The 57,671-nt window shown below is 35.8% G+C and carries 54 protein-coding genes and 5 tRNA genes (1 of these 59 running past the window's edge); 32 read left to right on the top strand and 27 right to left on the bottom strand.

Annotated elements, in window-relative coordinates; all coding sequences use genetic code 11:
- Nucleotides 1–151: the 5' portion of a phosphoglycerate dehydrogenase gene (serA, locus tag J3U63_RS12120; protein WP_267349075.1), read on the bottom strand. The gene continues 1,091 nt to the left of window position 1, outside the view; only the first 151 of its 1,242 coding nucleotides appear in the window; its start codon is at nucleotides 149–151; its stop codon lies off the left edge, out of view.
- An 86-nt stretch (nucleotides 152–237) separates the two neighbouring features.
- Nucleotides 238–903: a ribose-5-phosphate isomerase RpiA gene (gene rpiA / locus J3U63_RS12115; RefSeq protein WP_267334284.1), complete on the bottom strand. Its 666-nt coding sequence runs from the start codon at nucleotides 901–903 to the stop codon at nucleotides 238–240.
- A 206-nt stretch (nucleotides 904–1,109) separates the two neighbouring features.
- Here rpiA and J3U63_RS12110 point away from each other — a divergent pair, with 206 nt between their 5' ends.
- From J3U63_RS12110 to J3U63_RS12095, 4 genes are all read left to right on the top strand, one after another.
- Nucleotides 1,110–2,015, top strand: a complete 906-nt coding sequence (locus tag J3U63_RS12110; RefSeq protein WP_267334285.1) for a LysR family transcriptional regulator ArgP — start codon at nucleotides 1,110–1,112, stop codon at nucleotides 2,013–2,015.
- Between the two features lie 81 nt (nucleotides 2,016–2,096).
- Nucleotides 2,097–3,170, top strand: coding sequence for a uroporphyrinogen decarboxylase (gene hemE / locus J3U63_RS12105; protein ID WP_267344687.1), 1,074 nt, complete (start codon nucleotides 2,097–2,099; stop codon nucleotides 3,168–3,170).
- Nucleotides 3,163–3,756, top strand: a complete 594-nt coding sequence (locus J3U63_RS12100; RefSeq protein WP_267344686.1) for a YjaG family protein — start codon at nucleotides 3,163–3,165, stop codon at nucleotides 3,754–3,756. Before hemE ends, J3U63_RS12100 begins: the two co-directional genes overlap by 8 nt.
- 175 nt (nucleotides 3,757–3,931) lie before the next feature.
- Entirely contained in the window at nucleotides 3,932–4,204 is a 273-nt protein-coding gene (locus tag J3U63_RS12095; protein ID WP_065634002.1) for an HU family DNA-binding protein, read from the top strand.
- A gap of 146 nt (nucleotides 4,205–4,350) precedes the next feature.
- Here the strand turns inward: J3U63_RS12095 and ybaK are convergent, their stop codons facing one another.
- From ybaK to glyQ, 4 genes are all read right to left on the bottom strand, one after another.
- Entirely contained in the window at nucleotides 4,351–4,836 is a 486-nt protein-coding gene (gene ybaK, locus J3U63_RS12090) for a Cys-tRNA(Pro) deacylase (protein ID WP_267371653.1), read from the bottom strand.
- A 100-nt stretch (nucleotides 4,837–4,936) separates the two neighbouring features.
- Nucleotides 4,937–5,746 carry a hypothetical protein gene (locus tag J3U63_RS12085; protein ID WP_267371652.1) on the bottom strand — a complete coding sequence of 270 codons (810 nt, stop codon included), beginning with the start codon at nucleotides 5,744–5,746 and terminating at the stop codon, nucleotides 4,937–4,939.
- Nucleotides 5,747–5,812: 66 nt separating this feature from the next.
- On the bottom strand, nucleotides 5,813–7,885 hold the full coding sequence (gene glyS / locus J3U63_RS12080) for a glycine--tRNA ligase subunit beta (protein ID WP_416379611.1): 2,073 nt from the start codon (nucleotides 7,883–7,885) through the stop codon (nucleotides 5,813–5,815).
- A gap of 9 nt (nucleotides 7,886–7,894) precedes the next feature.
- Entirely contained in the window at nucleotides 7,895–8,827 is a 933-nt protein-coding gene (gene glyQ, locus J3U63_RS12075; RefSeq protein ID WP_267334291.1) for a glycine--tRNA ligase subunit alpha, read from the bottom strand.
- Nucleotides 8,828–9,036: 209 nt separating this feature from the next.
- Here glyQ and envC point away from each other — a divergent pair, with 209 nt between their 5' ends.
- Nucleotides 9,037–10,248: a murein hydrolase activator EnvC gene (gene envC / locus J3U63_RS12070; RefSeq protein ID WP_267334292.1), complete on the top strand. Its 1,212-nt coding sequence runs from the start codon at nucleotides 9,037–9,039 to the stop codon at nucleotides 10,246–10,248.
- Nucleotides 10,248–11,069, top strand: a complete 822-nt coding sequence (locus J3U63_RS12065) for a divergent polysaccharide deacetylase family protein (protein WP_267371651.1) — start codon at nucleotides 10,248–10,250, stop codon at nucleotides 11,067–11,069. Before envC ends, J3U63_RS12065 begins: the two co-directional genes overlap by 1 nt.
- Here the strand turns inward: J3U63_RS12065 and rapZ are convergent, their stop codons facing one another.
- The 4 genes from rapZ to dsbB form a co-directional block, all read right to left on the bottom strand.
- A complete protein-coding gene (gene rapZ / locus J3U63_RS12060; protein WP_065634009.1) occupies nucleotides 11,070–11,918 on the bottom strand; it encodes an RNase adapter RapZ in 849 nt (282 codons plus the stop codon).
- Nucleotides 11,919–12,002: 84 nt separating this feature from the next.
- On the bottom strand, nucleotides 12,003–12,599 hold the full coding sequence (locus J3U63_RS12055) for an XTP/dITP diphosphatase (RefSeq protein WP_065634010.1): 597 nt from the start codon (nucleotides 12,597–12,599) through the stop codon (nucleotides 12,003–12,005).
- Between the two features lie 67 nt (nucleotides 12,600–12,666).
- Nucleotides 12,667–13,323 carry a bifunctional tRNA pseudouridine(32) synthase/23S rRNA pseudouridine(746) synthase RluA gene (gene rluA, locus J3U63_RS12050; protein ID WP_267334295.1) on the bottom strand — a complete coding sequence of 219 codons (657 nt, stop codon included), beginning with the start codon at nucleotides 13,321–13,323 and terminating at the stop codon, nucleotides 12,667–12,669.
- Between the two features lie 78 nt (nucleotides 13,324–13,401).
- Nucleotides 13,402–13,935, bottom strand: a complete 534-nt coding sequence (gene dsbB / locus J3U63_RS12045) for a disulfide bond formation protein DsbB (RefSeq protein ID WP_267371650.1) — start codon at nucleotides 13,933–13,935, stop codon at nucleotides 13,402–13,404.
- A 149-nt stretch (nucleotides 13,936–14,084) separates the two neighbouring features.
- On the opposite strand from dsbB, the gene rluC reads away from it, so the two are divergent.
- Together rluC and J3U63_RS12035 are read left to right on the top strand one after the other, a co-directional pair.
- Nucleotides 14,085–15,068 carry a 23S rRNA pseudouridine(955/2504/2580) synthase RluC gene (rluC, locus tag J3U63_RS12040; protein WP_267334297.1) on the top strand — a complete coding sequence of 328 codons (984 nt, stop codon included), beginning with the start codon at nucleotides 14,085–14,087 and terminating at the stop codon, nucleotides 15,066–15,068.
- 24 nt (nucleotides 15,069–15,092) lie between these two features.
- On the top strand, nucleotides 15,093–15,755 hold the full coding sequence (locus J3U63_RS12035; protein ID WP_267334298.1) for a histidine phosphatase family protein: 663 nt from the start codon (nucleotides 15,093–15,095) through the stop codon (nucleotides 15,753–15,755).
- A gap of 81 nt (nucleotides 15,756–15,836) precedes the next feature.
- On the opposite strand, the gene J3U63_RS12030 is transcribed toward J3U63_RS12035, so the two are convergent.
- Both J3U63_RS12030 and proS read right to left on the bottom strand, forming a co-directional pair.
- Entirely contained in the window at nucleotides 15,837–17,294 is a 1,458-nt protein-coding gene (locus J3U63_RS12030) for a M48 family metalloprotease (protein ID WP_065798965.1), read from the bottom strand.
- Between the two features lie 763 nt (nucleotides 17,295–18,057).
- A complete protein-coding gene (gene proS, locus J3U63_RS12025; protein WP_267371649.1) occupies nucleotides 18,058–19,779 on the bottom strand; it encodes a proline--tRNA ligase in 1,722 nt (573 codons plus the stop codon).
- Between the two features lie 357 nt (nucleotides 19,780–20,136).
- Between proS and J3U63_RS12020 the strand changes: the two genes are divergently transcribed.
- Entirely contained in the window at nucleotides 20,137–21,441 is a 1,305-nt protein-coding gene (locus J3U63_RS12020) for a serine/threonine transporter (RefSeq protein ID WP_267367507.1), read from the top strand.
- Between the two features lie 254 nt (nucleotides 21,442–21,695).
- Nucleotides 21,696–23,063 carry an L-serine ammonia-lyase gene (locus J3U63_RS12015; protein ID WP_267334301.1) on the top strand — a complete coding sequence of 456 codons (1,368 nt, stop codon included), beginning with the start codon at nucleotides 21,696–21,698 and terminating at the stop codon, nucleotides 23,061–23,063.
- A gap of 72 nt (nucleotides 23,064–23,135) precedes the next feature.
- Here J3U63_RS12015 and J3U63_RS12010 read toward each other — a convergent pair whose 3' ends face one another.
- From J3U63_RS12010 to xerD, 6 genes are all read right to left on the bottom strand, one after another.
- Nucleotides 23,136–23,495, bottom strand: coding sequence for a helix-turn-helix domain-containing protein (locus tag J3U63_RS12010; RefSeq protein ID WP_267334302.1), 360 nt, complete (start codon nucleotides 23,493–23,495; stop codon nucleotides 23,136–23,138).
- Nucleotides 23,496–23,550: 55 nt separating this feature from the next.
- Nucleotides 23,551–25,035 (bottom strand): NAD(P)H-hydrate dehydratase, encoded by a 1,485-nt coding sequence (locus tag J3U63_RS12005; protein WP_267349063.1) that lies wholly within the window; start codon nucleotides 25,033–25,035, stop codon nucleotides 23,551–23,553.
- Between the two features lie 77 nt (nucleotides 25,036–25,112).
- A complete protein-coding gene (mpl, locus tag J3U63_RS12000; RefSeq protein WP_267334304.1) occupies nucleotides 25,113–26,507 on the bottom strand; it encodes a UDP-N-acetylmuramate:L-alanyl-gamma-D-glutamyl-meso-diaminopimelate ligase in 1,395 nt (464 codons plus the stop codon).
- A 122-nt stretch (nucleotides 26,508–26,629) separates the two neighbouring features.
- The gene (recJ, locus tag J3U63_RS11995) at nucleotides 26,630–28,366 is read right to left on the bottom strand and encodes a single-stranded-DNA-specific exonuclease RecJ (protein ID WP_267371648.1); all 1,737 of its coding nucleotides are present in this window, start codon (nucleotides 28,364–28,366) and stop codon (nucleotides 26,630–26,632) included.
- An 82-nt stretch (nucleotides 28,367–28,448) separates the two neighbouring features.
- On the bottom strand, nucleotides 28,449–29,147 hold the full coding sequence (dsbC, locus tag J3U63_RS11990; RefSeq protein ID WP_267334306.1) for a bifunctional protein-disulfide isomerase/oxidoreductase DsbC: 699 nt from the start codon (nucleotides 29,145–29,147) through the stop codon (nucleotides 28,449–28,451).
- 24 nt (nucleotides 29,148–29,171) lie between these two features.
- Nucleotides 29,172–30,086 (bottom strand): site-specific tyrosine recombinase XerD, encoded by a 915-nt coding sequence (gene xerD / locus J3U63_RS11985; protein WP_267371647.1) that lies wholly within the window; start codon nucleotides 30,084–30,086, stop codon nucleotides 29,172–29,174.
- Nucleotides 30,087–30,328: 242 nt separating this feature from the next.
- On the opposite strand from xerD, the gene J3U63_RS11980 reads away from it, so the two are divergent.
- Both J3U63_RS11980 and grxB read left to right on the top strand, forming a co-directional pair.
- Nucleotides 30,329–30,955 (top strand): Pr6Pr family membrane protein, encoded by a 627-nt coding sequence (locus J3U63_RS11980; protein ID WP_267334308.1) that lies wholly within the window; start codon nucleotides 30,329–30,331, stop codon nucleotides 30,953–30,955.
- Nucleotides 30,952–31,602, top strand: coding sequence for a glutaredoxin 2 (gene grxB, locus J3U63_RS11975; RefSeq protein ID WP_267349059.1), 651 nt, complete (start codon nucleotides 30,952–30,954; stop codon nucleotides 31,600–31,602). Before J3U63_RS11980 ends, grxB begins: the two co-directional genes overlap by 4 nt.
- Nucleotides 31,603–31,760: 158 nt before the next feature.
- Here the strand turns inward: grxB and J3U63_RS11970 are convergent, their stop codons facing one another.
- A complete protein-coding gene (locus tag J3U63_RS11970) occupies nucleotides 31,761–32,795 on the bottom strand; it encodes a tagatose 1,6-diphosphate aldolase (protein WP_416379612.1) in 1,035 nt (344 codons plus the stop codon).
- Nucleotides 32,796–33,085: 290 nt separating this feature from the next.
- On the opposite strand from J3U63_RS11970, the gene J3U63_RS11965 reads away from it, so the two are divergent.
- The 3 genes from J3U63_RS11965 (at nucleotide 33,086) to J3U63_RS11955 (ending at nucleotide 37,327) form a co-directional block, all read left to right on the top strand.
- The gene (locus J3U63_RS11965) at nucleotides 33,086–34,405 is read left to right on the top strand and encodes an MFS transporter (protein ID WP_267349057.1); all 1,320 of its coding nucleotides are present in this window, start codon (nucleotides 33,086–33,088) and stop codon (nucleotides 34,403–34,405) included.
- A gap of 271 nt (nucleotides 34,406–34,676) precedes the next feature.
- Complete coding sequence (adhP, locus tag J3U63_RS11960) at nucleotides 34,677–35,711, top strand: alcohol dehydrogenase AdhP (RefSeq protein ID WP_267334312.1); 1,035 nt, start codon at nucleotides 34,677–34,679, stop codon at nucleotides 35,709–35,711.
- Between the two features lie 167 nt (nucleotides 35,712–35,878).
- A complete protein-coding gene (locus J3U63_RS11955) occupies nucleotides 35,879–37,327 on the top strand; it encodes an APC family permease (protein WP_267334313.1) in 1,449 nt (482 codons plus the stop codon).
- 125 nt (nucleotides 37,328–37,452) lie between these two features.
- Here the strand turns inward: J3U63_RS11955 and rimL are convergent, their stop codons facing one another.
- The 4 genes from rimL to J3U63_RS11935 form a co-directional block, all read right to left on the bottom strand.
- Nucleotides 37,453–38,004 carry a 50S ribosomal protein L7/L12-serine acetyltransferase gene (rimL, locus tag J3U63_RS11950; RefSeq protein WP_267334314.1) on the bottom strand — a complete coding sequence of 184 codons (552 nt, stop codon included), beginning with the start codon at nucleotides 38,002–38,004 and terminating at the stop codon, nucleotides 37,453–37,455.
- 246 nt (nucleotides 38,005–38,250) lie between these two features.
- Entirely contained in the window at nucleotides 38,251–39,618 is a 1,368-nt protein-coding gene (locus J3U63_RS11945; RefSeq protein WP_267344668.1) for a PTS ascorbate transporter subunit IIC, read from the bottom strand.
- Nucleotides 39,619–39,638: 20 nt separating this feature from the next.
- Nucleotides 39,639–39,911 carry a PTS sugar transporter subunit IIB gene (locus J3U63_RS11940; protein WP_065634032.1) on the bottom strand — a complete coding sequence of 91 codons (273 nt, stop codon included), beginning with the start codon at nucleotides 39,909–39,911 and terminating at the stop codon, nucleotides 39,639–39,641.
- A 29-nt stretch (nucleotides 39,912–39,940) separates the two neighbouring features.
- Nucleotides 39,941–40,384 carry a PTS sugar transporter subunit IIA gene (locus tag J3U63_RS11935; RefSeq protein ID WP_267334316.1) on the bottom strand — a complete coding sequence of 148 codons (444 nt, stop codon included), beginning with the start codon at nucleotides 40,382–40,384 and terminating at the stop codon, nucleotides 39,941–39,943.
- A gap of 549 nt (nucleotides 40,385–40,933) precedes the next feature.
- Between J3U63_RS11935 and J3U63_RS11930 the strand changes: the two genes are divergently transcribed.
- Genes J3U63_RS11930 through J3U63_RS11920 form a run of 3 tightly spaced genes read left to right on the top strand, consistent with a single transcriptional unit; the run spans nucleotide 40,934 to nucleotide 42,934 of the window.
- Complete coding sequence (locus J3U63_RS11930) at nucleotides 40,934–42,220, top strand: PAAR domain-containing protein (RefSeq protein WP_267349056.1); 1,287 nt, start codon at nucleotides 40,934–40,936, stop codon at nucleotides 42,218–42,220.
- A gap of 14 nt (nucleotides 42,221–42,234) precedes the next feature.
- Entirely contained in the window at nucleotides 42,235–42,561 is a 327-nt protein-coding gene (locus J3U63_RS11925) for a hypothetical protein (protein WP_267371645.1), read from the top strand.
- 55 nt (nucleotides 42,562–42,616) lie between these two features.
- A complete protein-coding gene (locus tag J3U63_RS11920) occupies nucleotides 42,617–42,934 on the top strand; it encodes a hypothetical protein (protein WP_267371643.1) in 318 nt (105 codons plus the stop codon).
- 272 nt (nucleotides 42,935–43,206) lie between these two features.
- Here the strand turns inward: J3U63_RS11920 and J3U63_RS11915 are convergent.
- Together J3U63_RS11915 and tgt are read right to left on the bottom strand one after the other, a co-directional pair.
- Nucleotides 43,207–43,283, bottom strand: a tRNA-Pro gene (locus J3U63_RS11915).
- A 73-nt stretch (nucleotides 43,284–43,356) separates the two neighbouring features.
- Nucleotides 43,357–44,493 carry a tRNA guanosine(34) transglycosylase Tgt gene (gene tgt / locus J3U63_RS11910; RefSeq protein WP_267334318.1) on the bottom strand — a complete coding sequence of 379 codons (1,137 nt, stop codon included), beginning with the start codon at nucleotides 44,491–44,493 and terminating at the stop codon, nucleotides 43,357–43,359.
- 139 nt (nucleotides 44,494–44,632) lie between these two features.
- Between tgt and J3U63_RS11905 the strand changes: the two genes are divergently transcribed.
- Nucleotides 44,633–45,319, top strand: coding sequence for a M48 family metalloprotease (locus J3U63_RS11905; RefSeq protein WP_267344662.1), 687 nt, complete (start codon nucleotides 44,633–44,635; stop codon nucleotides 45,317–45,319).
- Between the two features lie 86 nt (nucleotides 45,320–45,405).
- Here the strand turns inward: J3U63_RS11905 and queA are convergent, their stop codons facing one another.
- The gene (gene queA, locus J3U63_RS11900; protein ID WP_267334320.1) at nucleotides 45,406–46,443 is read right to left on the bottom strand and encodes a tRNA preQ1(34) S-adenosylmethionine ribosyltransferase-isomerase QueA; all 1,038 of its coding nucleotides are present in this window, start codon (nucleotides 46,441–46,443) and stop codon (nucleotides 45,406–45,408) included.
- Nucleotides 46,444–46,633: 190 nt separating this feature from the next.
- Between queA and J3U63_RS11895 the strand changes: the two genes are divergently transcribed.
- Complete coding sequence (locus J3U63_RS11895) at nucleotides 46,634–47,395, top strand: M48 family metallopeptidase (RefSeq protein ID WP_267334321.1); 762 nt, start codon at nucleotides 46,634–46,636, stop codon at nucleotides 47,393–47,395.
- A 466-nt stretch (nucleotides 47,396–47,861) separates the two neighbouring features.
- On the opposite strand, the gene J3U63_RS11890 is transcribed toward J3U63_RS11895, so the two are convergent.
- Nucleotides 47,862–49,076: a pyridoxal phosphate-dependent aminotransferase gene (locus tag J3U63_RS11890; RefSeq protein ID WP_267371641.1), complete on the bottom strand. Its 1,215-nt coding sequence runs from the start codon at nucleotides 49,074–49,076 to the stop codon at nucleotides 47,862–47,864.
- A 145-nt stretch (nucleotides 49,077–49,221) separates the two neighbouring features.
- Between J3U63_RS11890 and J3U63_RS11885 the strand changes: the two genes are divergently transcribed.
- From J3U63_RS11885 to J3U63_RS11830, 12 genes are all read left to right on the top strand, one after another.
- Entirely contained in the window at nucleotides 49,222–49,491 is a 270-nt protein-coding gene (locus tag J3U63_RS11885) for an ACT domain-containing protein (protein ID WP_065634040.1), read from the top strand.
- 36 nt (nucleotides 49,492–49,527) lie between these two features.
- The gene (locus J3U63_RS11880) at nucleotides 49,528–50,883 is read left to right on the top strand and encodes a PFL family protein (protein ID WP_267371639.1); all 1,356 of its coding nucleotides are present in this window, start codon (nucleotides 49,528–49,530) and stop codon (nucleotides 50,881–50,883) included.
- Nucleotides 50,884–51,162: 279 nt separating this feature from the next.
- Complete coding sequence (locus J3U63_RS11875) at nucleotides 51,163–51,288, top strand: hypothetical protein (protein ID WP_267349051.1); 126 nt, start codon at nucleotides 51,163–51,165, stop codon at nucleotides 51,286–51,288.
- A gap of 576 nt (nucleotides 51,289–51,864) precedes the next feature.
- Entirely contained in the window at nucleotides 51,865–52,275 is a 411-nt protein-coding gene (locus tag J3U63_RS11870; RefSeq protein ID WP_267371637.1) for a hypothetical protein, read from the top strand.
- 91 nt (nucleotides 52,276–52,366) lie between these two features.
- Nucleotides 52,367–52,942, top strand: a complete 576-nt coding sequence (locus J3U63_RS11865) for a hypothetical protein (protein WP_267371634.1) — start codon at nucleotides 52,367–52,369, stop codon at nucleotides 52,940–52,942.
- A gap of 111 nt (nucleotides 52,943–53,053) precedes the next feature.
- Nucleotides 53,054–53,857, top strand: a complete 804-nt coding sequence (tcdA, locus tag J3U63_RS11860; RefSeq protein ID WP_267344655.1) for a tRNA cyclic N6-threonylcarbamoyladenosine(37) synthase TcdA — start codon at nucleotides 53,054–53,056, stop codon at nucleotides 53,855–53,857.
- Nucleotides 53,858–54,146: 289 nt separating this feature from the next.
- On the top strand, nucleotides 54,147–56,846 hold the full coding sequence (gene adhE, locus J3U63_RS11855; RefSeq protein WP_267349047.1) for a bifunctional acetaldehyde-CoA/alcohol dehydrogenase: 2,700 nt from the start codon (nucleotides 54,147–54,149) through the stop codon (nucleotides 56,844–56,846).
- Nucleotides 56,847–56,999: 153 nt separating this feature from the next.
- A tRNA-Thr gene (locus J3U63_RS11850) sits at nucleotides 57,000–57,075 on the top strand.
- A 33-nt stretch (nucleotides 57,076–57,108) separates the two neighbouring features.
- Nucleotides 57,109–57,193 (top strand) — tRNA-Tyr (locus J3U63_RS11845).
- 56 nt (nucleotides 57,194–57,249) lie between these two features.
- Nucleotides 57,250–57,324 (top strand) — tRNA-Gly (locus tag J3U63_RS11840).
- 3 nt (nucleotides 57,325–57,327) lie between these two features.
- Nucleotides 57,328–57,403 (top strand) — tRNA-Thr (locus J3U63_RS11835).
- A 183-nt stretch (nucleotides 57,404–57,586) separates the two neighbouring features.
- A partial coding sequence (locus J3U63_RS11830; RefSeq protein ID WP_010312103.1) for a GTP-binding protein occupies nucleotides 57,587–57,671 on the top strand: 85 nt, incomplete at its 3' end.

Raw genomic sequence — 57,671 nt, 5'->3', positions numbered from 1 at the left:
TTGCTTGTTGAAGCTCCGATGGCGATAGGGCACCTTTATGATATTCAATGTTGGTAAAGCCTGCAGATTTTAATGTATCAATTGCACTTTGATGGACACCTTCGAGTAATAAAAATTTATTATCATCTTTGCTTAACGCCTGAACAACCATTTTTTCCTCTCTTTATTTAAGCATATCTATTGCTGCTTATTGTTATATTTTTATTTTTTAAATTAACGTATTTAGCTAAGCGATAACTAATAGCTCGGTGTAATTTCTTTTACACCTGAACGGGTTCCAACCAGTGCTACATTAGCCCCTTTGTTGGCAAATAGACCCACTGTTACAACGCCAGCAATATTATTAATTCGATTTTCTAATTCCATTGGTTTTGCAATAATAAGATCATGAACATCTAAGATAACATTGCCATTATCAGTGATTACACCTTGACGATAAATTGGTTTACCGCCGAGCTTAAATAGTTCACGTGCAACATAAGAACGCGCCATAGGGATCACTTCTACCGGTAATGGAAATTTGCCAAGCACATCGACAACTTTTGATTCATCAACAATACACACAAATTGTTTGGATAATGCTGAGACAATTTTTTCACGCGTTAACGCGGCTCCTCCACCTTTTATCATCTGCAACAGATGATTAATTTCGTCGGCACCATCTACATATACATCTAAACTATCAACTTCATTACAATCCAATACGGGAATCCCATAATCTTTTAATTTTTGGGTTGATGCTTCGGAACTAGAAACCGTTCCTCTAATCTGATCCTTTATTGTTGCTAAGGCATCAATAAAATATGATGCAGTTGACCCTGTGCCTACACCAACTAATGAATCGGGTTTGACAAATTTTAACGCTGCAAAGCCGACGGCTTTTTTTAATTCATCCTGTGTCATGGTATCACCGTATTTAGAATATAATTTTCTCGAAAAAATAAAATTTTAAAAGCAAAATGATTGAAGATATGGCATAGTAACCAATTGGAAAGCAAAAATCATTAGTATTTTTTAGAAAATATTTCAAGTTTTAGATCTATTTAAAACTTTGCCAATTAAAATAGCTCGATTATTCAAGCAATGAGCAAATTATTAATAAAGAGATTATGAAGCGTCCAGATTATAGAGCATTACAAGCCTTAGATGCAGTAATAAAAGAGCGAGGATTTGAGAGAGCGGCAGATAAATTGTGTATCACACAACCTGCGGTGTCACAACGTATTAAACAGTTAGAAAGCTTTTTTGGTCAACAACTATTAGTGAGAACAATCCCCCCAAAGGCAACTAAACAAGGGGAGCATCTGTTAGGATTGTTGCATCAGGTCGAATTATTAGAACAACAATGGTTAGGCGATAATGAACAAAATACCACGCCTTTGTCATTGTCTATTGCGATTAATGCAGATTCTTTGGCTACATGGGTGTTACCGGCTTTAAAACCAGTTTTAGATAAAAATATTCTTCGATTTGATATACAAATTAAAGATGAAGAGCATACTTTAGAGCTGTTGCGTTTAGGTACGGTCGTTGCTGCTATTAGCATTCAAGCTAATCCTTTACCTGGTTGTTTATCTGATTTACTGGGTGCTCTCGACTACATTTTTGTCGCTTCGCCTGATTTTGCCAAAAAATACTTTCCAAATGGTGTGACACGATCATCTTTACTCAAAGCACCAGCTGTTGCTTTTGACCATTTAGATGATATGCATCAAGCTTTTTTACAGGAAAATTTTAACTTAACACCGGGTAGTGTAATTTGTCATATTACCAGTTCATCAGAAGCGTTTGTACAACTTGCTAAACAAGGTTCAGCCTGTTGTATGATTCCTATGTTACAAGTTGAACAAGAGTTAAAAAATGGTGAATTAGTTAACTTAACCGAAGGCTTGTATCAAAGACGTATGCTCTATTGGCATCGTTTTGCGCCAGAAAGTAGTGTAATGCAAAATATTTCTGAAACTTTAATTCGTTATGCTAAGCTCACATTATCACAACCTCAAGAACACAAATAAACGCTATGATTTTTTACTGATACGTGATGTTAACGTTGCATTGCTTGACATAATATAATAGTTACTTAAAGAGCGGATATCATGAGCCAATTAAAAAATGATCGTTATTTACGCGCATTACAATGTCTACCTGTTGATTATACCCCTGTTTGGATGATGCGTCAGGCTGGGCGTTATTTACCTGAGTATAGACAGTTGCGCGCAAAGGCGGGTAATTTTATGACTATGTGCCAAACACCAGAACTGGCATGTGAAGCGACTTTACAACCCTTAACGCGTTTTGATCTTGATGCGGCTATTATTTTTTCTGATATATTGACCATACCTGATGCAATGGGATTAGGTCTGTATTTCGAGCCGGGTGAAGGACCAAAATTTCGTCAAACAATATCGAGCTTGTCTGATATTGAGCAGTTACCTATTCCCGATCCAAATGATTCATTAAGATATGTGATGGATGCAATAAGCCTAACCAAAAAAGAACTTAATGGTAAAGTTCCGTTGATTGGATTTTCGGGTAGCCCATGGACATTAGCAACTTATATGATTGAAGGGGGAAGTAGTAAAACGTTTACTAAAATAAAAAAAATGCTGTATAGCAAACCGAAAGTTTTACATTTACTTCTTGAAAAGCTTGCCGAAAGCATCGCGTTATATTTAAATGCCCAAATCGAAGCGGGCGCTCAATCGCTCATGATATTTGATACTTGGGGTGGCGTTTTAAGCCATCAATGTTATCAAACGTTTTCACTGCATTATATGCAGTTAATTTTATCAAAATTAAAACGAGGTCATAAAACTCAAGCTATTTCGTCCTATGTGCCAGTCACACTTTTCACCAAAGGTGGTGGGTTATGGTTAGATAGTATTGTGAATACAGGATGTGATGCAATTGGTGTTGATTGGACTGTGAATTTGAGCCATATTGCCCAAAAAGGACGCATTGCGGTACAAGGCAATTTAGATCCATCTGTGTTGTATGCCGGAAAGTTAACAATAGAATCAAATGTTGAAGCTGTGCTTAATGAATTTGGATTCCATAATGGTCATATTTTTAATTTAGGGCATGGTATTCACCAAGATATTCCCGTAGAACATGTACAATATTTAATTGAGGCTGTACACGAGCGGTCTAAAAGGTTTCATTATGATTAAAAATCCAGTTCAGTTAAGAGTTGAAAAATTAGCACCATGGCAACAATATTTATTTATGGTTTGCTTATGTGAACGAATGTACCCAAATTATGTCTATTATACCAAGCAACAGCATAATGAAGATGATGCTAAAAGCTATAAAAACATTCTTGATTTAATGTGGGAGTCATTATTAGTTGAGAAAGTTAAAATTAATTTTGATTTACAATTAGAAAAATTAGAGGCGATTATTCCCACTGTGAACGAAGATAGCGCTTATATGATCTATCCTGCGATTGATGCTTGTCAGGCCTTAAGTGAGCTTATACATGCTCATCTAACGGATGATATTGCCGAACATACAGCAAAAGTTAGTAGTATATCGGCAACCACGGTAGCTGAATTCGAAATGACAAAATTAGATACCTATCTTTCCAAAGATGAACAGTTAAATTTACCTGGTGTGATTGAAGAATTTGATTTGCAATGGGAAATATTTCGATTATTGCGCGAAGAATCTCATGACAAGATTGATCTAATAAAGGGTTTAAAAGACGATATTAGGGCGGCTCAAATAAGCAATATTGGTGTTTTTTTGAGCAATTAAGCCGCTGAATGCCCTATTTTTTTATTTTTTACTAAATTTTTCTTTAACATTGGATGAATATAGACTACATTTAACATCAATGTAATCTAAACATTGTTTACAGGGGCAAAGTCGGTTATTGACATTGCTTATAATGTTAACTTTAACAATAAAATAATTATGTAAGGATATCTCCATGAATAAAACAGAACTTGTAGATGCAATTGCTAGCAAAGCGGATATTACTAAGGTTGCAGCTAAAACTGCATTAGAAGCAACTTTAGCAGCTATTACTGAATCATTAAAAGCTGGAGATCCAGTGCAATTAGTTGGTTTTGGTACATTCAAAGTTAATCATCGAAATGCTCGTATCGGCCGTAACCCTAAAACAGGTAAAGAAATCAAAATTGCTGCAGGCAAAGTACCAGCGTTCGTATCAGGTAAAAGCTTGAAAGAAGCAATTAAATAATTTTTTTCTGTCGATATTTACTTTTGACAGGGTATTTTAGGCCTTAAGGTAATCCCTTAAGGTCTTTGTATTTTCCCATCATTCTATTTTAAGTTTTAACTCACCATATAAATATTAAACTAACCCAACATGATATGATCAGCAAATTAGGCTTTAATATCAACGAATTGTGCAGGTAATGCGTTAACAAGATCTTGTGGTTTAATTTCGATTTCGAGACCTCTTTTACCGCCAGATATCAACATCGAGCTAAGATCATTAGCACTAAGATCAATCAGTGTGGTGAGCTGTTTTTTTTGTCCCAATGGACTGATTCCTCCTACCAAATACCCCGTGATTTTTTGCGCTAAATGGGCATCGGCCAACTCTATTTTTTTACAATTTAATGCTTTTGCCGCTTTTTTTAGATCCAAATGGTAATCAACAGGTACAACACAAACTGCTAATGTTTTATCATTGCCATTTAAAGTTACGACTAAAGTTTTAAATATTTGGTTGGATGTAATGTGTAAACTTGGATCGAGTTTATTTGCTGCTTCTTGACCATAATGGGTCTGATTAGGATCATGATCATATTGATGAATTTTGAATGGAATTCTCAATTTTTTTAGTTGGTCAATTGCGGGCGTCATCGTGTTTTCCAAAAGAATTAGATAATAGAAATGATTGTCTAATTTTAATCACTCTATTCACATTTGTTAATAGAGTGATTAAGAATAAGCGTAAATAATGTTAGATAGTTAAATTATTATTTTGCTCAGGTGTGTTATGTGATAGTTGCTCATTCTTTGACAGAATAGTTAGACGATAGAAGAAACAAATACAAAAAATACTTGTGAGTATTTGCAAAGTTGAGCTGATGATATTTATTACAAGGTTATTAAGTGCACTATCGACAATAGAAAAGAGAATTGATACCGTGCAATAAATTAAAACCATTGGAACGGTTAAACGCCAATAAGAAATGGCATATTTATGACTTTCTACAAAATGTTGAATAAACGTTTTTGTTGAAGGTGCAATAATTGAACCTTGAAAATAATAAGAAATTGTTACTATCAGCAATATTGCGGCAATGATTAATACACCAAACAAAAACGTTACCATTTTAGCGGGTAAAATAAATTGCAACATCATAAATATCAATGTTAAAAATATCATAGCAAACAGAATGATAAATAAATAAGTTAGGTAAAAACTTATGATATTGAGCGCATTTGGTAACATTCGAGATAAGATAAGATTAAAATCGAATTTATCTTGGATTGAATAGTTATAAACAACAGCAAGTAGTATCGCTTGCATGATGAAAGTGATGACCAAACTAATTAACGCAGGTTTTAATACATACATTAATAATTGATCGACTGTCATAGTCGTGCTCGATAATTGTTTAAACATTTGTGGATCAATTAAATAACTACTGATACATGTTGTAATTAAACTGACGATAAAACTGATAATAACGAGTTGTAAAAAACGGTTTTTGACAAAATTAGTTGTTTGATTAAATACTTGAGAAAAAGATACTTCGGTTTGCATGTCTCGTTCCTACTAATAAGGTGGTAACCTAATTGGTTACCACTATAGTGATAAATAAATTACAAATTACGATTGTAGTAATGAAATATCCGCAACTTTTAAAAATAAATTTTGCAATTTTTTCAGCAATGCTAACCGATTAAGTTTAATTTTTTCATCATCTGCCATGACCATGGTTGAGGCAAAAAATGCATCAACAGGTGCTTTAAGTGCAGACAATTCTACTAAAGCTTGTTGATAACGACCTTGAGTAAAATAAGGGGCTAATTTATCGGTTAATACTGCAACTTGCATAGCAAGTTCACCTTCTGCGCCTGCTTCAAGTAGTGAGGCATTCACCGCATCAGGTATCACCAATTCTGTTTTAGAGAGGATATTTGATACCCGCTTGTTAGCTTCAGCAAGCGAAGAGGCTTCTGGCAGTGTTCTAAAATGTGTCACGGCTTTAATGCGCGCATCAAAATCAGCAGGCTTGGTTGGATTAAGTGCGAGTACTGCTTGTATGGTATCAATGGTAAAACCTTGCTCTTGATACCAGGCTCGGAATCGACCTTGCATAAAGCTGACAATATCTTCCACAACCTGTTTATTGTTGAGTTTGTCACCATATAATGAAACAGCAAAATTTGATAATTCGACAAGATCGAGCGGTAAGTTATTCTCAACAATAATACGCAAAATACCAATTGCAGCGCGGCGTAAAGCAAAAGGGTCTTTATCACCTTTAGGATGTTGCCCTATACCAAAAATACCGGCTAACGTATCCATTTTTTCGGCAATTGATACCGCACTTGATACATTTGTGCTTGGCAACTCATCCCCAGCAAAACGTGGTTTGTATTGCTCTTCAATCGCGGTGGCAACTTCAATGCTTTCACCATCTTTTAGCGCTAAATAACGTCCCATTATTCCTTGTGTTTCGGGAAATTCAAAAACAGTATTGGTGACTAAATCGCATTTAGTAAGTTTACCTGCACGTTTAGCTTGTTCGACATTAGCCCCAATTTTGTCGGCTATAAAACCAGCTAGTGACTCAATTCGTAATGATTTGTCTTTGACTGTTCCAAGCTGTTGTTGGAATAACACCGTTTCTAAACGAGGTAGACGATCTTCCAAGCGCTGTTTTAAATCTGTTTTGTAAAAAAATTCAGCATCGGCTAAGCGTGGGCGTACTACTTTTTCATTACCTGAAATGACCACTTGCGGATCTTTTGATTCGATATTGGCAACAAAAATAAAATTCGGTAATAATTTTCCTTGTTTATCATAAACAGGAAAATATTTTTGATCGCCTTTCATCGTATAAACCAGTGATTCGGCTGGTACATCTAAAAATCTTTCTTCAAATTTAGCCGTTAAAACAACAGGCCATTCAACCAATGACGAGACTTCTTCTAACAAGCTTTCGGTTAAATCAGCTTTACCATTTAATTTTGCTGCGGCTTGCTCTGCTTGCTGTTTAATAATTGATTTTCGTTTGTCATAATCGGCAATAACTTTACCACGTTGCTCCAACATTTCTGGATATTGGTCGGCATTATCAATGGTGAATTCCTGTTCACCCATAAAACGATGCCCACGAATGATGCGGTTTGACTCAATGTCTAAAATTGTGCCCGGTACTAATTCATCACCATATAACATCGTTACCGTATGACTCGGACGAATAAATTCAACTTGTCGAGCTGCCCAGCGCATTGGTTTTGGAATAGGTAATTTGCTTAACGCACCTTTAACCATATCACACAATAGGTTAACAACAGGTTGGCCTTTTTGGTTTTGGGTATAAGATAACCATTCACCTTTATCTGTTTGAATACGCTCTGCTTGGTCAACAGTAATACCACAACCACGAGCCCAGCCTTCAGCTGCTTTAGTTGGTTTACCATTAGCATCAAATGCTGCACTAACAGCCGGTCCTCGTTTAACAATTTGGCTATCGGGTTGAGTATCATTTAAATTTAGAACTTTTAATGCTAAGCGTCGCGGTGAAGCATACCAAAGTACTTCGCCATGTTCTAACTTGGCATTGTCCAGTTGCTCAATAAAATTTGCCGCAAAACTTTCAGCTAAAGTGCGGAGTGATTTAGGTGGTAGCTCTTCGGTACCAATTTCCACTAAAAATGTTTTTTGCATAATATTAAAATCCTACTTTGATGCACTTTGATTTGACGGTGAATGTTGGCACATTGGAAAACCAAGCGCTTCACGTGATGCATAATATGCTTCAGCAACCATTTTGGTTAATGTTCGAATGCGCAATATATAACGTTGGCGTTCAGTTACTGAAATAGCTTTACGCGCATCAAGTAAATTAAAACAGTGTGCAGCTTTTAAAATACGTTCGTAAGCAGGTAGTGGCAGCGGTTTTTCTAATTCAAGTAACATTTTTGCTTCTTTTTCATGTTGTTCAAAGCAATAAAATAGAAAATCAATATTGGCATATTCAAAATTATACGTTGATTGCTCAACTTCATTTTGATGGAACACATCACCATAAGTGGTTTTACCAAATGCGCCATCACTCCAAACCAAATCATACACACTATCGACACCTTGAATATACATCGCAAGGCGTTCTAAACCATAAGTGATTTCACCAGTGACGGGTTTACACTCAAGACCACCCACTTGTTGGAAATAGGTAAATTGAGTCACTTCCATCCCATTTAACCATACTTCCCAGCCAAGCCCCCAAGCACCTAATGTAGGGTTTTCCCAGTTGTCTTCTACAAAACGAATATCATTAACGGTTGGATCGAGCCCTAACTCTTTTAATGAACCCAGATAGAGCTCTTGAATGTTGTCTGGAGAGGGTTTTAAGATAACTTGAAATTGATAGTAGTGTTGTAACCTATTAGGGTTTTCACCATAGCGCCCATCAGTTGGACGGCGAGAGGGTTGAACGTAAGCAGCATTAATGGGTTCAGGTCCAAGAGCGCGTAAACACGTCATCGGGTGTGAAGTACCGGCCCCAACTTCCATATCCAATGGCTGAATCACCGTACAACCTTGATTAGCCCAGTAATCTTGTAACGTTAGTATTAACCCTTGAAAGGTTTTGACATTAAACTTTTGCATGATGTTATCTTTATGGTTGAATTGATTGTTCGATAATTTAAATAGTGTTGTATTTTATACTTTTTATTGGAGCTTGTGAAATGCCTAATTACTATCTGTTGCAATTACTCTCAATGCTTATCTAAATAGTTTTGGTTTTGCATCTTTATGCATTTCTAGGTATAGTGTTTTATCCCTTTTGCTTGGTTATCAATACTTATCATAATGCCATGGCTATTTATCGATATTTTCTAACGTTTATTTTTATTGGACTTACACAAGTTAATGTTTTGTATGCTGCTGATGATAATCAGCAGTTACAGACTTTGCGTCGTTCAATTCAAGAACAAGAAAATCGTTTAGCTGAGCAAAAAAAAGAGCGAAACCAATTAGTTAATGATCTTAAACAGCAAGAAACAGAAATTGCAAAATTATTGACTTCAATTGAGAAAAACGATTTAACTTTAAAAAAAATCGATAGTGAAATTAATCGGTTAATTAAACAAATTGAACAATTAAATATTAAGCAACAACAACAGCGAGATGCATTATCTAAACAACTTGAAAGCGCATTTAAATTAGGAAAAACAACAGGTTTATCGCTGATTTTTGCCAGTGAACAAAGTGAGCGTAATGAACGGCTGATTAATTATTATGGTTATATTAATCAAGCTAGACAACAACTGATTAATGCACTTCGTGAAACGCAATTACAGTTAAATGAAAAAAAATTAACGTTACAAAATAAACAAATTTCACAGCAAGCATTACAAACCAAACAGAAACAAGAACAAGTTGGTCTTGAAAAAAACCGTCAAGATCGACAAAAAACCATTACTTCGCTCGAATCATCCATGCAGGTCAATCAACAAAGATTGGCTGAACTGCGTGAAAATGAAACCAAGTTACAAGCAAAAATTGCTCAAGCCGAAAAAGAGAGTCGACGATTAGCCGAAGAAGAAGCAAGACAGGCAAAACATATTGAGCAGAAACAAAAAAACACCAACTACACTTTAAATTCTGATGAACGGGCATTAATGGCACGTGTCAGTGGTATAGGCAAACCACAACACCAATTTAATTGGCCGGTCACAGGGCCAGTCGTACATCGATTTGGTGAGTCATTGCAAGGTGAACTGTATTGGAAAGGTATGGTAATTAATGCGAAGGATGGTACCCAAGTTAAGGCAATCGCTGATGGTCGAGTGATACTGGCCAGTTGGTTGCAAGGTTATGGTTTTGTGGTTGCACTTGAGCATGGTAAAGGCGATATGAGTTTATATGGTTATAACCAACGTGTTTTAGTCGATGTAGGCGATAAAATCTCCACTGGACAGGCCATTGCTTTAGTTGGTTCAAGTGGAGGGCAAAATAGTTCAGGACTCTATTTTGAGATTCGCCGAGATGGTAAGGCGTTAGATCCTAAAGGTTGGTTAAAATAATGTATCGTTTAATCATTCACATACTTATTAGTCTGTTATTTTTTAATCCAAGTCTAGTTTTTGCGGCACAATTAGCTCTGGTTATTGATGATTTTGGTTATCGGCAACATAATGAAGAGCAAATTATAAAATTATCAACCGATATAACAGTTGCGGTTTTACCCCATTCACCTAATGCAAAACGTATCGCTAATATGGCTCATGAACAGGGGAATGATGTGATTATACACTTACCCATGGCACCAATGGGTAAGCAGCCACTGGAAAAAGATACATTGTTCCCCACTATGAGCGAAACTGAGATTAATCGCATTGTGAATAATGCTATTGAGCGTGTACCTCATGCTATTGGTGTTAATAATCATATGGGTAGTTTAATGACATCCAATCTTAATGGTATGCAATATGTTATGAAAGCACTTAGCCCACACTCTATGTTTTTTTTAGATAGTAAAACGATTGGCAAAACAGCTGTTAAAACAGCAGCGAGCGCCTATAATATACCTGTAGTTGTGCGTGATGTATTTTTAGATGATCAGCAAAATGAACATGCTATTAGCCAGCAATTTGAATTAGCTATTCAAGTTGCTCGTAAAAAAGGGGTTGCCATTGCCATTGGTCATCCTCATCCACAGACACTCAATGTATTAAAAAATAGATTAGCGCAATTGCCTTCAGATATAACATTAATCAAAGTCAGTGAGCTTGTTACACCACAACCTGAACCAATAAAGCCAAAAGCAACGTTAAAAGAGATTATGGACAGATATAAACAGCGCTGCGATCAAGTTTGGCATTTTTATCATACCGAAAAGGAATAATTATTTTTTTTCTAAGGTTCGGTGACGGATTTGTACTTGCTTATTTTGTGCTTTGAAAAATTCAGCCAGCTGTTCAGCAATAAAAACGGAGCGATGTTGGCCTCCGGTACAACCAATAGCAATGGTTAAATAACTACGATTGTTTTTTTCTAACATCGGTAACCATTGCTGTAAATAACTGGCGGTTTGATAGATAAAATTGGTCACTTCATCATGCTGAAATAGATATTTTTTTACTGGCTCATCTAATCCAGTTAGGGGACGTAGTGCAATATCCCAATGGGGATTAGGTAAAAAACGGACATCAAAAACAAAATCGGCATCGACTGGCAAACCATGTTTAAAACCAAAGGATTCAAAGATCATGGTTAATTCACGTTCTTTTTTACCTAAAATACGTGTTCGTAAAATGTCTGATAGTTGATGTACTGAAAGATTATCAGTATTAATGACTAAACTTGCATTGGATTTTAATGATTCTAAATATTTTTCTTCAAGATCGATTGCTTCTTCAAGCGAGTATTTTTGATTGGTCAAGGGATGGATTCGTCTGGTTTCGCTATAACGACGAATTAGGGTATTGCGGCTACAGTCAAAGAAGATAATCTCGGGTGTGACAGAGTTTGGCAGTTGTTGCAAAATGTCGCGGTTAAAATCAAAATTTGGCGGTAAATTGCGAATATCGATGCTAACAGCAACGGGGGTATTATTGTTTTTTAATGAGTCGGCTAATTGTGGCAATAGCACAACAGGGATGTTATCCACACAATAAAAACCCATATCTTCTAGTGCACGTAGTGCAATCGATTTTCCAGAACCTGAACGGCCACTAACGATCATCAGAATCACAATGTTAACTCCAATATGCTAATTAACTTAAGTATATACCGTTTACTCAACAAGATGCAATTTCATATATCGATGATATTGCTATTAATATTCGGATTTTATTTTAGTAATTAACTGTTTTAACGCTTGACCACGGTGTGAAATCTGGCTTTTATGTTCTTTGCTAAGTTGGGCAGCTGTGCAATCTAATTCTGGTATATAAAACAGTGGATCATAGCCAAAGCCGCCTTCTCCTTGTTCTTGATTTAGGATTAATCCATGCCATTTGCCTAAACAAATAATCGGTGTTGGATCGTTATCATGGCGCATAAAAACCAAGGCACAATAAAAATAGGCAGTGCGCTTTTCTGCTGGGACATTGTGTAGTTGTGAAAGTAATTTTTGATTATTTAATTTATCGTTACCATGGCAACCCGCATAACGCGCGGAATAAATGCCTGGCGCACCATTAAGGGCATCAACCACTAAACCTGAATCATCAGCAATAGCAGGTAGTCCTGTTAATTTTGCGGTATGCCTTGCTTTTAAAATGGCATTTTCGATAAAAGTTAAACCTGTTTCATCGACATCGGGAACATTAAATTCTTTTTGTGCCACAATATTAAAGCCAGCATCGGCTAAAAGCGTTTGCAATTCGTTGACTTTGCCTTGATTATTGGTTGCTAAAACAATTTTTTGCATCTTTAATTCCTTACCATAAAATTATGTTGATAACTATCGTTAACCGTTGTTCGATTTATAAGTTTCGTTAAAAATCGGGATCGCAGTTAAAGGTCATACTTTCACCTGTCTTGGGGTGGAGAATTGTTAACGATTGCGCATGGAGTAACAATCTTTTAGACCGAGAAAAGGCTTCAGGATGTGCATAAAATTTATCGCCTAAAATAGGATGTCCCAGTGCTTGCATATGCACGCGTAATTGGTGTGATCGACCCGTAAAAGGCGATAAGCTAACCCGAGTTGTGTTATCAGGGTTTCTTGAAATGACTTGATATAACGTCAGTGCCGGCTTGCCATTTTCTAAATCGACCATTTGTCGTGGACGGTTTGGCCAATCACAAATCAACGGTAATTCAACTTGACCGCTATCCTCTTTAATATGCCCATAAACTACGGCAATATAATTTTTTTTGGGGATTCGTTCTCGAAATTGCTTTTTTATTTCTCGATCGGCGAGTTTAGATAAAGCGGCAACCATAATGCCACTGGTTGCCATATCTAATCGATGAACGGACTCGACGTAGCTAAATTTTTGCTGTAAACGATGAATAATGCTATCGATAAATTGAGGTTTGTTGCCCGACACCGATAAAATACCGGGTTGTTTATTGACAACAACAATATGATCATCTTGGTATAAGATAGATAGCCAAGGGTCAATAGGGGGATGATATTCCAAAAGCATTTATGTATGACAATTTATAAGATAAAATTGCCACACATTCTAACAAACTCAACAAAAAGTGCCAGTTTTATAGCGCACCTAATTTTTCCATAAGGTATTTTTGTTTACTGCAAAAAATTGGGCAATAAACACGAATAATCCAACTATAAAATAGCAAGCAAAAATAATGATCATCCATTGTGACATTTCAATGGTTAAAAAAGACCAAATTTTATCTGCACACGAGCCGTAAGCATTAAACAGGCCCGGTATCCACTCGTTTAAAGGTAGCCATGATGGAAACTGAACATTAATAGCGCAAGTGTCACTAAAGTTTGGTTCGAATTGTAAATGGGCGTGAAATGTTGCTAAGTTAAAGCCTTTATATGCACTAATTAACCAAATGGCGATCCCCATTATTCTAAAAATAAAATTATTCGGTGCAACTAAGCCAATAATACTGGCTAACATGATGCCAAAAATGGCGCAACGTTGATAAATACACAGTGTGCAAGGCGCTAGTCCTAAGCTGTGTTGAAAATAAAGTGCAGTTAACTCGAAAATAAGGGTTGAGAGGAAGAGTAAAAACCAAGCAAATCTTGCGCGAGAGTATTGATTAAGTAACGATAACATACTGTTTTATTCCTCCATATTCGGCTATAATTAGCTATCTTTAATTATATCGAAAATAATCTGTCTTTATTTTTAATTAGTGGTAGTGTAGTTTATTTTCGAATAATGTAAACGACTTTTATTTATTGATGGCGGATTAATCATTTCTTATGGATTCAAACGTTCCACAAACAAAATTACAGGTCTCATTTGTTATCATCACTGAAGAAAATGCGACGCAGCGAATTGATAACTTTCTTATCACACACTTGAAAGGTGTGCCCAAAAGTATGATTTATCGCATACTGAGGAAAGGTGAAGTACGCGTTAATAAAAAACGCATTAAACCCGAGTATAAGCTCAATATTGGGGATGAAATTCGTATACCGCCTATTCGCGTAGCAGAAAAAACCTCACCTGAAATCTCAACTAAATTAAATAAAGTTGCCGATTTAGAAAAAGCCATTATTTATGAAGATGATGTGATAATGGCTATTAATAAACCCTCGGGTATTGCTGTTCATGGCGGTAGTGGTTTAAGTTTTGGGGTCATTGAAGGACTTCGAGCATTGAGACCTGAAGCAAAATTCCTGGAATTGGTTCATCGAATCGATCGCGAAACTTCAGGTGTGTTACTCATTGCTAAAAAACGTTCAGCATTAAAAGCACTGCATGAACAACTGCGTCTAAAACAGATGAAAAAGAACTATTTAGCATTAGTAAAAGGTGATTGGCCTTCTGAATGCAAAGTTATACAGGCACCGTTACTTAAAAATGTTTTGAAAAGTGGCGAACGAGTGGTTAAAGTCGATAAAGAAGGTAAACCTTCAGAGACACGTTTTAAAGTTGAAGAGAGATTTAAGTTTGCAACGTTGATTAAAGCCAGTCCTGTTACAGGCCGTACACATCAGATTCGTGTACATACTCAATATGCCAATCATCCTATTGCATTTGATGATCGTTATGGTGATAGCCAATTTGATAGGTTATTAGCCAATACTAAACTTAATCGATTATTTTTGCATGCAGCCAATGTGACCTTTATTCATCCTAAAACGTTACAAGATATGCAGTTAAGCGCAACAATGGATGATAAATTACAAGCATGCTTAAGTTATCTTAGAACAGAAAAGCATCATCAAACCGAATCTTAAATTGAAAAAAAGTAGTGAGGACGAATGAAAGATCTTAATTTATACTTAATTAGACATGGCCAAACCGAGTGGAATATTAAAGATCAGATGCAAGGATCGCAAAATTCACCGTTAACTGAACAAGGTATTTTGGGCGCGAAGATTACAGGCCAATATTTAAAGCATATTCCTTTTATGCAAGCTTATTCAAGCCCACAGCTACGCGCTAAAGAAACACGTGATTATATCGTTCACGAAAATGATAATAAAATTCCAACCTTTGAATTAGCCGATTTATGTGAGATGGATTTTGGTCTTTGGGAAGGAAAATCTGTCCCTTATTTGAAAAAAGAAGTGCCTGAATTTAATACTTATCTAACCGATCCAGCTAACTTTGATGCTTCTGTTAATCACGGTGAAAATTATCTTGATACACTGGTACGAATGAAACGTGCACTGCATACCATTACTCAAAATGCCAGTGAAGATAAAGGTAATATTTTAGTTGTTTCGCATGGCACCGTGTTACGTTTATTACTTTGTGTATTAAATGGTGGTGATTGGCGTTTACATCGGGATGAAGACTATTTTCCACGAATGTTAAATACCAGTGTCAGTGTAGTAAATTATCAGCAACAAGATGGTCAATCTGAAGGTAAATTTACGGTTAACTATTATAATAATGTTGATCATTTAGCTGATAAATAACCAGCAATTTACCCCATTTTTATTTCTCGACTAATGCCTTTTATAACGTTAGTCGAGAAATATTGAGCCTAATTAGTAAACTTATCTATTTTTACTATAAGGGGCGTAACGTTTTTGAAGTTGTTGTAACTGATTTATTCTGGCATCAATCTTCGATATCATTGTTTGATCGCCATTAGTTTGTTTTTTGGCATTTTGCAGTAATTGAATAGATTGTTGAAATTGCCCCTCTAATGCAACAAGTTCTGCTCTTGCACTCATTTCTTTTGCCCTTGAGTTTAATCCACCATAAGCTGTAATTAGTAGATCCCAACCATTTGTATCATCACTATGATCAAAGGTATAACGGTGTAATAAGCTCACCGCTTGTTGGTAATTACGATTTTTAACGTATGCATTAGCCAAGTTTAATTGTAATGCTGAACTATCTGGGGATTTTTTTAAAGCAGTTTGTAACCGATTAATCGCTGCTGCATTATTATTCATGTCCAGATCAATATCTGTCATTAAATCGATGTACCACAGATTATTTGGATCATTATCTAGTAATGGTTGAAGTTGCTGTTTGGCTTTTTGGTAATTGTTATTACGATAATCAAACAGAGCATTAGCATAGACTAAAGCAATCTTACTTTGTTCATTATTCAGCTTTTTATAATCTTCAATTAATAATTTACCGGTATTTTGATTATTAGTTATTAAAATAGCCAAACGCGCTTTTGCTAAATAGTAGTTTAGAGAGGGTGGTAGCTCTTTTTTACTATATTGCATAGAACGGCTACGGATATCAGATAAACGGCTATTTGGTAGTGGGTGAGTGAGTAAAATCTCAGGTGGTTTACTGCTAAAACGTGTTTGATCAGCTAATTTTTGTAAAAATTCGGATGAAGCATAAGGATCAAATCCTGCCTTAGCCAATGTTCTAAGCCCCACGCGATCGGCTTCTTGTTCATTAGCTTGTGTAAAACTAATTGTGTTTTGTGCAGAACCTGCCATCGTACTTGTCATCGCGGCCATTCCAGCATCAGGATTCGCCAGCGTAAGTAGTAATGAGCCTAATGCTGCACCCCAAACATAAGGACTATTACGGTTTTGGTTTTCCATTGCTCTGGCTAAGTGACGTTGAGTCACATGGCCGATTTCGTGCGCCATAACTGAAGCTAATTGACTTTCATTATCAGTGTCTAAAATCAGTTTAGAATGAATCACCACATTACCGCCAAAAAAGGCAAACGCATTTAAGACATCACTGCGCATAATATAAAAATGAAAAGGTGTTTGGACTGATTCCGCTTTTGACACGAGTTTTTTACCTAAATCATTAATATATTGATTGAGCACGGGATCATTGATGATAGGGGCATCGGCTCGTAGCAAACGCATATAATAATCCCCCATTTCCATCTCTTGACCGATGCTTAAGGTTGATGCAGCAGCGGTTCCCATATCAGGTAGGTTAATGTTATCAGCAAAAACTAACGGTGAGTTTTGCAACAATAATGAGGTAGTGAGTGCCAATGCGATTGCTTTTTTTAACATTATTTAGACCACTTAAATTAACAATTAAATTGCCTTATTTTAGCTGAAAAAAAACGCAATATCACTGTCAATTTTAATTCAATACGAATATTAAAAAGAGATTAACTTACGCGTGTAATTACTTACTTAGGGAAAGTTATTTTAAACTAATTTATTAAAAAAATTATTGAAATGCTGCTTGGCGAATATTTTCAATATCAACTGTTTTATATACTTAATAATATTCGGGTACACATTATAGTGATGATCGAATTCAGGCTGCATTAATTGATTAACAACTTTAGCTTTACCCAATTGAAAAACTAAACGGTATATAGCACCGGTCATGCTAGTTCGTTCACTGCCATGTCAACAATGAACTAATATTGGTTTGGTGATTGTTTAAAGGATTTAAGTATTACAATGATTTTTCGTCGGTAATCTGGCTAGTCCGTATCTTAATCCAAACTTCGGTAAGATCGGTATTATTCAAGCTATCCCGATCACTATGCAATACATGCAAGTTGATTATGGTTTTAAAACCTAGCTTATTCAGATATTGTATCTACTTTATAGTCGGCTGTTTTGTTCGACAAATATTATTCCAATTTGATAAAAATTATTGGGTTATTGTGAATGAGGTTTTACTTTATATTGATAGTCAATTATGGATAATGCTAGAAAACACAACAATAATATCTCCCTATTTTTTTAAACTCAAACATTAAGAGTGATTAAGTGTTGTGCTTTCTTTAACATTATTAAGATTAAATCAGTAATGGTTTTATGCTTTACTTTGACAATTTTTGATAAATTCTACAATATCGTTAATTTTTATCATTTGCTTATCACCACCACAGCGATGTTTATATTCCACTTCACCATTTTCTAGATTACGTTCACCAATAACAATAGTATGTGGAATACCAATTAACTCTGCATCGGCAAACATCACACCTGGTCGCTCTTTACGATCGTCAAATAAAACTTCAATGCCAGAAGCTTGTAAATCAGCATACAGTTTTTCAGCAGTTGCTTGCACTTTTTCTGATTTATGCATGTTCATTGGGATGATGACCACACTAAATGGGGCTATAGCTTCTGGCCATACAATACCTCGATCATCATGGCATTGTTCGATTGCAGCTGCAACAATTCGGCTAACCCCAATACCATAACAGCCCATAATCATTACGTGGTTTTGTCCATCTTCGCCTTGGACCGTTGCTTTCATTGCCTCTGAATACTTCGTACCAAGTTGGAAAATATGCCCAACTTCGATACCACGTTTAATCTGTAATGTCCCTTTACCATCAGGGCTAATATCGCCTTCCACCACATTACGGATATCTTCAACTCTTGGTAACGCAACATCACGCTCCCAATTGATATTAACGTAATGTTTATGGTCGATATTCGCACCGGCACTAAAGTCACTCATCACAGCCACATCGCGGTCAATAATGATTGGCATATTAAGATTCACAGGGCCTAATGAACCTGGCCCAGCATTGACAATTGCTCGAATTTCCTCTTCAGTTGCAAATTCAAGTGGTGATGCCACAATATCAATTTTTTCTGCTTTGATTTCGTTCAACGTGTGATCACCACGAACTAATAAAGCAACAAGTTGGTGCCCACTCTCTTTTGTCGCCTTAACCATGAGTGTTTTAACTGTTTTTTCAATTGGTAAATTGAATTGTGCAACTAATTCATCAATCGTTTTTGCATTTGGTGTATCAATGCGTTCCATCACCTTAGTTGGTGCTAAGCGGCTTTGCGTTGGTGCTAATGCTTGTGCCATCTCGATATTAGCGGCGTAATCAGATTCAGTTGAAAAGACAATATCATCTTCGCCACTATCGGCTAATACTTGGAATTCGTGAGACCAGTTACCGCCAATTGAGCCTGTATCGGCACGCACCGCTCTAAAGTTTAATCCGGCACGAGTAAATACTGCACTATAGGCTTTATACATATCATCATACGTTTCTTGTAATGATTCTTGTGAGGTATGAAACGAGTAGGCATCTTTCATAATAAATTCACGCGAGCGCATTACACCAAAGCGAGGTCGCACTTCATCACGAAATTTGGTTTGAATTTGGTAAAGATTAAGTGGTAATTGTTTGTATGAGCTGACTTCATTACGTAACAAATCAGTGATGACTTCTTCATGAGTTGGACCTAAAACAAAATCACGATTACCACGGTCTTTTATCCGTAATAATTCAGGACCATATTGTTCCCAGCGCCCACTCTCTTGCCAAATATCGGCAGGTTGAACAACCGGCATTAATACTTCAATTGCACCTGCTTTATTCATCTCTTCGCGAACAATATTTTCGACTTTTTTTAGTACACGATAACCAGTGGGTAACCAAGTATATAATCCAGCGGCAACTTTACGGATCATGCCGGCACGTAACATTAATTGATGGCTAATCACCTCTGCATCTGCGGGTGTCTCTTTTAATGTGGAAAGAAGATATTTACTGGTTCGCATACATTTATCCTGAAAAATAATTTATCTATAAATATAATAAAAATGTTAGCTAGTTTAGCAGTACAGCGCGTAACACTAAAGCAATTTTATTGTTATTTTTTTAGCATCGGCGTAATGAACCTAAAGAGATTGAGCAAACAGACTCACAAATTTATTCACAAGCAATAATGCTTTTTGTGCATTTTGTATCAAAATTGATACTTTATTGATTTTGCGGTTGGCTAGGTATCAAAAGAGATATCTTTATCTTATTGATTATATTTGATTTTTTATTAATTTGTGTGATGTAGATCACTTTAGTAACGTTTTTAAATTGATATCATACGCACAAATTTTTAGGTATAGGAGAATAGTAATATGGATAGTGCCATAGCCAATAAACAAGCTAGTGAGGTAAAAAGTGAGGCAAAATTACCCAAGTGGCGTAAAAGTGATACGTTATGGATGCTGAGTCTGTATGGAACAGCAATCGGTGCAGGCGTACTGTTTTTACCGATAAATGCAGGTGTTGGGGGGTTAATTCCATTATTAGTAATGTTAGTGCTTGCCTTTCCGATGACATTTTTTGCCCATCAAGCATTATGTCGATTTGTTTTATCGGGTAAAAAACCTGAAGGCGATATCACCGTTGTTGTTGAAGAGGCATTTGGACGAACTGCCGGAAACTTTATCACGGTGCTCTATTTTTTTGCTATCTACCCCATTTTATTGGTTTATAGTGTTGGGATCACCAATACCGTTGATAGCTTTATGGTACATCAATTAGGCATGGCATCGATACCTAGGGCGTTATTATCCTTTATATTGGTCGCTTTTTTAATGTCGATTGTTCACTTTGGTGAAGAGCTGATTGTCAAAGTGATGTCGATTTTGGTGTTTCCGTTTATTGCTGTACTGATGATTTTAGCGTTATTTCTAATTCCGGAATGGAATGGTGAGATTTTTTCTAACGTTTCACTCACCAGTGCTGGCAGTGAAGGAAGTCAAAGTATTTTAATGACGCTGTGGTTGGTTATTCCGGTTATGGTGTTTGCATTTAATCACTCTCCAATTATCTCTTCTTTAGCTGTTGCTAAACGCAAAGAGTATGGCGATGTTTATGCTGAACAAAAATGCTCTAGAATTATTGCAGCAAGTAATATAATGATGGTCGTTACTGTCATGTTTTTTGTGTTTAGTTGTGCACTATGTTTGACCCCTGCTGAGTTATTGGATGCAAAAGCACAAAATATTTCGACATTATCTTATTTGGCAAACCGATTTAATTCACCTGTGATTGAGTATATTGGTCCTCCAATTGCGTTTATTGCAATGGCTAAATCATTTTTAGGGCACTATTTAGGGGGTAAAGAGGGCTTTAATGGGGTGGTGAATAAATTACTACGTAGCTGTGATAAAACAATTTCACCAGCAAAATTAGATAAAATTGCCATTGGTTTTATGTTTATCACTGCTTGGGGAATAGCAACACTCAATCCAAGTATTTTAGGTTTAATTGAATCATTGGGTGGACCAATTTTAGCAATACTTCTGTTTTTAATGCCAATGTATGCAATTCACAAATTACCGGCATTAGCTAAGTATCGTGGCAAATTAAGCAATGTGTTTATTGTCATTATGGGATTGATTGCTATTTCAGCAGCTATTTATAATTTGCTTTAAGCTTGAATTTATCCGTTATGATGACCATCTAAAGAAAAAATCCGCTTAGGTTAATAGGCGGATCAATATTTTTCGAGTTGATATCAGTTGTGTTTTTAATCAATCTTGATTTTCATTTTAAGGATTAGGCGCGTTGCCCTAATTGCTGGTTGTTAAACGTTTAACACAGATATTTATTATCTAATTTGATTGAGTAATCTATAAAGTATCTATCAATGTGGTTTAGTTACATTGAGTTTTGAAAAGGGAAAAATATGAGTTCGGTATTTGAAATATTTAAAATCGGTATTGGGCCGTCAAGTTCACATACAGTCGGACCAATGCGAGCCGGAAAAGCATTTGTCGATGAGCTGATAAGTAAAGGGTTGATGCCGTCTGTGACAAGAATTGTAGCGGACGTTTATGGTTCATTATCATTAACAGGTAAGGGACATCAAACCGATATTGCCATTATTATGGGACTGGCAGGTGAAAAACCCGATACCGTAAATATTGATAACATCCCGATATTTATTGAAAAAATTAGCCAGACTAATCGATTACCGATTTATAACAATCGTTATGAAATTGATTTTCCGCTAGCTGAGTGTATGATTTTTCACTCTAAGTTTTTACCATTGCATGAAAATGGTATGACACTCAGCGCTTATCATGGTGATGATTTGCTGTTGCAAAAAACTTATTACTCTGTTGGTGGTGGCAAAATTGTTGAAGAAGCACAATTTGGTCAACAAGATCAAAATCCAGTTTTATTGCCTTACCCATTCTCGACTGCTGCGCAGCTATTAAAATCGTGTGAAGATAATTCGTTATCCATTTCCAGTATTATGATGAAAAACGAGCTGGAACTGCACTCTTATGAAGAGATTGAAAACTATTTTCATCATGTCGGGCAAACCATTTTAGATTGTATAAAACGGGGAATGAATACCGAGGGGCTATTACCAGGTCCACTTAAAGTGCCACGTCGTGCGTTTTCGCTATACCGTCAATTATCAACCACTAAAGATAATATTATTAGCGATCCTATGGTGATTATTGATTGGGTCAATATGTTTGCCTTAGCGGTGAGTGAAGAGAATGCTGCTGGTGGACGGGTGGTAACAGCGCCAACTAATGGTGCATGTGGGATTATTCCTGCGGTTCTTGCCTATTATGATAAGTTTATTAATCCTGTTACGCCTGAAATCTCAATGCGTTTCTTTTTAACTTGCGGAGCAATAGGGCAACTTTACCAAAAAAATGCCTCAATATCGGGAGCAGAAGTCGGTTGCCAAGGTGAAGTGGGTGTTGCTTGTTCAATGGCTGCTGCTGGTCTTGCCGAGCTTTTAGGTGGAAATCCACAGCAAGTTTGTATGGCCGCTGAGATTGCCATGGAACATAATTTAGGTTTGACTTGCGATCCGGTTGCTGGGCAGGTACAAGTGCCGTGTATTGAGCGTAATGCAATTGCCTCTGTTAAAGCAATTAATGCGACTCGAATGGCGTTAAGGCGCACAACAGTTGCCAAAGTGTCGCTTGATAAGGTGATTGAAACAATGTATGAAACCGGTAAAGACATGAATGCTAAATATCGTGAAACATCACGAGGCGGGCTGGCAATTACCGTTTACTGTAATTAATTCGCCTTTAACTGAGATAGATTAATCCTTCAATTTGCCGACTAGTCATTTGGTGAATTGAAGCGATCAAAGTTAATATTTCCAGCGCATGGTATTCGCCTTGGAACGTAAAAAGTCATTATTAACCAGCATATCGACTTTTTCACTTTTTATTGAACGTAACTTTCTTTTTCGTTTGGCTTGATTGGTTGATGTGCTATGCATTAGTTCATTGTAGGCGAGTAAATTATTGAGTTGATCAAGTTCGTCTAATCCTCGTAGAACGTTTATTAGTGTATGTAAAGTAATGGATTCACCATTTTCTATACGTTTAATTGTTGCTATGCCAAGTTCAGATTTTTGAGCAAGTTCTTGTTGAGATAAATTTTTTTCAATTCTTGCCAATTTAATTCTGCGACATAACATTGCAACAATTTCAGTTGTTTGATTCATGCGTGATCCTCAATATAAACATAATGCATTGAGTTTTGAGCCTATTGTATCGGGGTTAATTGGGTAGTATATGTGTTAAACCTTCGATGATATCAGAAGCTAATAAACTGTATTTATTTAATTTTTCAGCTGCCTTATTACCAGCCAAACCATGCAAGTAAACACTTACTGGGGCTGCTTGAGCTACGGGTAAGTGACCGGCAATGAGTCCTGCTATAATACCAGTTAACACATCACCTGATCCAGCAGTTGCCATACCATTATTGCCTGATTGATTAATATAGGTTGGTTTGTTAGGGTGGGCAACGACGGTCTTAGCATCTTTAAGCACACAAATGACATTGTGTTGTTGCGAAAATGCTTTTGCTGTTGCGATTAAATTATTTTTAATCTTATCGATAGGTAGCTTTGTTAAGTTCGCCATTTCACCTAAATGTGGCGTAAGAATAAGGGTTGATTTTGCCTGTTCAAGTAATGACAAATCTTGCGATAAAACATTAAGCCCGTCAGCATCAATAATTATTGGTACGGTTGCATGGTGAACAACATAAGATAAAATCTTATAAGTATCATCAGATATCCCCATACCGGGACCGATAACAATTACTGATGCCCAATTTATCCCTGTTTCAAGTTCAGTAAAATTAACTTGATTCGGCGTAAAAGGCGATAATAATGCTTCGGGGAGTTGAGATAATAAAATACCGCTATTACAACTTGGTGTGTAAATACGTACTAACCCAGCACCAGCTCGATAGGCGGCTTTAGCCGAAAAGTAAGCGGCACCGGACATGTTTTGCGAACCGGCTATGGTCAATACTCTACCATAAGAGCCTTTATGGGAATCATTTGCTCGCACAGGTAACAAGTTATCCAGATCATCTTGCTCAAAGGTATAATGCGCTGCTGGTTTGTCAGCATAAATGCCAATATCGGCAATGGTTATTTTGCCGGCTAGTTCAATGCCAGGATAAAAAGATAATCCGAGCTTAGCATAGGCAAACGTTACTGTCTGTTTCGCGTTTACCGCAGCACCTAATATTTTACCGGTGTTAGCACACACGCCGGAAGGGATATCAATAGCGAGTATATCGCCATGACTTTGATTAATCAGCTCAATCGCTCGCAAAAAATCACCACTAACATCTCGATTAAGGCCAATACCAAAAATGGCATCCACAACTGTTGTATAAGATGAAAGTGAATCAGGTAACGATATCATGATAGGGATTTGATAGTGCTGAGCTATTTTGATTTGTTGTAATGTTTCGGTCGAAGCATTATCAGCATTACCGACTAAATAGATAACAACATCAATTTGTTGTAATTTGAGTAGCCGAGCAACGGCAATACCGTCTCCGCCATTATTACCATAACCACATAGGAGCGCAACTTTGTTTAAATCAAATTCACCAGATTTAAGTTGTTTGATAACAGCAAGGGCAGCGCGTTCCATAAGTACCAATGGGGGTAAGCCCACATCCGAAGTTGTATAAGTATCGAATTGTTTCATTTCAGATGAGGTGACCAAGTATTGCATACTGCCTCCGTCTTGCCTTTAAAAAATAGCCACATTATGTGGCTAAATTATTATGGTGAGTTAATCTAATTTCTGTTTTAGATCAATAATTGTTCTTCTTGCTGATCTTTGAGTTGCTGCCTTTCTAAACTTTCTAGAATTTTTTTATGGATGCCACTAAAACCACCATTGCTCATAATCAAAATTGCATCAGTCGGTTTAGCTGATTTGCTGATCATCTCAACTAATAGATCGATATCCCCAGACCAATGTGCAGGCTGGATGCAGGCATCAACCACATCTGCAACTAACCAAGGTAAATGTTCAGGTTGAAAGATGAAAATTTCGTCAGCTCGTCCTAGTGAAGGTGCTAATTCATCTTTTGATACACCCAATTTCATGGTATTTGATCGCGGCTCAAGTACGGCTAATATTCGACGATTAGCCCCAATTTTGCTACGTAATGCTTCTAATGTAGCCAATATTGCTGTTGGATGATGGGCAAAATCATCATATATTTCGATATTATTGACTTCTCCATACAGCTCTAAGCGTCTTTTAGCGTTAACAAAAGTGCTTAATGCCTCGCATGCATCAGCAGGTGCAATTCCGACATTATGCGCAGCTGCAATCGCCATTAATGCATTATGCATATTATGTTCGCCAACAAGTGAATATTGCACTTCACCGACTTTTTGATTATTAAAATAAACCGCAAAATGACTTGCATCATTATTAATGCGTTGTGCAAGCCAGCCATTTTCAGATTCAGTAAATGTTTGTTCACTCCAACAGCCTTTAGCGAGTACTTGTTTTAAGTTGACATCGTCTTGTGGTGAAATGATAAGCCCTTTACTGGGTACTAAGCGCACTAAATGATGAAATTGTCTTTGAATTGCACTAAGATCATCAAAGATATCGGCATGATCAAATTCTAAATTATTCATTATCAAGGTTTTAGGACAATAATGCATGAATTTAGAACGTTTATCAAAAAAAGAACAATCATATTCATCGGCTTCAATAACAAAAAAGTTGCCTTCCCCCAGTCTTGCTGATACATCAAAATTACCCGGTACACCACCAATAACAAAGCCTTGATTATAACCTTGCTTTTCTAAAATCCAGTTAACCATACCTGCTGTTGTTGTTTTACCATGAGTACCGGCAACGGCTATGACCCAACGGTTGCATAAAACGTTATCGTGCAGCCACTGTGGTGCAGAAATATAAGGGATATTGTTATCAAGAATATATTCAATACAAGGATTACCCCTTGATAAAGCGTTACCAATAATAACTAAATCTGGTGTAGGTGTGAGTTGTACTGGGTCGTACCCTTCAATAATCTCTATATTTTCTTTTTGTAAGAGAGTACTCATGGGTGGGTAAACATTTTTGTCTGAACCAGTAACTTTATGGCCTAGTGATCGGGCTATCAAAGCAATTCCTGCCATAAATGTGCCACAAATCCCTAGAATATGAATACGCATTTTTAATCCTTAACTTTTATAAAATATATCGATGATAATAATTGTTTATCACTATAGTCGTTTTGAATGGTAATGAGATTCAACACCGATAGGTAAAGTTTATTATAGACGATTTTAAATCGTTATGCGATAGGCCATATATATCGAATCATTAACTTTGCCGCCTGATTACCTCGAAAATCATCTACAACTAAATGGTAAACAATTTTGACTTTTTTTATTGATTGATCCGGCCATTGTTGCAAATTAGCATTAAATAATATGCCTTCTATCAGACTACCACCATTTTGGGGTTCTAACACTAATCTAAGGTGTTTTTCTGCAAATAGGCGTTGCTGATGGATAATAAATTCCCCATCAAAAATAGGTTCATCAAACCCCTCACCCCAAGGTCCTCCCTCTTTCAATTGCAAAGCTATTGCATAATTAAAATCTTGTCCATCGATTTCACCATCAGTTTCTATTGTTGGTTGTAATACCTCATCACTAAATTTGTCATTTAATAGCGTTTCAAAACTGTCTCTAAATAGCTCGATGTCTTGTTCACGAATCGTTAAACCAACCGCCATTGCATGACCACCAAAACTCACGATTAAGTTCGGGTGTTTTTGATCCAGTTCATCAAGTACATCACGTAAGTGAACACCTGGAATTGATCTGCCTGAACCTTTTAAATGCCCATCTTGGGTTGAAGCAAAGGAGATAACCGGGCGATAATATTTATCTTTTAATCGTGCCGATAAAATACCGATAATACCTTGATGCCACTGTGGGTGGTAAACGACAATAGCATTTGGGATGGATGTATCTTGTTTTTCAAGCTGTTGAATATATGCTAATGCTTCTTTCTGCATTGTTTGTTCAATTAGCTTGCGATCAGTATTGAGTATATCAAGATCTGTTGCTTGCTGAACTGCTAAGTCAAAATCATCACAGAGTAGTAGTTCAACACCTAGTGCCATATTATCCATTCTGCCTGCTGCATTGAGTCTTGGTGCAACATAGTAGGCTAAATCAATCGCTGTGAAGGAAATTGCTTCTTTTTTCGCGATATGTAACAGCGCTTTAATGCCATTACAACAATAGCCAGATCGTATTCTATTCATGCCTTGGTGCACTAATATTCGATTATTATGGTCAAGTTTGACAACGTCAGCAATGGTACCTAAAGCGACTAAATCTAATAGATTGGCGATATTGTACTCGGTTAGATTATTCTTAAGGAACCAATTTTCTTTGCGTAATTTAGCTCTTAATGCCAGCATAAAATAGAATGCAACACCGACGCCAGCAAGATGTTTAGATGGAAAAGTGCAATTAGGTAAATTGGGATTAATTATTGCATCTGCAATAGGTAACTGTTCAGGGCATAAATGGTGATCGGTAATAATCACTGTTAAGTTAGCTTGCTTGGCAAATTTTACGGCTTCTAATGCGGCAATACCGTTATCAACAGTGATAATGAGATCTGCGTGTCTTGACATTGCTTTTTCAACAACACCTACACTTAAGCCGTAGCCATCTTCAAAACGATCTGGGATGATATAATCAACAAATTGGCAGCCCATCTTTCTTAGTGCAGTAACCGTTAATGCGGTACTTGTGGCTCCATCGGTATCAAAATCGCCAACAACGATGATACGTTGATTATTTTTTATTGCAGAATAAAGAATTTCAACAGCAGTGGTTGTTCCATCTAACTTATCATAATTGCACAAATTACGCGTAGAATAGTCTAGCTCTTGCATTGATTTGATATCTCGCATGGCATAGACTCGTTGCAATAATGGCGGAATATCTTGCGAGAATTCAGGAAGCGTTTGTGGTAATTGTCGATGTATTATTCTATTTTTATTCATATTTAAAATGTTAGCGCTAAAGCGCTAACACAAGTTGTTATAGTGGTTAGTTCGAATATTAATTGTTGTGATAAACGACTAATTATTTAACAGATTTTTTATTCAAAATATCAAGCAATTTATCAGCCGGGACATAACCTGACACCAGTTGACCATCAGCTAAAACAATAGCTGGGGTTCCACTAATACCGAGTTGCTTACCAACATTAAATTGTTGAGTGACATAAGGTACCATACTGCTAGCGGGTGAAATCGTATTACCTTTATAGGCATTATCAAAAGCAGCTTTACGATCGGCAACACTCCAGATTGATTGCATGTTTTTGCCTACTTCACTATCCGCTCCCGCACGTGGGAACGCAAAATAGTGGATTGAAATGCCTGCATCTAAATATTTATCAATATTTTCATGCAGTAATTTACAATAATGACAAGTATAGTCAGTAAACACCGAAATAACATATTTTTCGTTTGGTGCTTTATAAACAATTGCATCTTTCTCAATAGATTTGATTAATTTAACATTGTTACTATTAGCGATGTTAACCGGTTCGTTACCTTCTAAGTTATAGAAAGGACCTTGCGTTAAATATTTACCATCATCAGAAACATAAAAAATACCATCAGGTGTATTAACACTTTTTAGTCCTTTTACAGGGCTGTCGGCAATTTTTAAGTCTTTTTCAGTATAACCTAATTTGCCGAGTGTTTTGGCAATATCAGCATTACTTGCCAGTACTGATGTTGAAATTAATGCTAAACCTAAAACTAATTTTTTCATTCAATTATCCTTATTTTTTAAGCATTATGCTCGAGGATGATGCTTACTGTGTAACTGTTTTAATCTTTCTGTTGCCACATGGGTATAGATTTGCGTTGTCGATAAGCTACTATGACCCAGCAACATTTGCACTACCCGCAAATCTGCACCATGGTTAAGCAAATGTGTTGCAAACGCATGTCGCAGTACGTGGGGTGAGAGTGCTTCAATATTAATGCCGGTTAGTATGGCATAATATTTGATTCGATGCCAGAATGTCTGTCGAGTCATTTTTTTACCTAATCGGCTAGGGAACAGCACGTCAATCGGCCCAGATTTTAAAAGATCATTACGGGCATATTTGAAATAGTATTCTAACCAATAAATGGCTTCTTCCCCCAGTGGCACTAAGCGCTCTTTATTACCTTTACCAATTACCCTTATCACCCCTTGCCGCAAACTGACATCACTGATTTCTAAATTGACTAATTCACTAACCCGTAATCCAGTTGCATAAAGCACTTCTAGCATAGCTTTGTCGCGTAGTTCGATAGGGTCATCAGTACTGGGCGATTCAAGCAACGCATCGACTTGTGATTCGGTTAAATCTTTAGGTAATTTTTTGGGTAATTTGGGCGATGACAAAACGGCAGAGGGATCATCGGTGCGATAATTTTCTTGATACAAATATTGAAAAAAACGTTTAGTTGCACTTAATAAACGTGCCGAGCTACTGGCTTTATAACCATCTTGCACGCGCTGCATTAAAAAATTTTGTAAATTAATGGTCTGCGTGCTTAGCATTGTGACATTTTGTTGCTGTAATGAGTGGCTAAGTGCAAACAAATCGAGTTTGTAAGATTCTATCGTGTTTTCTGTTAGATTACGCTCTAGCCATAATGAATCTAAAAACTGTTCAATTAACACTTTACTTTGTGTCGCAATACTTTTATTTGACATTCATGGTCATCTCTATATTCAATTTATTTACGTCATTATATACCAACTCGCTGACCGTTGCAGTTTAGACCAAGTAATGGCATGTAAATGAAAGTACCTTGTTATATTTATTGGGTAATGGTTTTTTAGGTCGATCTATGCAAACTTAATTATAGCAAGTCAATTAACACATGATTCTCTTTTGTATTTTTAATAATATCTGATATATATTTGCATTAATATTTTATTTTGTGATGATGTGTATGTTAAAACGCGCTGTACCTCTTTTTATTGGGCTATATGCTTTTTTTGTTATTGGTATAGAAACTTATCTTTATTGGCATGCTCAACTTCAACCTTGGCAACCAGCGACGCCAGTTGGTCGAATCATTTTTTATTATAGTTTTTTTACTGTGTTATCGAATTTGATGTTGGCGGTGAGTTGTTTATGGCTATTTTTTAATCCTAGTTGCCATCGTTTTAGCTTTAAAATTATTCGGTTAAATGGGCTAGTAGGCGTGATAATCACTTCTATCGTTTATAACTTAATGTTACGCGCTATTCATAAACCGCCAAATGATTTATTAAAATTCACCAATGAAAGTTTACATGTTGTTATACCGTTACTCGGTGTTTTGAGTTGGTTAATTTGGGGACCGTTTCGACGCATTAATTTTCGAGTGATAATGGGTTCATTAGTCTGTATGTTAGCTTATGGCATATATATTTTTGTCAGAGGATACTATACTAATTTATATCCTTATCCTTTTATTAATGTTGTGAAAATAGGCTATCCGAAAGCGTTGTTTGCTGTCGGTATGGTTTTTTTATTGTTTTTAGGTTCAGCCTTATTTTTATGGGTAGTTGATTGTTTGAGGAGAAAAACATGAAGCTGTATATTTATGAACATTGTCCTTTTTGCGCCAGAGCAAGAATGATTTTTGGTTTAAAACACATACCAGTTAAATTAGAAGTATTTTTGAGTGATGATAACAAATCACCTGAAAGTATGATTGGTGAAAAAATGGTGCCAATTTTACAAAAAGATGATGGTAGTTATATGCCTGAAAGTTTAGATATTGTTGATTATGTTGATAATAATTATGGCGATAGCCCTATATTGATTGGCCCTAAATCAGCGAAAATTGCCGAGATAATAAAAAACATACAGCAGTATGATTATAAATTAGAGTGTCCGCGTTATATTAAACTGGGTTTAGCTGAGTTTGCTACACAAAGTGCCATTGAGAGTTTTGTCGCAAGTAAAGCTAAAAAGATGGGATCATTCGATGAATGTTTAGCGCAAACAAGTTCACTGGTTTTAGCTGTTTCTCAGTTGCTTGAACAACTAGATCCTTTGATTGTTTCACCACAAGCGTGTAATGGTCAATTGTCTTTAGATGATATTTGTCTATTTCCAGTATTACGTAATTTAACCTGTGTAAAAGATCTATCTTTTCCACCAAAAACGTTGGCTTATGTAACGGCAATGGCTAAATTGAGTCAGGTTGATCTATTTTTTGATCGCGCAATTTAATCAATCACTAAGTGAGTACGATAGCATGAGGCATTTTGACTGAGTTTGGTAACAGGGAAGATATTTAACGAGAGGTTGAAGAATATATCTATCAATTTTGTTCTTTCATTAATTCACTCATCACGTTTAGGTGATGAGTGTTAATTTATTGATTTACATTAGTCACCTAATTTTAGATCAATTACTTCAATACTGTCTTTACCACCATAGATATCATACCAAGGTGTAGCGTATTGTTTTAAAATTTTGTTAAGGTGCTCAACATTTTCACGACCAGTTTGATCTAACCAGCGTTTTAAACCCTCTTTACCGTCTTTAGCATAAGCCGCAACGCCTTCAAACCATGTTGCACGACCACCTAAAATACCACTATATTTAGCGCCATTCTCACCAGCAAAAATTAATTCTTGATGGAACGTTTTTGTTGGTACGCCCGCACTTAAATAGATAAATGGACGAGTTGCCGCATCGCTAGCTTGTTTAAAATAATCGGCAGCTTGTTTTTGAGTATAGACAACTACGTTGTTATCATTAAATCCTTCTACATTTTTAAACAACACGGGTACTTCAACTTTAAGTACATCAATGTAATATTGGTTTTTAGTGAATTCTTTAATGGTGTTAATCACTTTTTGTGGTTTTATTTTGGCAAACTCAGGGCTTTTATCATCGGTCACGACATTATCATAGACAATTGGTTCGACAAATAATGGAATATCGGCAGCTCTGGCTTCTGTACCAACACGTTCTAGAAAGGCATGTTTTTTCTCTAAAATATCTTTAGGATCATCGGGATTATAATAAACTAATACTTTTGCTGCATCAGCCCCTTTTTTCAATAATCGTTGTAGAGAGTCTTCAGGTAAAACATCAGGTAAACGGCCAGGCGTGTTTGCATCATAACCGGTTTTCTCATAAGAAATGATTAATCCCGCATCCTTATTTTTTTTAGCCATACCTTTAAAGCCATATTCTTCATCTAACAAAATTGCACTCACATATTTTGTTAATTCTTGTGAAACAAGTTCTTTAAATTCATAGACCATTTCAACATTATAACGATCTTTACCAACAGCCGCTTCCATCATTTTTACCATTGAACCACGTTGGTCGATTGCTAGTGCCGCAATAACGCCATCTTGGTTTGATAACTGTTGCATGCGAGTGAATTTTCCACGAGAAATACGTTTTATACCCATTTTATAACTCTCCATTTAAAAAGATTTTATGATTGTAGTTTCTTTTCGCGACGATTTATTAATCATTTAGTGCTAGTTTAGATTATATACATAATTTAATAAATTGCAGTTTATTATCATCATTTTATCAGGACAATAAAAGAGCAATATGCACAAGTTAGTTTTAAGCGTTATACAATGTAAATTGGCGTATTATTTGATATTTTTCTTCCAAAAAAATTGTGTTGAGGTATATTAGTACACAATAATAGACTATGTGTAAAATATACTTTACAAGGATAATCATGTCATACGCACAAAACGCGACGCCAACTCGAACCTTAAACAATCAAGACTATAAAACTTTGGCTTTATCAGCACTAGGTGGTGCATTAGAGTTTTATGATTTTATTATATTTGTCTTTTTTTCCATTATTATTAGCCATCTTTTTTTTCCGGATGATATGCCAGCATGGTTAAGTCAAGTGCAAACATTTGGGATTTTTGCGGCAGGCTATTTAATTCGTCCATTTGGTGGCATTGTTATGGCACATTTTGGCGATTTATTTGGTCGCAAACGGATGTTTACGTTAAGCATTCTTTTAATGGCATTACCTACACTATTCATTGGTTGTTTACCGACTTATACTAATATTGGCATTTTAGCGCCTATTTTGTTATTAATTATGCGACTGTGCCAAGGTCTTGCTGTGGGCGGGGAGGTGCCTGGTGCTTGGACGTTTGTTGCCGAGCATGTTCCCAATAATAAAATTGGCTTAGCTTGTGGAATATTAACAAGTGGTTTAAGTTTGGGCATTTTGCTTGGTTCACTGGTTTCAACTGTAATGAATAAAAGCATTTCACCCGAACAAATGAGTGATTGGGGTTGGCGGATTCCATTTATTATTGGCGGGATATTTGGTTTAATCGCCATGTATTTACGTCGTTGGTTGAAAGAAACGCCAATTTTTCTAGAAATACAAAAACGAAAGCAACAAGAATTAGCAAAAAAAATTCCAGTTATAACAGTATTAACTCAGTATTTACCTCAAACTATTTTATCTATGCTACTTACTTGGGTATTATCGGCAGGTATTATGGTTATTATGTTAATGACCCCAATTTTATTGCAAAAGCAGTTTGGATTTTCTGCTATTGATGCATTGCAAGGTAATATACTCGCTATTATTGGACTAATCATGAGTTGCACTTTTTATGGCATGATGATGGATAGATTTGCTATGGGTAAAGTGTTATTTATTGGCTGTCTTATTGCTGTCGCTATAATTTCAATTTTCTATTTTTCATTAGATAACCCGCATCTTTTATTAATCACTTATCCTTTAGCTGGTTTTGGTGTTGGTATTGTTGGCTCGTTTGCTTATTTTATGGTTAAAGTGTTTCCTGCTGAAATTCGTTATAGTGGTGTTTCATTTTCGTTTAATATGGCCTATGCAATTGCCGGAGGATTAACACCTTTATTTATATCGTTCTTTAGCGATTTTGTTAGCAAAATGGCGCCTGCGATTTATGTGGTAGGGCTGTTTGGCTTAGGTGCGTTAATTGGTTTGTATTTATCCATGAAAAATAATAGCCAAAAATATATCGCTAAAGATATTGCTTAATATTCACTTTTCTCAATTTAAAATTAGAGGAACAATAAACACAGTTTTGTTCCTCTTTTTTATCAACTTATCCATTTATTCATCTACTCACGTTAACGGCTTTATTTTATCATTTTTTAATCTAATTTGGCTTGATGGCATTTTTTTATAAAGATTATTTAATAATCCTATTCTTTTGCAAATTTGTGAAATTAATCAAATTTTTAGAAAAAATTTAGTTTAAAATGAAAATCATTACATTTTAAACTTAAAACTTTTCAAGGAGAATATAATGAAAGCTGCTGTTATTAGACAAGAGTGTGATGGGCAAGTTGACATCAAAGATATTTCTCTTCGCCCTTTAGAAGCAGGTGAAGCTTTAGTCGATGTTGAATATTGTGGACTTTGTCATACCGATATTCATGTTGCATCGGGTGATTTTGGTAAAAAACCGGGGCGGGTTATTGGGCATGAGGGTGTGGGGATTGTGACTAAAATTGCACCTGATGTAAAAAGTTTAAAGATAGGCGATCGCGTCAGTATTGCATGGTTTCATGCCGGTTGTGGTACATGTGAATACTGTATTTCGGGTAATGAAACATTTTGTCGCCATGCGCTTAACTCGGGTTATAGTGTCGATGGTGGAATGGCAGAACAATGCATTGTTAAAGCTGATTATGCCGTTAAAGTCCCCGATGGGCTTGATCCTGCTCAAGCCACCAGTGTCACCTGTGCCGGCGTTACCACTTATAAAGGTATTAAAGTTGCAGACACAAAGCCCGGTCAATGGTTAGCCGTGTTTGGCATTGGTGGGTTAGGCACACTTGCTATTGAGTATGGAAAAAAGGTTTTTAATAACAAAGTTGTCGCAATTAGCAATAGTGACAGTCAGTTAGCGTTATGTAAAACATTAGGAGCTGATTTAGTGGTTAATCCGAAAAAGGTTGACGATGTGGGCGCTTATATTAAAGAACATACTGATGGCGGGGTTCATGGTGCGGTGGTGACTTCAGTAACTAAAACAGGCTTTAATCAAGCAATTAATTCTGTGCGTCCATTAGGACGAGTTGTTGCGTTAGGTTTACCTTCCGAAACCATGGACTTAAGCATTCCCAAAACAGTATTAGATGGTATACAAGTATTAGGTTCGCTTGTTGGTACGCGCGAAGATCTGGCGGAAGCATTTCGTTTTAGTGCTGAAGGTAAAGTGGTGCCTATTGTTGAGAAAAGGCCGCTCGAAGATATCAATGAAATGATCGAAGAAATGAAAGCAGGTAAAATTCGCGGTCGTATGGTGGTTGATATGAAAATGAAAAAGAAAAACTAATATTCATTTTACCAATTAATAAAAAAGTTAGTGTTTAGCTAACTTTTTTATAACCTTGATTTTTATGCCTTTCCAATTTTTTAAAATTAATCTTTCTTGTGTTTTATAAATAAATCCCTAATATAAGCCCATTTTGTAGATGTATTTTTATATTCAAGGGAACAGTTATGTCAGAACATAATCTAGAAAGTAAATTAAGAAAAGATCTTGGTTTAGTTTCTGCATTGTCGTTAGTTGTAGGAATGGTATTAGGGGCGGGCGCTTTTATGAAACCACCAGCCGTATTAGCCGTAGCTGGTGATTATAATTATGCGCTGCTAGCTTGGATAATTGGTGGTATTTTTTCTATTTGTGGGGGATTAACGCTGTGTGAATTGGGTGTTATGTTTCCAAAAACAGGTGGCATGCTCGTTTATTTAGAAAAAATCTATGGCCCTAAAATTGCTCATCTTTATGGCTGGATGATAACTGTGTTATTTGCGCCTTCTTTAGTTGGTGCGTTAGTTGGTTATTTTAGTTCAGTTTTTTGTTTGTTATTTAATATAGATGATAGTTATCGTATGGCGGTGAGCGCTGGCGTATTAGGCTTTATTGCATTTATTAATGCAATTGGTGTTAAACAGGCTGGGTATTTACAAACGCTAGCTACAGTTTGTAAATTAATCCCAATATTACTCTTAGCTGTATTTGGATTATGGAAGGGCAATGGTCAAGTTGCCTTATTTGGGGCTAGTGGGCAGGGTATTGAAACTTTTGCACCTTTCGCTGTAGCGATTTTGGCGACCTTGTTTGCTTATGATGGATGGGCACAAGTTGCTTCGGTTGCTGGTGAAATTCATAATCCGGCAAAAGTTTTACCTAAAGCAATTATTTTAGGCATCATATTTTTAGTTATTGTTTATGCTTGTATAAATATAGCACTGTTTAAAATATTTCCAGTTCAAGAAATGGTCACCCTTGGCCATGATGCTTCGGCTGTTGCCTCACAACGAATGTTTGGTCATTTAGGTGGGAATTTAGTGGCAGTAGGTATAATGGTATCAATTTTGGGTGGGATTAATGGGTATATTATGACATTATCTCGTACTATTTTTAGTATGGCTGAACGAGGTACGATTATTGGCGCTCGTTATCTTAGTACACTTGATGAAGCGAGTCGTTCACCAGTTAATGCGATCTCGGTATTAGTGGTGTTTGCCTTTTTATATTCAATCTTGCTTGATGCAGATCGTCTATCCGAGATATCCATGTTTTCAATATGGGTTTTTTATTTGCTGACGTTTATTGGCGTTATTATAGCGCGAAAAAAATATGCAGATATACCGCGTTCTTATAAAGTGATTGCTTATCCGATAGTTCCGATTATGGCGATCATTGGTGCAATTTATGTTATTTATGGCATGTTGGTTTATCAAACGTTTAATGGCATAGCATCAATAGTACTTACTCTACTTGGGTTACCATTATACTATTATTATCATAGCAAGAATAAAAATAGAGAGCTCTCCCTTGGCGAGATGAAAAAATATCGAACAAAAACACAATACCTCATCGCTATAGCAACTGTATTTGTGGTACTGCTGTTAGCAATTTGTGGTTATATCATCAATAAATAATTATTGCATGAGTGCATATTAAACGAACAGGCTATTACTTGATCAACACCGGCAATTGCCGGTTATGTTATTAAAAATGACAATCGTTGAGTTTTCAGTTTTACTGACAGATGTTCATTGTTGTTTTACATATAAGTTGAAATCAGTCCATAAATATTTTGGTCATGATAAATCCCATTTAAGTATTCGGCTTGTTTTAATCTTCCTTCATAACTAAAACCACAACGCTTTGCTACAGCGTTGCTTTTTATATTACTAACAGCACATTTAATAACAAACCGTTTAATAATTTTTTGTGATGCATAGTAGTTGGTAAGCGCTTGGACTGCTTGAGTCATAACACCTTTTCCTTCAGCTCGACTATCAAGCCAATATCCAATATAAGCTGTTTTATTGTTAGCATCGATTTGATTGAAAGACAATATACCGACAGCCCTATCATTTTGTATAATGACATAGGTTTTACTCTGATTTTGTTGATGTTTTAACCAGCACTCTTGTAAAAATTGAGCTGTATCTAACTCGTTTATCACAAATTTAGGCCATGCCATGAATTGGCTAAAATAGTTTCGATTAAAATCAATGACATTATATAGATCTTTAGCATAACTGTTATTAGCAGTTTTTAGTAATATATTGGGATTGACTAAAATACTCTCAGCTTGGCTAGTAGTCATTATTTGTTCCTTATTTCTTATAAATATATTGTCTGTGTCATTATTCTAACCGTCAAACACTCAAGGCAAATATAGCTTATCGATAGTAAAAAAAGCTTATCATGGTGCTTTGTGCATAGCCGAATGTAAGGTAATAATGATTAACTATAAGCGATAAATTATTAGTAAGTCTATAATGCACCCATAAAAAAATACCAGACTATGGTTTAGTCTGGTATAGCTTTTGAATAAAATAAAGCATATTGGTTATGCTTTATCGTTTTTGCTATTTTTAGGTTTTATCGTATAGTTGAAAATAACGAGTAAAGCGAAGATAGCTACAATAATTGCCATTATCACATCTTTATTAAACCATTTTGCCATATTACCGAGGATGATACCGACACCACAAAAATCAACATCAGAAAACGTAGTATTTGAAAAACCAAGTGAACCTAAAACTGGTAATAACATCACAGGTAAGAATGTTACCAATAATCCATTGGCAAATGCACCAAGCATGGCACCACGTCGGCCGCCCATTGCATTACCAAATACTCCAGCGGTTGCCCCACAGAAGAAATGCGGTACAACGCCCGGTAAAATTAATACTAAGTTTAATTGTCCAAGTACAAATAGTCCGACTAATCCACCTAAAAAACTACATAGAAAGCCAATTAATACTGCATTTGGTGCATAAGGAAATACGACAGGGCAGTCTAAAGCGGGTTTAGCATTCGGCACTAATTTTTCAGAAAAACCAGTAAATGCAGGGACAATCTCAGCTAGAATTAAGCGTACACCTTGTAGGATGATAAATACACCTGCGGCAAAAGTAATGGCTTCTATAATGGCATAAACGAGATAGTTATCACCTTTACTTAAAGTCGTTTCGACGTAGTTAGAGCCAGCAAAGATAGCAAGAATTAAATAGATAATCATCATGGTTAATGAGATTGAAATCGAACTGTCACGTAAAAAACTTAGATTTTTAGGTAGATTCATCTCTTCGGTTGAACGAGATCCTTTACCAACTGCCATTCCAAGCCAACCCGCTAAAACGTAACCTAATGTACCAAAGTGACCAAAAGCGACATCATCATTACCGGTTATTTTACGCATTTGCGGTTGTGCGAGTGCAGGGAAAAAGGCCATAATTAAGCCAAGTACTAATGATCCGGTGAAGACTAATTGCCATCCCTCAAACCCCGCTACCGTTAATATAATACTTATCATGCAAGCCATATAAAAAGTATGGTGACCGGTCAAGAAGATGAATTTTAAACGAGTAAAACGCGCAACGATAATATTGGCAACCATACCAAAGGCCATAATTAACGCTGTTGCTGCACCATACTCGTTAAGTGCCATTGAAACAATAGCTTCATTATTTGGAATAATACCCTGTAATTTAAACGCTTGTTCAAACATCATTCCTAATGGGGTAATAGCACTAATGAGTACGGTTGCCCCACCACTTAATACTAAAAAACCTAAAATGGTCTTAATGGTACCTTTGACGGTGTCAGCAAAGGATTTGCGCTGAGCAATAAGCCCAACCATGGCAATAAGTCCAACTAATATTGAAGGTACTTTTAAAATATCAACAATAAACTTTACTATTTCTTGTATCATAGCAAGTCCTCATAATATCATTAATGTTTAGCGAAATGTTCAACGAGTTTTGCTTCTAAATCGTTGATATCGATAATATTATTTAAAATAACTAATTTGTCCGCTGGAATGCCAGAGCTTGCCGCTAAATCCTTGGTCATGACAAATAAATCTGCTTGATCTGGGGTTGCTGAAGCAAGATCCGCATGGGTAACTTCAGCATCAACATTTAATTTTTTCAGAACTTTTTTGATATTCATTTCAACCATAAAACTACTACCAAGGCCTGAACCGCAAACTGCCATAATTTTCATTTTGTTTATCCTTTTATTTTTTATTAAAGTTAATAGTGTTTAACTACAGCCAAAATTTCATCGCGTTGTTGTGCTTGAAAAATTCTCTGCATATCTTTTGATTCGCCAAATAGCGCGGCTAATTGGGTTAACATTTCAATATGACTGGTACTATCACTCGCGGCTAATAAAGTAATTAAATAGACGGGATCATTTTCTTGCGAATTAAAATTAACGCCTTGTTTAACTAATAGCATAGATAGACCTAATTGATTCACCCCTTGCTCTGGTCTAGCATGTGGCATGGCAATACCTGGTGCTAAAACATAGTAAGGTCCAATGGATTGGTGTAGTTGAAAAATAGCTTGGATATAACTAGGTGAAATGGCATTACTTTCTAATAATGGCTTAGCACAAAGTTGTATTGCTTCTTTCCAATCATCAACGGAATCGACAATATTAACTGTCTGGTTAGTTAACCATTTATCTAACATTTTTCCTCCATTAAAATCGATACCTTAAGTATTTTTTTACAAACTAACATATTGGGAAATAATAAAAATTAAAAAATAATAGAAATGTGATAGCGCTATCAAAGTTAATTAAAATTTATCTGTTTTGTGATACAGATAACATTTTTAGTGAATAGATAAAAAAATATTTTTTAGATTACGAATATTATATCGATAATAATGATTGGAAAACAGATTTAAACAATCTCCCTCTTGATTGATAACCATATTTAAATTCATTTCACAGTTTTCAAATAAATAACCAGTAAATAATAAGGCTAACGTTAATAATTACTAAATGTGACATAAATCAAACTATTAAAAATTGGGTATGTTTAATTTTTGAGATTAAGATTTCTTCTTCATCCTAGGGCACGATATTATGTAAAAATAAGTAATCGTGTTATTTTTTCGCTAAATTAAAATAAGTTTATTGCTATAAAAAACAGATAATTAAAGTTTTTAAGCTTGTTTTTTGATTTATATGATATAGTGTTAATTGTTAAGAATTTGTTAAGTTGAGATATTGTAATGAGTAAAAAAGTTGCTGTAATCGGTGATGATACTACAACTGGTGGTAAAGTTATTTCGTCATCAGTTCTAGGTTTTAACCGCCTCGATGCTATAGCATGTTTAGGCGATTATGCTTCATGTCCTAAGTGTAACGGTTCTGGGAAAATTATTGAGGCGACCGATAAACTAATCATTGATGGCAAGCCAGCTGCTTATGATGGGTGTATTATTGCTTGTGGTTGCCGGCCTATAGGTGTTAATCGAATTATTGCAACCAAAAGTCTGATATTTGTTGATGTGGCAACCCCCAATTATACAAATAACTCAAAACCTATTAATAATACATTCTCAACAATCGCGCAAACTGATATTCCCACACAAATTAATTCATTAGTAGCATCAAATGAGGATAAAACAAAGATTCGTCTTGACGCTCAAAATTTACTTGATTGTGCGCATGAAGTTTGTGAAAAACACCTTTACCATGACAATATAAAACAAGATTTTATTGATGATATTGATAATTTCGCCACGCACATTGTAAATCAAGTCGAAAGCGGAGCGATGAGTTATGAACAAGGCTCAAAAGCGATAAAATCTGAAGAAAAGAGTTTATGGGATCAAAGCCTGTACTGGCTAGATCGGGGACTAAGTGTTTTAGGCGGTGCAGGCTTGATAATGACAGGGATTGCAATGTGCACAACTGGTGTGGGTTGTATACTTGGCACATATGTTGCCGCGCATGGTGTTAATAGTATTCAAGAAGGGGTTACCGGCGAGGATGGTTTTTTAAAATCTGCGTATCAAGATGCGGCGGAAGGATTAGGAATGTCTAAAGAGACAGGTTCTTTGGCTTATGATTTAGTTGATATAGGTATATCTGTACATGGTAAACTTAAATTAGTTCCTAAAATTGATAAAAGTTTTGCAATCAATAAATACAATCGTGTTAATTCAACGAAATTCAAATTATTTCATTATGGTAGAAAGGATTTGATACAAGCCTATAGACAGATGAATAAATGGTTGTTAGGTTCTGAAATATTGAGTGATGTTATATCATTATATAAAATTTATGAAGAGGCTGAAAATATATTAGTTAAAGACAATGAAAGTAGTGAGACAAATCTATATATTTCAAAACCAGAACAGATTGATAATATAGAGAAAATTGTAGATAGTTGTGCAATAGTAATACGTATTACAGGTAATGAATCTGATGCAGATGATCAACCTAATTACTCGCTGTGCACGCGCTTAGATGGTACTACATATCGGCAATATTTTGATGGCCATATTGAATAAAAGGAATAACAAAGATGATTATATTGATTTACATTGCGTATTACTTTATTTCAATTATACCTATTATTATTGCTTATCGTTTTAGAAAATATACAGTAAGTGATTATCACTATAACAAACGTTTGAAATGGCAAAGGCGTATTATGTTGGTTTTCCATTATATTGCTCTGCTTATTCAAGTTATAATTGCATGTAAACTTGAACGTATCGTTCGTTCTAATCCAGATTATGGTCCTCTTTTATTATCAGCATGTATATTTCTAATTATTTATAACTTTTTTTCAATATCCTGGTTAGAAAGCCCAAAAGAGTATTTAAAAAAGAAAAAAAAATGGAAATAATAATGAATTTAGTGAAGTGAGCTTTTCACCATTAACGACTAGAAAAATAACATAGATGATTATATTGATTTACATTGCGTATTACTTTTTCTCAATTTTGCCTATTATTACTTATCGTTTTCGAAAATATACAATAAGTGATTATCACTATAACAAACGTTTGAAATGGCAAAGGCGTATCATGTTGGTTTTTAATTATGTTGCTTCAGTTGCTCAAATTATAATTGCATGTGAACTTGAGCGTATTGTTCGTTCTAATCAAGATTATGGTCCTCTTTTATTATCAGCATGTATATTTCTAATTATTTATCCTTTTCCAATATCCTGGTTAGAAAGCCCGAAAGAGTATAAAAAAAAGAAAAAATGGAAATAATAATGAATTTAGTGAAGTAAGCTTTCCACCATTAACGACTGTCGCATTACCTTACAAAAAATTGGATAATATATAGCGACGTTGATATCAAATAAATTAAATAAGAACAATGAGTTGGTTGAGCCAAAATTATCTCCATAAGTACCAGTGATTTAATCAAGAGTAAGTTTATAGTTGTTTGTGTTAAATAAGAGAATATAAGAAGAAATTTTTATTTTTAAAATGCTGATAGCAAAAAGCCTACTCAATGAGCAGGCTTTTTTATTTAAAATTGGTCGGCGAGAGAGGATTCGAACCTCCGACCCACTGGTCCCAAACCAGTTGCGCTACCAAGCTGCGCTACTCGCCGTTAGGATGCGCATAATACTTTGCTAACCATAAACTGTCAATAGTTACATTAAAAAATTATGCGCTTTGCTTAATTATATAGAGAAAGGTGCTGGTGTTTTGCCAATACGTTGATAAAATTCGGTAACAAATTCTTCATAACGTTTGTTAGCAACTGCTTCTCGAATCTCTGCCATTAAGCGTTGATAATAGCGTAAATTGTGAATAGTATTTAAACGAGCGCCTAGAATCTCACCACATTTATCTAAATGATGAAGATAAGATTTGGTGTAATTTTTACAGGTGTAACAATCACAATGTGGATCAAGTGGTGTTGTGTCATCTTTATATTTAGCATTACGGATTTTTATCACACCATCAGTCACAAATAGATGACCATTACGGGCATTACGTGTTGGCATGACGCAATCGAACATATCAATACCACGGCGAACGCCTTCAACTAAATCTTCTGGTTTACCCACACCCATTAAATAGCGAGGTTTATCAGCAGGTAATTGTGGACAAGTCCCTTCTAAAATTCGATGCATGTCGGCTTTTGGCTCGCCAACAGCTAATCCGCCAACAGCATACCCATCAAAACCAATTTCGGTTAATCCTTTAATTGAAATGTCTCGTAATTCTTGATGGATGCCACCTTGGACAATACCAAACAAGGCATTTTTATTACCGAGTTCATCAAAGCGTTGACGACTCCGTTTTGCCCAGCGTAAAGACATTTCCATCGATTTTTTGACATAGTCCCACTCTGCTGGAAAAGGGGCACATTCATCAAAGATCATGACAATATCTGAACCAAGATCATATTGGATTTCCATCGAAATTTCTGGCGAAAGAAAAATAGAATCGCCATTAATTGGATTGCGAAAATAGACACCTTCTTCTTTAATTTTACGGATATCACCAAGGCTAAATACTTGAAATCCGCCTGAGTCGGTTAGAATCGGACCTGGCCACTGCATAAAATCATGTAAATCACCATGTTTACGCATAATTGCTTGTCCCGGTCTTAACCATAAATGGAAAGTATTTCCCAATAGGATTTGTGCGCCGGTTGCAGCGACTTCTTCGGGAGTCATACCTTTGACGGTACCATAAGTACCCACCGGCATAAATGCTGGTGTTTCAACTGTATATTCAACGCCACGGCGATCGAACTTCATTCGTCCACGACGCGCTAAGCCGTCGGTATTATCTAATTCAAATTTCATTTTTTTGTTAACCTCTTGCGACCAAATAAACAGTTTGGCGCGAATTATTGATATAATACGTCATTGTATTATGATTTTTCGGCGCCTAGTTTAGCGTGGCTGACCGTATTAGACAATATTTAGAAGGTTTTTGACGTTTGTGAAAAGTTTTTTGTCGTTATTTTGGCTCGTTTATGTATTGCTATTTTGTTTGGTAGGTTGTCAAAGTCACAATAAAAGTACCTTAAAATTAATTTCTGCTGATGTAGCGAGTCGGTTATCGCCTTCTGATATTATGGCAATGAGCCAGCTTGCTTGTATGGAAATGGATGAAAAAGCAGTAATTCCTGCTAGTTATCATAAAATGAGCCAACGATTAAATAGAGTCGCCTTAACATTACCACAAACGATTAATCATATTAAATTAAATTATAAAGTCTATCTTGATACTGAGCCAAATGCATGGTCCACAGCCAATGGTTGTATTCGCATAAATAGTGGTTTAATAAAACTATTAAATGATGCTGAATTACAAGCAGTTATTGCTCATGAACAGGCTCATATTGCTTTACAACATTTTGTTAGTTCGTTTCAACAAGCTTCTTACATCGAACTTGCTGACAAAGTGAATGAAATTGTTATCTTCCAAAAAGAAGCTGTTGCTCAGCAACATGAAATAGAGGCAGATAATTATGCTTTTGACTTATTAGTTAACCAAAACATTGATCCTATTGGTTTAGTTGGTATGTTATCTAAAATGCCTATTCATGCTGTAAAAGATCCAGCTTCACATCCTTCAACTTTAAAGCGTATCAATAATATTTTAGATAAGATGAGTGGCAAGTAACTTTGACAACTTGTTTAGTTAAAAAAGACCTGCCTAATTTTGATATTCAATCGGCAATAGGTAAAAGATTGAAATAATCGTAACTGTTATTGTTGATTTTGTTTAGTAATGAACATAGCATCGCCATAACTAAAAAAACGATATTGTTGTTTGACAGCTTCTTGATAAGCATTCATTGTATTTTGATAACCAGCAAACGCAGAAACCAGCATAATTAATGTTGATTCAGGTAAGTGAAAATTAGTAATTAAGCTATCGATAACATTAAAGTGATAACCAGGATAGATAAATATTTGAGTGTCATTAAAAAATGGTGCAATCTTACCAGTTTTTTGTGCCGCGCTTTCCAGTGCTCTAACCGAGGTTGTTCCAACTGCTATGACTTTATTGCCTCTTGCTTTGCATGCTAAAACAGCGTCAACTACTGATTGCGGGACTTGTGCATACTCAGCGTGCATCACATGTGATTCTATATTTTCTACTCTGACGGGTTGGAATGTGCCGGCACCAACATGTAAGGTTACAAAAGCCATCTCAATACCTTTTTGTTTTAATTTTTCTAATAAAGGTTGATCAAAATGCAATCCGGCAGTCGGGGCGGCAACCGCTCCCGGTATTTTACTGTAAACGGTTTGATAAACTTCACGATCATGGCTGTCATCGGGCCTATCTATATAAGGCGGTAATGGGATATGGCCAATTTTATTTAAGATTGCCAGCACATCATCAGGAAATTGTAGTTCAAATAAACTATCGTGCCGAGCGAGCATAATTACATTAACCGATGCATCTTCGCCTAATATTAATTCAGCGCCTTCTTTAGGTGATTTTGATGCTTTTATGTGGGCTAGCGCGCGATGATTATCTAACAATCGTTCAATTAAGATCTCAATTTTACCACCAGAGGCTTTTTTACCATAAACCCGAGCAGGAATTACTCGAGTATTATTAAAAACCAGTAAATCGCCAGGATTGATTTTATCGATAATATCGGAAAAGACGCCATGTTCTATCTGACCTGTTGCACCATCAAGTGATAACAGACGGCATGCACTTCTTGTTTCTGACGGGTGCTTGGCTATAAGTTCTTTGGGAAGAGTGAAGTCAAAATCAGATAATTGCATATTTATATACCTCAAAAAAATGACCCAATAGTCTAAGCTTCCTGATATAGGTAAGCAAGTAATTCTTTTTTCTAGTATAAAACAAGCAATTATTTATTGATTATTACGCAAGTTAGTTTAAAATTTTTGGAATCTAACTAAAAATTAGATAAAAGTTGATTATTAATAATATAAGGAAAGGAAAAAGAGTATGAAGAAACATCAAAAAACATTATTAGTTACGCTACCTTTGGTTGCAGCAATGTCTTTAGTCGGTTGTAACATCAACCCAAATGATGCAGTTAATTTGGGGATGAAAGGTCTTAAAGCGGTAACTTTAAGTGATAATGATGTTAAGCAATTAAGTCAAGAAGCTTGTGCTCAAATGGATGCTCAATCAAAAATTGCACCGGCTAATAGTACTTATACTAAACGACTCAATAAAATTGCTAAAGCGCTTGGTAATAATGTTGAGGGTACACCAGTTAATTATAAAGTTTATTTAACTAAAGATGTTAATGCGTGGGCAATGGCAAATGGTTGTGTGCGTGTATATAGCGGTCTGATGGACTTGATGAACGATAATGAAGTTGAAGGTGTACTCGGTCATGAATTAGGTCACGTTGCTTTAGGTCATAGCAAAAAAGCAATGCAAGTGGCTTATACTACTGAAATTGCTCGTGATGCTGCTGCGGCATCAGGAAACAGTGTAGTTTCATCAATTTCTCAATCACAATTAGGTGATTTAGCTGCAAAAGTTATCAATTCACAATTTTCACAAAAACAAGAAACCGCTGCAGATGACTACTCGTTCGATTTCTTAGTGAAAAGAAAGATTAATCCAGCAGGACTTGCTACTGCATTTGATAAATTAGCAGCTCAAGGTGATAGTTCTTCAATTTTAAGTACACACCCATCGTCAAAAGATCGTGCAGAAAATATTCGTGCAAAACTTGCTGGAATCAAAAAATAAATTTGATTCATTTTTCGGTTAAAGCGCTTTTGATAGCGCTTTTTTTATAATACGTTGAGTTAAAAACTCAACTTTAGCGTCTTTTTTAACAAAATCTGCTGATAGTGATTACCCTATATCATCATGCTATTTTAGATGTTCTTTTAGCAACTAATTCAAACAATTAGAATGTTAGTCTTCGCGGCAAGCTGATTTATTGGCGTTAGCATAAATTGGCAGTGAATATTGGCATCATTTCTTAAATAATCTTGTTGAGCAAGTATCAGTACAGCTGGTGTAACGAGATTTGAGACAATAAGTTTAAACCGTAATAGATAAATTTAGTTAGTGATAATTTGTGTCGATTAAAATTTATTAATAAACGATTTTAAGTTAATTAAATATAATTGTAGTGTTTTTGTTTAACCCCTCTAATTCTCAAGCAGCAAAAAGAGGGGGGGGAGAATCCTAAAGTAGATAATTTTGTTTATTGTTTATAACTAGATAAGAATTTAGCAAATCGTCCAATAGCATCTTCAAGCTGACCAGTATGAGGTAAAGCCACAATTCTAACATGATCGGGTTTATGCCAGTTAAATCCAGTTCCTTGTACTAACAATACTTTTTCTTGCAATAAAAAGTCTAACACTAATTTTTGATCATTATGGATATTGAATTTTTGTTGATCAAGTTTTGGAAATAAGTATAAAGCGCCTTGTGGTTTAGTACACGAAACACCGGGTATATCATTAAGTAAACGCCATGCCAACATGCACTGGTCATAAAGTCGACCACCCGGAACAATAAATTCATTAATACTTTGGTAGCCGCCAAGCGCACCTTGAATAGCGTGTTGTAATGGTACATTAGCACATAGTCGCATTGAAGCGAGCATATTTAAGCCTTCAATATAGCCTTTTACATGTTGTTTAGGACCACAAAGTGCCATCCAACCTTGTCTAAAGCCTGCAACACGGTAAGTTTTTGATAAGCCGCTCATGGTGACAACAAATAAATCAGGGGCTAATGCAGCAATAGAATAATGGACTGCATCATCATATAAAATTTTGTCATAAATTTCGTCAGCAAAAATAATCAAATTATTTTGACGGGCAATTTCGGCAATTTCTAGTAATACTCCTTTGCTATAAACCGCACCTGTTGGATTATTTGGATTGATGATAACAATCCCTTTTGTTTTTGGCGTGATTTTTCGTTTGATATCTTCTAAATCGGGTGACCAATTGGCCTCTTCATCGCATAAATAGTGAATGGCATTTCCGCCAGATAGACTAATTGCAGCTGTCCATAATGGGTAATCTGGCATAGGTACTAGCACTTCATCGCCACTATTTAGTAAGGCTTGCATCGATTGTACGATTAATTCTGATACACCATTACCAATATAGATATCCTCAACATCAATGTTTGAAACCCCTCTTGCTTGATAATGTTGCATAACTGCTTTACGGGCTGAGTAAAGACCTTTGGAATCACAATATCCTTGCGAAGTTGGTAGATTACGAATTACATCAACAAGGAGTTCATCAGGCGCATTAAAACCAAATGGGGCGGGATTTCCAATATTGAGTTTAAGAATCGTTTGTCCTTCTTCTTCTAGACGTTTGGCATGATCGAGAATAGGTCCTCTAATATCATAACAAACATGATCCAATTTATTTGATTTTTGAAAATTTACCATATTGCAGCCCTTTCAATTTGTTGTAATCGTCTTTATTATTTCTAAAAAAAACAATCTACTCCTATTTCGATAATTTTTGAAGATGTTATTATAATCAACGCTATAAATATTTTTTAACTGTGTAAAAATTGTGCTGGAGAGTGTTATGAAAACCATTTTAACGGTTATAGGTAAAGATCAAACAGGGATTATTGCAGGTATTAGTCAAAAGCTTTATGAATTGGATATTAATATTTTAGATGTAAGCCAAACTATTATGGATGAATACTTTACCATGATTATGTTGTTAGATTTATCTAAAATCAAAGTGAGCTTTGATGAGGTAAAAACGGCATTAATTCAATCGGGTGAAAAACTGAAAGTTAAAGTCAATATTCAACGTGAAGAAATCTTTGATGCTATGCATCGCCTATAATCTAAATTTGATACTCATTACTGAAGGATAATACTAATGGAAACAAAACAGATCCTCGAAACCATTAAAATGATAGAGGAAGAGAAGCTTGACATCCGCACAATAACCATGGGTATTTCCCTACTAGATTGCATTGATAGTGATGGTGAAAAAGCGCGTCAAAAGATCTTTGAAAAAATTACTTGTCTTGCCAAAAATTTAGTTAAAGTTGGCGATGAGATCACTTCAGAATTTGGTATTCCTATTATCAATAAACGCATCTCTGTTACACCTATATCGTTAATTGCAGGTGCAAGTGACGATAAAGATTATGTTGAGTTTGCAAAAACGCTTGATGCGGCAGCTAAAGCTGTTGGGGTTAACTTTATTGGTGGATTTTCGGCTTTAGTGCAAAAAGGTTACCATAAAGGCGATGAAATTTTAATTAACTCCATTCCGCAAGCATTAGCTCAAACAGAACGTGTATGTTCATCGGTTAATGTCGGCTCAACTCAAACTGGTATCAATATGGATGCAGTTAAGCAGATGGGGCAAATTATCAAACAAGCAGCTAGTTTAACTGCAAATAATAGCAGTATGGCTTGTGCAAAATTAGTGGTTTTTGCTAATGCGGTTGAAGATAACCCATTTATGGCAGGGGCTTTTCATGGCGTTGGTGAGGCTGACTGTGTTATTAATGTTGGCGTCAGTGGCCCAGGTGTGGTTAAACGCGCACTGGAAAAAGTAAAAGGCCAATCTTTTGATGTCGTTGCCGAAACGATTAAAAAAACCGCTTTTAAAATTACCCGCATGGGGCAACTTGTTGGTAAAGAAGCTTCTGAGCGTTTAGGCGTAAAATTTGGGATTGTTGATTTATCATTAGCACCAACGCCTGCTATTGGTGATTCTGTTGCTCATATCTTAGAAGAAATGGGATTGGAAGTTGTTGGTACACATGGCACTACAGCAGCACTCGCTATGCTTAATGATGCTGTTAAAAAAGGCGGTGTTATGGCTTGTGGTCATGTGGGTGGTTTAAGTGGTGCATTTATTCCGGTTTCTGAAGATGCTGGTATGATAGATGCAGTTAATAATGGCGCACTGAATTTAGAAAAACTCGAGGCAATGACGTGTGTTTGTTCGGTAGGACTTGATATGATTGCGATTCCAGGCGACACGCCTGCCGAAACTATTTCGGCAATCATTGCTGATGAGGCTGCAATTGGTGTTATCAACCATAAAACGACTGCTGTCAGAATTATTCCTGCTGTTGGGTTAAAGGTTGGCGATAATATCGAATTTGGTGGTTTACTTGGTCATGCTCCCGTTATGCCGGTTAATAAATATAGTTCATGCGATTTTATTAATCGTGGCGGCCGTATTCCTGCGCCAATTCACTCCTTCAAAAACTAAGCGATTATTTTGTGATGCCTTGTATATCGAAAAAGACAAGGTATCACATAACATTCTGTCTATTATTTCTATCTGATAATCTAAAACGCGATTTTCTTGTTCTTCTTTTTTATGGTTACCCCTATGACGAGCAATCACATGGATACTATTTGGTAACAAATCAATTAGCCTTATTTTTTCTTCTCTAAAATTAACTATATAAAAAATAAGTTGATTTAATTTAGGTGGTAACCAGTAAAGCCTGCGTTTGGCAATTTGCTTCACAATATGTAGGATAAGATGGGAGATAAATCTAACCACCAACTATTTTTTGAAAATTTCATTGTGTTAGATGAACGCGACGACAATGCCGATCAATTTTTTGATTTTACGTTTCCTATTTTAAAACTAGAAAGCTATGGGTAAGACTCCTTTTTACTCGCTATTAAGCAACGAGAATCGTTATATTCAACCGTACTACTGACTGAACCTATGTTGTGGCTATGCCACATACCGATATCGAATATGTGATTAAACCTTTTATTTTTTAGCCAGGTTAAAGCGCCGATTGAATGGTGTAAAATGGCAAATAATATCCGTTCAATTGCTCATCATAGGGAGAAAGATTTCAATTTTCAAATTGGTAAAAACAATGATGGTACTTTTATAAAGAAGTTTTAGGAAATACATGCATTTCAGTATAAAAATAAAGTTAACTAATAAAACGGCTAATTTTACGTTAAATGCTTTCGTTTAGTGATAATGAATAATCAATTGTTTACAGACTCAAAAAGTTTATAATCAGCATAAAGGTATGGTTGTTAAACAAACAAATAGAATGGTGTGTATGAAAAGATTTTTAATTATTATTACAGCATGCTTTGTATTAAACATATCATTTAATCAAGTATTAAGTGCACCTCAATCAGATAAAACTTTTATTCTTTGCTCCGATAAAGCATTGCCATCCATTCAAGTATCTGAGCAAAAAATTTTTTCAATGTGAATTTTAATAAAATAAAAACAGATAAAACAGAAAAAACACAGCAATCTAATGAAAGACAGATCGTGCTTTATAGTAATGATGTAGATAATGCTCGGATTTTTATTATGTATGAAGTTGTCAATAATGAACAAGATGCGATGACAGTTTTTTTAACGCAATTAAAACTACGAGGTAATGAAAATCCGGAAATTAAATCTTACAAAAATGTGAAATATGTTGAAAGTATTGATTCCAAAATAAATGGGCGCTATATCTATACTCAACAATTTGACCAAGCAAAAGGCTTTGTTGTAATAAAGGCTTTAATGTATCACATTGATGCAAAAAATAGTGATTTTTACCAAACAATAAATCCAATTCAAACCACCAAGCTAATAGATGAATTAATCAAATTTTCTAAACCATAACAAAAAAGGATAGCAAATCAGCAAGTAAGTAAAGTCGTAGTAAAATTTTATTATTTTATTGTGTTTTTACTTAGCTCATGAAGGAAACAAAATGAAAAAAGTTATAATCAGTTTTATATCAATATTATTGTTTGGTTGTGGGACCTTAGAAAGTAATTATCAACCTAGCAATTATGGTCCGATGTTAACGGTAATTAATCAAAAATTACCAACTTATGATTTACCCAAAAAATTAGATTTCCACAATAAAACCTATTATATATATAATCAAAGTCGTGATAGTGGTTCAGGTAATCCTAATGATAAGCGTGCAATTATGTACATGCAAGATCCTAAATCAGCAACCTATTATGAAGATTATTTCATCATTATGGATGATATTGTTGCCAATGCTCAAGATGCTCAAAAACTCTTTAAATTGCAAATCGCAATGCGTTCATCTGATCCGAAAGTCACTCAAGAAGGTAACGTTTATTATGCCGTAGGAACTGATGCAAAAAATGGTATAGGTTATTTAATTGTCAGTACTTATGATGAATCAACCCATCTGGCTCGTAATCGTTTTTATCTCATTCTACTTAATGAAAAAAATGACCATTTAGTAAAATATATGCAAACCCATACTAAACAAATAGTAGAAGAGATATTGAAATTAGGACGTAAATAGTTAATTTACCAGTCTAATACTGATAACATCAATGACAAGAATAGCAGCGTTAGTTGCGTTAATCGTTATGCACTGCTAGTATTGCAAAATTTCGATATAACAATGGTGATTATGCGTAACACATTTTCTGAAAGTTACTTTCAACGTTTTAGCGGAATTGCGCGGTTATATGGTGAATCTGCATTGGCTTCTTTTGCTCGTGCCCATATCTGCGTGATAGGCATAGGTGGGGTAGGTTCTTGGGTAGCTGAATCACTAGCGCGTAGTGGTGTGGGTCAAATTACATTGATTGATATGGATGATGTTTGTGTCACCAATACCAATCGTCAAATTCATGCCTTAACAACAACTATCGGCAAAGCCAAAACAGCGGTTATGGCTGATAGAATTTTGCAGATCAATCCTGAATGCATTGTTAATGAGATCGATGATTTTATTAATGTTGATAATGTTAGCGACTATTTAGGCAGCAAACAGTTACCACGTTATGATTATATCATTGATGCAATTGATAGTGTCCGTGATAAAGCTGCGGTATTGGCATATTGTAAACGGCAGAAGTTAAAGGTGATCACGATTGGTGGGGCTGGCGGTCAAAAAGATCCTACCCAAATTAGGATCGTTGATTTAGCCAAAACGATTCAAGATCCATTAGCGGCTAAGTTACGCGAACGCTTAAAAAACGATTATAAACTCAATAAAGACAGTAAAGGTAAATATTCAATTCCTTGCGTTTTCTCAACCGAACAACTCACTTATCCAGCTAAAAATGGTCAAATTTGCTTTACCAAAAGTGATGCCGATGGCGCGAAAAAAATGGATTGTGCATCGGGTTTTGGGGCAATTACAACCGTTACAGCAACCTTTGGTTTTGTTGCAGTTAGTTATGTGTTAAATAAATTGTCTAAAATATAACGATACACCCCTCTATATTATTAATATTAAACATTAATTGTTAACTCATGACCATTTTTGTCTAAAAATGGTTTTTTATCAAAAAAATAACCGATATTTGTTGTTATTTATTCTGTTAATCACTTTCATTTTGTCTGCTATATTTATTTTTTGTGCAATATTATTGTATAAAGTAAAAAACTGATTTAGGATAACGACAATTTCGTTTAGTTGTTATGCTGAAGCATTTAAAATTCAAGGAAGAAGCCAAACGATCCAGATTTATTTTTTTAATTTCAAGGAGAAATCTATGGCAGTAACCAACATGAATGAGTTAAATGAGTTAATGGCCCGTGTTAAAAAAGCACAGGAAACTTATTCAACTTATACTCAAGAGCAAGTCGACAAAATCTTCGTCGCAGCCGCGACAGCAGCTGCAGCAGCTAGAATCCCACTAGCCCAACAAGCTGTAGAAGAATCAGGCATGGGAATAGTAGAAGATAAAGTCATTAAAAATTTATTTGCTGCTGAGTACATTCTAAATAAATACCGACATGATAAAACATGTGGTGTTGTTGCAGAAAATGAACCATACGGAACAATAACTTTAGCTGAACCTTTAGGTATTATTTGTGGTATCGTTCCAACAACCAACCCTACTTCTACCGCAATTTTCAAATCTTTAATCAGCTTAAAAACTCGTAACGCCATTGTTTTTTCTCCACATCCTAGAGCTAAAAAATCAACTATTGAAGCTGCTCGAATAGTCTTAAATGCTGCAATTAAAGCTGGTGCACCGAAAGATATTATTGGCTGGATTGATGAACCTTCTATTGAATTATCGAATGCATTAATGCATCACGATGATGTTGCTGCTATTTTGGCAACCGGTGGTCCAGGTATGGTTAAAGCGGCTTACAGCTCAGGTAAACCAGCACTAGGTGTTGGGGCAGGTAATACGCCAGTTATTATTGATGAAACGGCTGATTTAAAACGTGCTGTTGCCTCTGTACTTATGTCTAAAACGTTTGATAACGGCATGATCTGTGCATCTGAACAAGCGATTGTTGTTGTTGATTCTGTGTACGATGAAGTTAAACGTTTATTAACACAATATGGTGCATATGTTTTAAATGCTAAAGAAACTAAAGCCGTTCAAGGCATTATTTTAAATGATAAGGGTGCTTTAAATGCTAACATTGTTGGTCAACCAGCAACCAAGATTGCTGAAATGGCTGGCTTTAAAGCCCCGGCAGGTGCAAAAGTCCTTGTCGGTGAAGTGACTAAAGTTGATTTGTCAGAACCTTTTGCGCATGAAAAACTTTCACCAACATTGGCTATGTTCAAAGCAAAAGATTTTAATGAAGCTGTCGAAAAAGCCGAAAAATTAGTTGAAATGGGTGGTATGGGTCATACCTCTGTTCTTTATACTGATCAAGATAGTAATCGTGAGCGAATTGCTTATTTTGGCAGCAAAATGAAAACGTGTCGTATCTTAATTAACCAACCAGCTGCACATGGTGGTATTGGTGATTTATATAACTTTGATTTAGCGCCATCTTTAACATTGGGTTGTGGTTCTTGGGGTGGTAACTCGGTATCTGAAAATGTTGGACCGAAACACTTACTTAATAAGAAAACCATCGCTAAGAGAGCAGAAAATATGTTATGGCATAAATTACCAAGTTCTATCTATTTTAAACGTGGCTCACTACCTGTTGCTTTAAATGAAATAATTGAGCAAGGAGCAAAACGCGTCTTTTTAGTTACTGATAAATTTTTATTTAATAACGGTTATTCAAAACAAATTACTGATCAATTAGAAGCACAAGGCGTAATTTGCGAAACCTTCTTTGATGTTGAAGCTGATCCAACGTTAAGTATTGTTCGTAAAGGAACACAATCAATGACAGACTTCCAACCCGATACTGTTATTGCTTTGGGTGGTGGTTCGCCAATGGATGCGGCTAAAATCATGTGGGTACTTTATGAACACCCAGAAACAAAATTTGATGAATTAGCGTTGCGTTTTATGGATATTCGTAAACGTACTTGTCACTTCCCTAACATGGGTAAAAAAGCTAAATTAATTTGTGTAGCAACTACATCGGGTACGGGTTCTGAAGTAACACCATTTGCCGTGGTAACAGATGATGCAACTGGTCAAAAATATCCATTAGCCGATTATGCCATTACGCCTAACATGGCAATTGTTGATGCTAATTTAGTAATGAATATGCCAAAATCACTTTGTGCTGCGGGTGGTTATGATGCAGTAACTCATGCTTTAGAAGCTTATGTGTCTATCATGGCGAGTGAGTTTTCTGATGGTCAAGCATTACAAGCATTAAGTTTGTTAAAAACTTATTTACCTGCAAGTTATAAAGATGGTGCGAAAAACCCTGTTGCGCGAGAAAAAGTGCATAGTGCGGCAACATTAGCGGGTGTCGCTTTTGCTCAAGCATTTTTAGGTGTTTGTCACTCAATGGCGCATAAAATTGGCGCTGCTTTCCATATTCCTCATGGTTTTGCTAATGCAATGCTTATTAGTAATGTAGTGCGATTTAATGCAACCGATAAACCAACTAAACAAGGTACGTTTAGCCAATACGGTTATCCTAAAGCGGTAAGTCGTTATGCAGAAATTGCAGACCATTTAGGATTAACATCCGCAAGTGATAAAGATGAGAAGAAAGTTGAAAAACTGATCGCTTGGCTAGATCAACTTAGAATAGAGCTTGATATACCGTTTTCTATTAAAGAATTTGGTGTAGATGAAAAAGCATTTTTAGCGCAAGTTGATCAACTTGCTGTGGATGCCTTTGATGACCAATGTACTGGAGCAAACCCGCGTTATCCTCTAATTGCTGAATTAAAACAAATTCTACTTGATACTTATTATGGACGTCCATATCAAGATAAAGGTGACATCAGCGAGGATGTTGCAATGCATACTGCCGCTAAAGGTGTAGCAGTTGAATCAAAGAAAAAAGTCGCTAAGAAGAAATAATTTAAAATATTATTTTTGATTAAATAAAAACCTGAAATAGCTTAAATTTCAGGTTTTTTTTATGTTTTTGATTTTTTTTTAAGCAAACAAAATAAAATTTGATTTTTTTGCTTGCAAGCTTAAATGTTCTAGTCCATAATGCGCAGCACTTAGGCCGGCTTAGCTCAGTAGGTAGAGCAACTGACTTGTAATCAGTAGGTCGCCAGTTCGATTCCGGCAGCCGGCACCATTTTCCTAAGTAAACAAAATTATAAAGATTCGGGGTGGGGTTCCCGAGCGGCCAAAGGGAGCAGACTGTAAATCTGCCGTGTCACACTTCGAAGGTTCGAATCCTTCCCCCACCACCACATATCTAATATTAGCAATAGCTAATTGAAGCATTTAGGTAGCCGAGTTTGAACATGCGGGCATCGTATAATGGCTATTACCTCAGCCTTCCAAGCTGATGATGCGGGTTCGATTCCCGCTGCCCGCTCCAATTGCTGATATAGCTCAGTTGGTAGAGCGCACCCTTGGTAAGGGTGAGGTCGGCAGTTCAAATCTGCCTATCAGCACCATTCTTGTTAATCTCCTAAACTTCTAAAAATATCGAATTTGACTGCTTTAAAGCTTGTCACTCGATGGCTTTATCTGTTATCATTCAGAGCTAATTTTAAGTTAGTATTATATTGATATTAAATATGATACTTGGTTAATGTGGTGATTCACCACCGATTTGTATTACATTTGAGGGACGATAAATGTCTAAAGAAAAATTTGAACGTACAAAACCCCACGTTAACGTTGGTACAATCGGCCACGTTGACCATGGTAAAACAACTTTAA

Source organism: Gilliamella sp. B2838 (assembly GCF_026536185.1).
Taxonomy (GTDB): Bacteria; Pseudomonadota; Gammaproteobacteria; order Enterobacterales; family Orbaceae; genus Gilliamella.
The sequence above is the reverse complement of the archived record's forward strand: the minus strand, read 5'-3'. Positions and strand labels throughout refer to the sequence as shown.

Bases quoted from the DNA above. Each gene is read 5' to 3' on its own strand.
- rpiA (WP_267334284.1), bottom strand. From the start codon at position 903: ATGACACAGGATGAATTAAAAAAAGCCGTCGGCTTTGCAGCGTTAAAA.
- J3U63_RS12110 (WP_267334285.1), top strand. From the start codon at position 1,110: ATGAAGCGTCCAGATTATAGAGCATTACAAGCCTTAGATGCAGTAATA.
- hemE (WP_267344687.1), top strand. From the start codon at position 2,097: ATGAGCCAATTAAAAAATGATCGTTATTTACGCGCATTACAATGTCTA.
- J3U63_RS12100 (WP_267344686.1), top strand. From the start codon at position 3,163: ATGATTAAAAATCCAGTTCAGTTAAGAGTTGAAAAATTAGCACCATGG.
- J3U63_RS12095 (WP_065634002.1), top strand. From the start codon at position 3,932: ATGAATAAAACAGAACTTGTAGATGCAATTGCTAGCAAAGCGGATATT.
- ybaK (WP_267371653.1), bottom strand. From the start codon at position 4,836: ATGACGCCCGCAATTGACCAACTAAAAAAATTGAGAATTCCATTCAAA.
- J3U63_RS12085 (WP_267371652.1), bottom strand. From the start codon at position 5,746: ATGCAAACCGAAGTATCTTTTTCTCAAGTATTTAATCAAACAACTAAT.
- glyQ (WP_267334291.1), bottom strand. From the start codon at position 8,827: ATGCAAAAGTTTAATGTCAAAACCTTTCAAGGGTTAATACTAACGTTA.
- envC (WP_267334292.1), top strand. From the start codon at position 9,037: ATGGCTATTTATCGATATTTTCTAACGTTTATTTTTATTGGACTTACA.
- J3U63_RS12065 (WP_267371651.1), top strand. From the start codon at position 10,248: ATGTATCGTTTAATCATTCACATACTTATTAGTCTGTTATTTTTTAAT.
- J3U63_RS12055 (WP_065634010.1), bottom strand. From the start codon at position 12,599: ATGCAAAAAATTGTTTTAGCAACCAATAATCAAGGCAAAGTCAACGAA.
- rluA (WP_267334295.1), bottom strand. From the start codon at position 13,323: ATGCTTTTGGAATATCATCCCCCTATTGACCCTTGGCTATCTATCTTA.
- dsbB (WP_267371650.1), bottom strand. From the start codon at position 13,935: ATGTTATCGTTACTTAATCAATACTCTCGCGCAAGATTTGCTTGGTTT.
- rluC (WP_267334297.1), top strand. From the start codon at position 14,085: ATGGATTCAAACGTTCCACAAACAAAATTACAGGTCTCATTTGTTATC.
- J3U63_RS12035 (WP_267334298.1), top strand. From the start codon at position 15,093: ATGAAAGATCTTAATTTATACTTAATTAGACATGGCCAAACCGAGTGG.
- J3U63_RS12030 (WP_065798965.1), bottom strand. From the start codon at position 17,294: ATGTTAAAAAAAGCAATCGCATTGGCACTCACTACCTCATTATTGTTG.
- proS (WP_267371649.1), bottom strand. From the start codon at position 19,779: ATGCGAACCAGTAAATATCTTCTTTCCACATTAAAAGAGACACCCGCA.
- J3U63_RS12020 (WP_267367507.1), top strand. From the start codon at position 20,137: ATGGATAGTGCCATAGCCAATAAACAAGCTAGTGAGGTAAAAAGTGAG.
- J3U63_RS12015 (WP_267334301.1), top strand. From the start codon at position 21,696: ATGAGTTCGGTATTTGAAATATTTAAAATCGGTATTGGGCCGTCAAGT.
- J3U63_RS12010 (WP_267334302.1), bottom strand. From the start codon at position 23,495: ATGAATCAAACAACTGAAATTGTTGCAATGTTATGTCGCAGAATTAAA.
- J3U63_RS12005 (WP_267349063.1), bottom strand. From the start codon at position 25,035: ATGCAATACTTGGTCACCTCATCTGAAATGAAACAATTCGATACTTAT.
- mpl (WP_267334304.1), bottom strand. From the start codon at position 26,507: ATGCGTATTCATATTCTAGGGATTTGTGGCACATTTATGGCAGGAATT.
- recJ (WP_267371648.1), bottom strand. From the start codon at position 28,366: ATGAATAAAAATAGAATAATACATCGACAATTACCACAAACGCTTCCT.
- dsbC (WP_267334306.1), bottom strand. From the start codon at position 29,147: ATGAAAAAATTAGTTTTAGGTTTAGCATTAATTTCAACATCAGTACTG.
- xerD (WP_267371647.1), bottom strand. From the start codon at position 30,086: ATGTCAAATAAAAGTATTGCGACACAAAGTAAAGTGTTAATTGAACAG.
- J3U63_RS11980 (WP_267334308.1), top strand. From the start codon at position 30,329: ATGTTAAAACGCGCTGTACCTCTTTTTATTGGGCTATATGCTTTTTTT.
- grxB (WP_267349059.1), top strand. From the start codon at position 30,952: ATGAAGCTGTATATTTATGAACATTGTCCTTTTTGCGCCAGAGCAAGA.
- J3U63_RS11965 (WP_267349057.1), top strand. From the start codon at position 33,086: ATGTCATACGCACAAAACGCGACGCCAACTCGAACCTTAAACAATCAA.
- adhP (WP_267334312.1), top strand. From the start codon at position 34,677: ATGAAAGCTGCTGTTATTAGACAAGAGTGTGATGGGCAAGTTGACATC.
- J3U63_RS11955 (WP_267334313.1), top strand. From the start codon at position 35,879: ATGTCAGAACATAATCTAGAAAGTAAATTAAGAAAAGATCTTGGTTTA.
- rimL (WP_267334314.1), bottom strand. From the start codon at position 38,004: ATGACTACTAGCCAAGCTGAGAGTATTTTAGTCAATCCCAATATATTA.
- J3U63_RS11945 (WP_267344668.1), bottom strand. From the start codon at position 39,618: ATGATACAAGAAATAGTAAAGTTTATTGTTGATATTTTAAAAGTACCT.
- J3U63_RS11940 (WP_065634032.1), bottom strand. From the start codon at position 39,911: ATGAAAATTATGGCAGTTTGCGGTTCAGGCCTTGGTAGTAGTTTTATG.
- J3U63_RS11935 (WP_267334316.1), bottom strand. From the start codon at position 40,384: ATGTTAGATAAATGGTTAACTAACCAGACAGTTAATATTGTCGATTCC.
- J3U63_RS11930 (WP_267349056.1), top strand. From the start codon at position 40,934: ATGAGTAAAAAAGTTGCTGTAATCGGTGATGATACTACAACTGGTGGT.
- J3U63_RS11925 (WP_267371645.1), top strand. From the start codon at position 42,235: ATGATTATATTGATTTACATTGCGTATTACTTTATTTCAATTATACCT.
- J3U63_RS11920 (WP_267371643.1), top strand. From the start codon at position 42,617: ATGATTATATTGATTTACATTGCGTATTACTTTTTCTCAATTTTGCCT.
- tgt (WP_267334318.1), bottom strand. From the start codon at position 44,493: ATGAAATTTGAATTAGATAATACCGACGGCTTAGCGCGTCGTGGACGA.
- queA (WP_267334320.1), bottom strand. From the start codon at position 46,443: ATGCAATTATCTGATTTTGACTTCACTCTTCCCAAAGAACTTATAGCC.
- J3U63_RS11895 (WP_267334321.1), top strand. From the start codon at position 46,634: ATGAAGAAACATCAAAAAACATTATTAGTTACGCTACCTTTGGTTGCA.
- J3U63_RS11890 (WP_267371641.1), bottom strand. From the start codon at position 49,076: ATGGTAAATTTTCAAAAATCAAATAAATTGGATCATGTTTGTTATGAT.
- J3U63_RS11885 (WP_065634040.1), top strand. From the start codon at position 49,222: ATGAAAACCATTTTAACGGTTATAGGTAAAGATCAAACAGGGATTATT.
- J3U63_RS11880 (WP_267371639.1), top strand. From the start codon at position 49,528: ATGGAAACAAAACAGATCCTCGAAACCATTAAAATGATAGAGGAAGAG.
- J3U63_RS11875 (WP_267349051.1), top strand. From the start codon at position 51,163: ATGGGAGATAAATCTAACCACCAACTATTTTTTGAAAATTTCATTGTG.
- J3U63_RS11865 (WP_267371634.1), top strand. From the start codon at position 52,367: ATGAAAAAAGTTATAATCAGTTTTATATCAATATTATTGTTTGGTTGT.
- tcdA (WP_267344655.1), top strand. From the start codon at position 53,054: ATGCGTAACACATTTTCTGAAAGTTACTTTCAACGTTTTAGCGGAATT.
- adhE (WP_267349047.1), top strand. From the start codon at position 54,147: ATGGCAGTAACCAACATGAATGAGTTAAATGAGTTAATGGCCCGTGTT.